This is a genomic window from Microbacterium sp. bgisy189, from assembly GCF_965345345.1.
Classification (GTDB): Bacteria; Actinomycetota; Actinomycetes; order Actinomycetales; family Microbacteriaceae; genus Microbacterium.
The window spans coordinates 57,672-114,820 of the sequence record NZ_CBDRMZ010000002.1; the positions used below are offsets into that span (position 1 = coordinate 57,672).

Sequence of the window (57,149 nt, forward strand, 5' to 3'; positions counted from 1 at the left end):
CGTGTACCGCGAACGCGCGTACCACTGCGCGGTGTCGCCGTCCATGTGCTGTTCGCCGGCCTCGATCCATCCGGTGATGCCCGACAGCGTGCCGTCTTCGTTCTCGTGGAGCGCACCGGTCGGAATGCGCTCGGACACCGTGATGTCGACACCGCCGAGGGCGTCGATGAGGGCGGCGAATCCGTCCATGTCGATGAAGACGAAGTACGGGATCTCGATGCCGAGCACGCCTTCGGCTGCATCGCGCGTCGCCTCGATGCCCGGCGAAGAGCCACGGGCCGCGGCATCCGGATACAGCGCTTCACCGTCACGGCACAGGCCGACCTCGGTGTTGAGCTGATTGATCTTGTTGTCCCACCCGCAGGCCGGGTCGGCGTGACCCTCGTGGCCGTTCGGGTAGAGCTCCTGCATGGGCCCTTCCGAGAAGGGCACGTCACGCATGTCGCGCGGGATGCCGAAGATCGACACGGCACCGGTGTCGGCGTTGACCGAGACGACCGAGATGCTGTCGAAGAGCATGTGGTCGCGGCCCTCGCCGCTGTCGGCACCGAGCAGGAGGAAGTTGTAGTAGCCATCGGAGGGCGGCACGGACGCACCCGATCCGAAGATCGCCAGTCCGTCGCGCGCGGGGGCGACCACCGACTGCGCCCCGTAGACCGCGATTCCGCTCGGCAGCGCCGTGAGGACGACCGCGAGGGCTGCGATGCCGATGCGGGCACGTGGCCCGGTGCGGACGAGCCGCACGAGCCGCAGCGTGTCGATCGCGAGCACGACCCACAGCGCCGCGTACGCGAGCAGCACGAGCTGCAACGCCAGGAGCACCCACCAGTTGGCGGCGAGTGTGATGAGCATGGGTCGCCACATGAGCGCGAGCAGCACGGCGAACAGGATCGCGATCCAGCCGGCGAGCGTCGCCACGACGCCGATGCGACCGAGCCGTCGGTTGCCGGCGAGCAGTTGGGCGGAGCCGGGCAGGAGGAAGCCGGCGACGACGAGCCACCAGCCGCGGCGGGTCATGACCGCCTTCGACGACGCATCGGGGTATCGCAACGGCTGGGTGCCGGCGATCGCGACGCCGCGCGAGTTCGACGACTGCGGGCGCGCTGGGCTCATCACGCTCATCGCGTGACCGCCGCAACGCTCACAGGGAGTCCTTCAGCCGGCGGTTCTTCTCCTCCACCTGCGCTTCGAGTTCACGTGCGTACGCCTCGACGCGGTCACCGATCGATTCGTCGGAGGCGCCGAGAATGCGGGTGGCGAGCAGGCCGGCGTTGCGGGCGCCGTTGATCGAAACCGTGGCGACCGGGATGCCGGCGGGCATCTGCACGATGCTCAGCAGCGAATCCATGCCGTCGAGCGTCGCGAGCTGCACCGGGACGCCGATGACGGGAAGCGCCGTCAGGGAGGCGAGCATGCCGGGAAGATGCGCGGCACCGCCGGCGCCGGCGATGATCGCGCGCAGCCCACGGGCCCGCGCTTCACGCCCGTAGCTGAGCAGCTTGTCGGGGGTGCGGTGCGCGGAGACGACCTCGACCTCGTGCGGAATACCGAAGTCGGTCAGGATCTGCGACGCGTCGCTCATCACCCGCCAGTCCGAGTCGGATCCCATGACGACGCCGACGAGCGGCGTCTCGGACGAGTGGAGGGGGCGGGTCACCCGACAAGGCTAGGGCGCTCGCCTGGAAACTCCCCGCAACGGCACGGCGCTTCGTGCCGCCGGGGGCGTGTCTCAGTCCTCGAAGAAGGCTGCTGCCGCTCGCGCCTCGTACACGACGCTATCGAGGTCCTCGCCCCACGCGTTGACATGACCGACCTTGCGCCCCGGTCGCGGCGCCTTGCCGTACGTGTGCACCTTGACGGACGGATGCTCGGCGAGCACCGCCGCGAATCTGCTCTGCAGCGAGTCCGTCGCGGGCCCACCGAGGATGTTGATCATCGTCGCCCACGCCGCACGCGGAGCCGTGTCGCCGAGCGGCAGATCGAGCACCGCGCGCACGTGCTGCTCGAACTGCCCGGTGACCGCGCCGTCCTGGCTCCAGTGCCCGCTGTTGTGCGGCCGCATCGCGAGCTCGTTGACGAGCAGGCGCTCGTCGGCGGTTTCGAAGAGTTCGACGGCGAGCATGCCGGTCACTCCCAGCCCCTCGGCGATCGTCGTGCCGATCCCCGCTGCGACGCGACCGAGGCGCGCGCCCGCGTGCGGCGCCGGCGCGATCACCTCTGCGCACACGCCGTCTCGCTGCACCGTCTCGACGACGGGGTAAACGGCGACCTCGCCCGAGGGGCGGCGCGCGACCTGCTGGGCGAGTTCGCGCGTGAAGTCGACGAGTTCTTCGACGAGCAGCTGCGCACCGTCGTCGAGGGCGCCGATCCAATCGGCGGCTTCGTCTGTGGTCGACACGACCCGCACGCCCTTGCCGTCGTAGCCGCCGCGAGGGGTTTTGACGACCGCGCGCCCGCCGTGGGCATCGAGGAAGGACTGCAGGCCGGCGGCATCCGAGATCGCGGCCCAGTCGGGCTGCGGCATGCCGAGCTCGGCCAGGCGCGCACGCATCTCGAGCTTGTCCTGCGCGAAGCGCAGCGCGTCGGGACCGGGATGGACGGCGATCCCGGCATCCACGAGGGCGCGCAGCACCTCCTGCGGCACGTGCTCGTGGTCGAAGGTGACGACGTCGACGTTCTTCGCGAACGCGAGCACGGTCGCGGCGTCACGGTAGTCGCCGACGGCGCTCGCGGCGAGTTCGGCGGCCATGCCGGGCTGTTCTGCCAGGACCGACACCTCGACGCCGAGTTCGACGGCGGGAGCGATCATCATGCGGGCCAGCTGGCCGCCACCGACGATTCCGACGCGCAGAGACATGGGGCACCCTTTCGTTGAACCCACCCATCCTCTCGCACCGACGCGGCGCGCGTGGACGATCAGTCTTCGTCGGGGACGACGGGGATGCCGTGCGAATCGCGATGCGCGAGGATCTGGCTGACCTCGACCTGATCCGCGAGGACTTCGTGCACGAGCCGGACACCGGGCACATCGACGAGGCGGAACGGCGCATCCACACCGCTGGAGAGGGTCAGCGTGCCCGCACCGACCATGCGTTGGACCGGACCGCGGCGCTCCGAGATGGTGTACCCGCGGGCATGTCCGATCTCGCGACGGTTGCGGCCGAACACGCCGGACTGCTCGATGACGCGTCTGGTCGTGATCGTGTACGTGTGGTTCAACCAGCGCAGCCACGGGACGATCACGAGTACCAGGACCAGGGCGGCACCGGCCGCCCACAGCATCCAGTCCTCGAACGGCTCGGGCAGATTGCCTGTGAAGAATCCGACGGTTCCGGCGACGGCGATGAGCACGAGCGCCGACCAGAACAGCCTCCGCGCGTGCGGTCGCAGGCGCGCCACCCGCAGCTCGGCCGTGGGCGCCCCGGGCGCCGGGGCGGCCGGGCGTCCCGAGAACGAGGTGGGCTGCGTCACAGCTCCATCATGGCGCGCGCCCCCGGTGCCGCCTCGGCGGCGCGCCCGACACGACGCCGACGCGGTCAGCGCACGTGCACGACGTCGCCCGCCGCGACGACAGCCTCGACGCCTTCGGCGACCACGACGAGTCTCCCGTCGTCGTCGATCCGCTCCGCCGTGCCCGCGAGCACCGACCCGTCGGGAAGACTCACCGTCACGACGCGACCGAGCGTCGTGCACGCCGCGCGCACGGCCTCTTTCACGGCGGGCGCGGTGAGCGTCGCGGCGAGCGCGGCGACACCGTCGCGCAGCCCTTCGAGGTAGTCGGCGACGAGGCGGTCCTCATCGACGACCCGCCCCAAGGCTTCGAACGAGGTCGCCGTCGGCACAGGAAGGTCGGCGCTCGTCATCGACGTGTTCACCCCTGCGCCGACGATCACGGCGAACGGGTCGGCCGGCAGCACCTCAGCCAGGATGCCGCTGATCTTGCGGCCTTCGACGAGCACGTCGTTGGGCCACTTCAGCCCCACCTCGATGTCCGGCGCCTGCGCCGCGACGGCGCGGCTCATCGCTTCGCCGGCCAGGAGCGGGATCCACCCTCGCTCGTGGGTCGGGACGTCCTCCACCCGAAGCAGCACCGAGATCGCCAGCGCGGTTCCCGGCGGCGCGGTCCAGGTGCGGTCCAGGCGGCCGCGGCCGGCGCGCTGGTCGCGCGTGAGCACGACCGACAGGTGCGGGTGGTCCTGCGGCGCGGCTGCGGCGTCGTGCAGCAGTTTCGCGTTGGTCGAGTCGACCGTCTCGATCAGATGCAGCCGCGGCGACACGGCGGCGGCGAGCGGGAATCCGGCTTCGGGGAGCGACATGCCGCCACCCTACGCGGGCCGCGCATCGGCGTTCTGGCCCGCCGACGGCTTCGCGGATTCGCACATCGGATGCGCCCGCGCGTTGTGCGCGTACTCCAACAGGATGCCGATCCTGCTCGCTAGGGTGGAACGCGTGACCGAGCAGCCTGACATGTCCACGACCGCCGGCAAGATCGCCGACCTCCGCGCCCGGTATCAGGAGGCGGTCGTCGATGCCGAGGCGGTGTCGGTGCAGAAGCAGCATGCGAAGGGCAAGCTCACCGCCCGCGAGCGCATCGAGTTGCTGGTCGACCCGGGCAGCTTCGTCGAACTCGACGAGTACGTGCGCCACCGCACCTCGGCGTTCGGCATGGATCGCTCCCGCCCCTACGGCGACTCGGTCGTCACCGGCATCGGCACCATCCACGGCCGCACCGTCGCCGTGTACGCCCAGGACTTCACGACCTTCGGCGGCTCCCTCGGCGAGGTCGCCGGCGACAAGATCATCAAGGTGATGGAGTTCGCCCTTCGCAGCGGCATCCCCATCATCGGCATGCTCGACTCGGGCGGCGCCCGCATCCAGGAGGGCGTGGTCGCCCTCGGCAAGTACGGCGAGATCTTCCGCCTGAACACCGCGGCATCCGGAGTCATCCCGCAGATCTCCATCATCATGGGGCCCGCCGCCGGCGGCGCGGTCTACTCCCCCGCGCTCACCGACTTCGTCGTGATGGTCGACAAGACCAGCCAGATGTTCGTGACCGGCCCCGACGTCATCAAGACGGTCACCGGCGAGGACGTCGGCATGGAAGAACTCGGCGGGGCGCACACGCACAACACCCGCTCGGGTGTCGCCCACTACCTCGCCGAGGACGAGGACGATGCGATCGACTACGTCCGCACGATGGTCGGCTACCTGCCCGACAACAACATGTCGGAGCTGCCCGGCTACGAGAACGAGTTCGAGTGGGAGACCACTGACAGCGACCGCGTGCTCAACACGATCATCCCCGACTCCCCCAACCAGCCCTACGACATCCACCAGGTCATCGGCCACATCGTCGACAGCGGCGATTTTCTCGAAGTGCAGCCGCTGTTCGCGCCGAACATCGTCATCGGCTTCGGGCGCATCGAAGGTCGCACGGTCGGCATCATCGCGAACCAGCCGTCGCAGATGGCGGGCACCCTCAACATCGAGGCCGGCGAGAAGGCGAGCCGGTTCGTGCGGTTCTGCGACGCGTTCTCGATCCCGATCGTGACCCTCGTCGACGTGCCCGGATACCTCCCTGGTACCGATCAGGAGTGGACCGGCGTCATCCGCCGCGGCGCGAAGCTGCTCTACGCGTACGCCGAGGCCACCGTGCCCCTGGTCACCGTCATCCTGCGCAAGGCGTACGGCGGCGCCTACATCGTGATGGGCTCGAAGCAGCTCGGCGCAGACGTCAACCTCGCGTGGCCGACCGCCGAGATCGCCGTCATGGGCGGGCAGGGCGCGGTCAACATCCTCTACCGCGGTGAGATCAAGAAGGCCGAGGAGGCCGGCGAAGATGTCGCGGCCGTGCGCACGCGCCTCGCGAACGAGTACACCTACAACGTCGCGTCGCCGTTCCTGGCGGCCGAACGCGGCGAACTCGACGGCATCATCGAGCCGGCGCAGACGCGCGTCGCGATCGCGAAGGCGCTGCGCGCGCTGCGCGGGAAGCGGGCGAGCCTGCCGGCGAAGAAGCACGGTAACATCCCGCTATGACCGACGCCGACGGACCGCTGCGCATCGATGTGCGGCGCGGAGAGCCGACCCCCGAGGAGCTCGCCGCGGTCATCGCCGTCGTCACCGAGGCGTACGAACGCGAGGCCGCGATGACGCTCGCCGACGACGCCACGCAGGTTCGCGCCTGGGACGTTTCGGCGCGGGCGTTGCGCGCCCCGCTGCGGCGCGACATCGGTTGGGGACGTTTCAGCGGCTGAGGGCCGGAATCCCGCCGCAGAATGTCCCCCAAAATACCTACAGACGGGGTTGTTGCACCTCGGCGAGAATGGTCTTGCTGGAACGCTTCTGCGTTCGGCCGGAAGTCTCCTTGAGAGCATCTTCTGGCCATGCGGGCAGGTTTTCGGGTAACCGCTCGCGTTGGTGAGGGGCGGGCGGCTTCGCCGCCCCTCACCTCCTCTTCTTCAGAAGGCCTTCGAAAGAAGGCCTTCTGTCATTTCGGGCGGTGGATCTCAGCCCACAGGTCGACGACCTCTTCGCCGTCGGGGTCGTCGACGGGTCGCGATCGCCCGACGACCGTCACCGCGATCTCGGGGTGGGGCGAGGTGCGGATGTAGAGGCGCTCCGAAGCGGCCTCTTCGAGCGCTTCGGCCAGGCGTGTGCGGATCTCATGCAGCGCGTCCTCGGGCATGCCGTCGAGGCCGCCCTCGTCGAGCATCGTCACGTTCGACCCGCGCAGTCGCGCCGCCTCGAGTTGGGTGCGCACGGCGTCGTCGAGCAGGCGCGGGCCGCGCAGCTCATCGCGCAGCCGCCCCTCCGCGAGCACGGCCCGGGTGCGGTCGGTGGCCTCGAGCATCCCACCGGATTCGATCGTACGGATGAGCACCGGGCCTGCCACTGCGAGGGCACGCTGCACCTGCACCCGGCGCTCGCGGCGCCGCCCGTCCTGCGTCGCGAGCCATTCGGATGCCGCGCGCTGCAGCCCCGTCAACTCGGCGGTGTCGCGTGCGGCGCGATCCATGAGCCATGTCAGCAGCTGCGCGACGCCGACCCACACGACGGCGCCGGTGGCGCCGAGGGCGAGGGCGCTCGGGACCCCGATCCACAGCGACGCCTCGATCGTGACGATGATGACGCCGCTCCACGCGACCCACGGTCGGCCGCGCACCATGACGATCGCCATCAGCGCGCTGATGCCGCCGAGACTCCAGGTCGCGTAGGACAGCAGCCGGACGTCCGGGCCCGCGGCGAACCACGTCGCGTTGGGCACGAGCACCGCGGTCACGAGCGCCAGGACGGCGGCCCACGCGGGCAGGACGGTGCGGCGTGCGCCTTCTGCGAGCGCCTCGGACGGGGTCGCGTTCCAGAAGACGCACAGCCACGTCACGACGAGGTACAGCGCGAGGGCCGCGACCATGATGAGCGGGTTGTCGACACCGTCGGTCCACAGCAATCCGCCGACCGCGAGATAGGCGGTGAAGGCGACGGCGAGCCCGGAGAGCACCGAGCGGACGGCGACGGTCACGACACACCCCGCCATCCGAGCGTCACCGTGGTGCCGCCCTCGCCGCTGGCGACCGCTGCCGAGCCGCCGACCGCTGCCATCCGCGCGACGATCGAGCCGCGGATGCCCAGCCGGTCCTCCGGCACCACATCGGGGTCGAACCCGGGACCGGTGTCGGCGACGCGGATCTCGACCGCCTCACCGTGCGCGCGGAAGGCGATGGCCAGCCCCGCACCGTCGGCGTGCTGTCGGGCGTTCGAGACGGCCTGCACGCTCGCCAGCACCAACGCACGGGCGACGCGACCCGGAACAGGGGGGGCATCGGACTCGATATCGGCGTCGACGGGGACGGCCGCTCCGACCTCACGGATCGCGCGTTCAAGCGCAGCGGCGAGCTGCACGGGAGCGACCGGCTCGTCGGAACCCTCCCCCGAGTCCTGGTCGGCGTTGGCGAGCCGCGTGAGCGCTTCGCGCGCCATCGACACGGCCAGGGTCCGTTCGCGCGGCGTGACGGCACGTTCGGCCGAGATGAGCGCGGCCAGCACGCTGTCGTGCATGAGGGCGGCGACGGCGATGCGCTCGCGCTCGGCGGCCTCCGCTGCGGCCGCCGCGGCGTACGAGCGCACCGCCTCGGCCCGGGTGCGGTCCATGTCGAGCGCGACGGTGCGCAGCATCCACCCGAGCGCGAGCACGACGCCGGCGAGGATGATCGCGAACACGACGTCGAGGATCACGAGAATGAGCCGGTCGCTGGGAAACCCCAGCTGCATCAGTCTGACGACGCCGTACATGACCGGCATGGCGGCGGCCCACACCATCTGCAGCGGCAATGCGAAGGCGAGCACGGACGCCGAGGTCGCGACGTTGATGAGGTACCAGACCCACGGTTCGCCCGCAGCCGTTTCGAACTGCCCGGCGGTCGCTGCCGGCCACAGCAGCAGGGCGAGCGGGTAGACGAGTGCGAAGATCCGTGTCGTGGTCTTGACCCATCGGCCCACGAAGCAGGCCAGCAGCATGATGCCGAGGGGCGCGAACACGCCGATGTTGAGCCAGGGCTGCCATCCCGGGGCTTCCTGCTCACTGGCGAGGGCGTTGAGAAAGGCCTGCGCCCCCAGGATCGTGCAGCCGAAGCCCACGACGAGACTCAGGATGCGCTCGATGCGCGCGCGTGTGAACGTCTCGGAGCCGACGTCCAGCGCGCTGGGCCGACCGTCGCTGTCGCGGTGACGTGCCTCAGCGCTCACCGGGTTCCTCGTCGACGAGCCCGTCCTCCATCGCGCGTCGCAGCAGATCGACCTTCGTCGGCGCGGGGCGCCCGACCTCGACGTACTTCACACGCACCCGCGTGATGTTCTCTTTCGCGGTGGAATAGGCGATGCCGAGGCGGTCGGCGACCATCTTCAGCGGCAGACCTGCTGCATACAGGCGCAGCACGTCTCGCTCACGCGCGGAGAGTTGGGCGTCGGCGAAGGCACGATCGCCCTCGACGGCACTGGCCCACTCGACGTTGTCGAGGTGGTCCCCGCGCGCCACGGTGCGCACCGCAGCGATGACCTCGTCGATGCGCGAGGACTTGCTGACGATGCCGGCTGCGCCCGCCGCGAGCGCCTCACGAACGGCCGCGGGACGGTCGGCGACACTGTGGATGATGACGGACGAACCGTCGCGCACGAGCCTGGTGACGTTCTCGGTGACGGTCGTACCGTCGCCGAGCGTGAGATCGAGCACGACGACGTCGGCCGGGAGCGCATTGGCGAACGTGCGCCAGTCGACATAGGCGGTGACGGAGCTTCCCGAGAACACCACCTGCTTGCCTGCGCGTTCGCACGCGGCCTCGAGGCCGAGCCGCACGGACTCGTGGTCGTCGATCAGCGCGACTCTCGTCATGGGCACAGCCTAGCGAGCACGCTCGCCGGACGACCCTCCCGTGTCGCGATCGAGCACCGCGACGGCCTCGACGTGGTGGGAGTGCGGGAACAGGTCGAACGCGCGAACGGCCGCGGCGCGATAGCCGTGACCGGCGAACGTCGCGAGGTCGCGCGCGAGCGCGACGGGGTCGCACGCGACGTACACGACACGCGCCGGGTCGAGCGCCGCGATGCCGTCGACGACCTCGCGTCCGGCCCCGGCCCGCGGCGGATCGAGGACGACGACACCGCGTGAGATGCGTTCGCGTTGCGCTGCACCGATCGCGTCGGGCGCAGCCGCGAGCCAGCGGTCGACGCGCGCGGTCTCGGCGCGCGCTCCCACCCAGTCGACGAGGTTCTCGCCGGCGTGCTCGGTGGCGCGGGGATCCGACTCGATGCTCGTGATGCGCACCCCAGGGCCCGCGACGCCCGCCACGGCCGCCGCGAGCAGCCCGACACCGCCGTAGAGGTCGAGGTGGTGGCCGTCGGGGTCGAGTGCGCCGGCGACGGCGTCGACGACCGCATCGGTGAGCGTCTGCGCGGCGAGTCGGTGCACCTGCCAGAACCCGCCGACGTCGACGGTGAAGTCCCGTCCGGCGACCGTCTCCACGACCACTTCAGGCGCTGCGGGTTCATCGACTCCGCGGCCGCCGCGACGCGGGCCGCGACCGGCGTCCGGCCGCACGAGCACCCGGACGCGCCCGTCGGCGGGCTGGACGAGATCGAGCCGCCCGGCCTGCGCCGAGCGGGGGCGCTGCGCCGCGTCTTCGATCGCAGACGTCGCCAGCGGCAGGTCGTCGACGGCGATGACGCGGTGGCTGCGCGCCGAGTACGGCCCGATCCGCCCGGCATCGTCCACGTGCAGGCTCACGCGCGTGCGCCAACCCGTGCCGTCTGCGGCTTCTTCCGCGGTGACCACACCATCGGCGCCGCGGGCCCCATGCGCGGCCTCGATGGTCACCGGCAGGTCGAGGCGACCGATCCGTGTGAGTGCGTCGACGACGACGCGCTGCTTCAGATCGCGCTGGTGCGCAAGGTCGATGTGACCGAAATCGGCGCCCCCGGCACGCTGGTCGGGCGCGCGCGAGATGTCGGCAGCGCCCCACACGTGGGCCCGCCGGTGCGGGGAGGCGTCGAGCACCTCGAGCACGTCCCCCCGCCAGAACGACGACTTGCGCGTGTCCGTCAGCCGTACCCGCACCCGTTCGCCGGGGACCGCGTCTGGGACGAAGACGACCCGTCCTTCGTGGCGCCCGACGAACACGCCGCCGTGGGCGACGTCGGTCACGTCGAGATCGATCAGGTCGCCGGAGGCCGCGGAACTCATCCTTCGAGGATCGCACGGGCAGGGCTCAGATCCGCACGGTCGCCGCGACACGGCTAGCGTGGGTGGATGCGTGTCTGTCTGGCATCCACCTCGCCCGCTCGACTCATGCTGCTGCGACAGGCGGGCATCGAACCGCTCACCCGCGCGCCGCAGGTCGACGAGGAAGCGGTGATCGCCGCCGTCGAGGAACAGGAATGGCGCGTCCTGCCGCCGGCGGAGCACGTGCTGCTGCTGGCCCGCCACAAGGCCGCCGACGTCGTCGCATCACTGCGCGCCGACGAGCCGGACTTCGACGGCATCGTCATCGGTGGCGACTCGATGTTCGCCTTCGGCGGCGAAGTGCTCGGCAAACCGTACGAACCCGAGATCGCCGCGGCCCGGTGGCGGGCAATGCGCGGGGGAACCGGAGTGCTGCACTCGGGGCACAGCGTCTTCCGCGTGCGCGCCGGGCACGAACCGGCGGAGGCCTTCGCCGTCGCCGAAGCGTCCGTCACGTTCGCCGCCGACATCACCGACGACGAGATCGCCGCCTATGTGGCCAGCGGTGAACCGCTGCACGTCGCCGGCGCGTTCACGGTCGACAGCCTCGGCGGTGCGTTCATCGAGCGGGTCGAAGGCGATCCGTCGACCGTCGTCGGCATGTCGCTGTCGACGTTGCGACGGATCACGGGCGAGCTCGGCGTCTCGTGGACCGACCTGTGGAACCGCGACGCCGGCTCGTAGACTCCCGCACACGTTTTCTGGGTGACTTTGTGCGAGTGATCCAAAGGAGGGGGTGCTGCGCTCGGTAGGCTGGCATCCATGCCTCACATCGCCAAGGTGCTCATCGCGAACCGCGGCGAGATCGCCGTCCGCATCATCCGCGCAGCGCGCGACTCCGGAAAGGCCTCCGTCGCCGTCTACGCGGACCAGGACCGGGATGCGCTGCACGCGCGACTCGCCGACGAGGCGTACGCGCTCGAGGGCGCCACCAGCGCCGAGACCTACCTGTCGATCGAGAAGATCCTGTCGGTCGCACGCCGCTCCGGTGCAGACGCGGTGCACCCCGGCTACGGCTTCCTGGCCGAGAACGCCGAATTCGCCCGTGCCGTGATCGGCGCAGGCCTCATCTGGATCGGCCCCTCCCCCGAGGCCATCGAAGCACTCGGCGACAAGGTGACCGCCCGTCACGTGGCCGAGAAGGTCGGCGCCCCGCTCGCTCCCGGCACCCCCGGCCCTGTCGAAGGTGCCGACGAGGTCGTCGCCTTCGCGCAGGAGTACGGCCTGCCCATCGCGATCAAAGCCGCGTACGGCGGCGGCGGTCGCGGCCTGAAGGTCGCGCGCGAGCTGTCTGAGGTCGAAGAGCTCTTCGAGTCGGCCACCCGTGAGGCGATCACCGCCTTCGGACGTGGCGAGTGCTTCGTCGAGAAGTACCTCGACAAGCCGCGTCACGTCGAGACGCAGTGTCTCGCGGATGCCGCCGGCAACGTCGTGGTCGTCTCGACCCGCGACTGCTCGCTGCAGCGCCGCCACCAGAAGCTCGTCGAAGAGGCCCCCGCACCGTTCCTCAGCGACGCGCAGAACGCGACCCTGTACGACGCGTCGAAGAAGATCCTCAAAGAGGTCGGCTACGTCGGCGCCGGCACGTGCGAGTTCCTCATCGGCGCGGACGGCACGATCTCGTTCCTCGAGGTGAACACGCGACTGCAGGTCGAGCACCCCGTCTCCGAAGAGGTCACCGGCATCGACCTGGTGCGCGAGCAGTTCCGGCTCGCTGAGGGCGGCACGCTCGACTACGACGACCCAGAGCCGGTCGGACACTCGATCGAGTTCCGCATCAACGGCGAGGACCCGGGACGGAACTTCCTGCCGCAGCCCGGCCGCATCCACGTGTTCAAGACCTTCGGCGGCCCCGGCATCCGTCTCGATTCCGGCGTCACCGCGGGAGACAGCGTCTCGGGCGCATTCGACTCGATGCTCGGCAAGATCATCGTCACCGGGCGCGACCGCGCCGAGGCCCTCGAGCGTTCGCGCCGCGCCCTCGACGAGTTCGAGGTCTCGGGCATGCCCACCGTGCTCCCGTTCCACCGCAAGGTCGTCCGCGACCCCGCCTTCACCGCCGACGACGGCACGTTCGGCGTGTACACCCGGTGGATCGAGACCGAGTTCGACAACGACATCGCCCCGTGGGACGGTGAGCTCGAGGCCCCCGATGCCGCCGAGCCGCGCCACACCGTCGTCGTCGAGGTGTCGGGCAAGCGCCTCGAAGTGAGCCTCCCCGACCGCATCGTGCACGCACCGACGAAGGTGGGGCGCCCCGCCGCCGTGCCGCCGTCACGCCGTTCGCACGCACCGTCCGCCGTCGGTGGAGCCAGCGGTGACGCCGTGAAGAGCCCGATGCAGGCCACGGTCGTCAAGATCGCCGTCGAAGACGGACAGCAGGTCGTCAAGGGCGACCTGGTCGTCGTGCTCGAGGCGATGAAGATGGAGCAGCCCATCCAGGCCCACAAGGACGGCGTGATCGGCGCGATCAACGCCGACCCCGGCACCACGGTCTCGGCCGGACACCAGTTGCTCACGATCTCCTGATTCCACGGCGGCAGCGCGGCGTCGCAGATTCGGAGAATGGCATCGGATTCGGACGTTTTCGCCGCCGGTCTCCGAATCTGTCGACATCATCCGAATCCGCGACACCCCTGCGCTAGCGTGAGCGCATGAGACGGAGGGGGTGCGTCGCCGTTGCGGCGGCGATGGGGATGCTGGTGCTTGGCGGGTGCGACGCGATCGCGCCGCCGACGCTGTCGCAGGAGCAGATCGCGGACGACCGGGCGTGGGCCGAGTCGGTGCTCGATGATGATGCGACGCTCGACGGCCTGCTCGGGATGGGATCGATCGGCTCCGACCGGAACGCGCCTGAGAGCGACGGGGACGGTGGCATCAGCTGGGACTTTCCACAGCTGACCGAGGTGACCGGCGCGACCGTCACCTGTTCGGGTGATTCCGGCCTCACGGTCGCGATCGAGCTGACCGGACGCACCACCGCGACGACGCACGCGGCCGACGTGCCGTGCGATCGCGGGGTCCACCGCATCCCCATCAGCCCCGCCGAGCCGGTGCTGCGGGTGACCGCCCGCGGCAGCGGGACCGGTACGACCAGCGGCGTCGTCGAGATCGAGGGGACGCCGCCGACCCACGACACCTGGATCGACGCGCTCGCGGTGCCGGAGGGGTCATACGCCTACCAGACCGTGGGCACGTTCGGCCCGACCGACCAGGTGAACCCCTTCGAGGAGACCGCACTCGACATTCCTGCCGGCGCGCACACAGTCGAGGTGGACTGCGACGGCCCGACGTTCCTCACCATCACTGCGAGCGTGACCGGTTCGCTGGACGATGCCGCCTCCGGGGAACCGGTCGAACTCACCTGCCCGGGCAGTACGACGATCGAGGTGACGACGACCGAACCGGGGCTCGTGTTCCGCGCCGACAGCGCCGACACCGCGGGTGCCGTGCGGTTCCGCGTCGACGAGGGCGTCACGTACCCCGCACCGTGACTGCGTCGCGGGTCAGGCCTGCTCGTCGCGCTGCACGATGTGCATCGCCCGGGCGGCGTCGGTGATGCTGCCCGTCAGCGACGGGAAGACCGCGAACACGCGCGAGACCTGGTCGACCGTGAGTCGGCGCTCGACCGCGATCGCGATCGGGTAGATGAGCTCGGAGGCACGCGGGGCGACGATGACGCCGCCGATGACGGTGCCCGACCCCTCGCGAGCGATGATCTTCACGAAGCCGTCCTTGACGCCCATCATCTTGGCGCGTGCGTTCGAGGCGAGTGGCAGCTTGTGCACGAACCCGTTGATCTCGCCCTCTTCGAGGTCCTGCTCCGACCAGCCGACCGTCGCGATCTCGGGAGCGGTGAAGATGTTCGCCGTGATGCGGCGTCGCTCGAGCGGGATGACCGTGTCACCGAGCGCGTGAAAGACGGCCGTCCGGCCCTGCATCGAGGCGACCGAGGCCAGCGGCACGAACGTCGTGCAGTCACCGGCGGCGTAGATGTTCGGCACCGACGTGCGGGCGACACGGTTCACCTGGATGTGCCCCGACTCGGTCAATTGGATGCCGGCCTCCTCGAGACCGATGGCCGCCGTGTTCGGGATCGAGCCGACCGCCATGAGGCAGTGGCTGCCCTCGACCGTCCGCCCGTCCGACAGGGTGGCGACGACGCCGTTCTCGGTGCGCTCCACCTTGTCGGCGCGGCACTTCGACATGACCTTCATGCCGCCACGCTTGAACACCTTCTCGAGCACGGCGGCGGCGTCGGTGTCTTCACCGGGGAGCACCTGCTCGCGGCTCGAGATGAGCGTCACCTTCGCACCGAGGTTCATGTACGCCGACGCGAACTCCGCACCCGTGACACCCGAACCGACGACGATCAGGTGCTCGGGGAGCGCCTTCATGTCGTACAGCTGCGTCCAGGTGAGGATGCGCTCGCCGTCGGGCTTGGCGCTGGGCAGTTCGCGCGGCGACGCGCCGACGGCGACGACGAGGGTGTCGGCCTCGACCCGGTCGAAGTCGGTGCCGCCGGGACCGGTCGAGACGACGACGGCGTGCTCGCCGTCGAGCCGCCCGTGGCCGGAGATGATGCGCACACCCGCGTCGACGAGTTGCGCGCGCATGTCGTCGGATTGCTGACGGGCCAGCGACAGCAACCGCTTGTTGACGGCGGCGAGGTTGATCGCGACCTGCGGCTTGAGCGGCTTGCCCTTCTCCCCCGTCGCGAACAGCTGCACGCCCAGATCGGATGCCTCCGAGATCGCGACGGCGGCGTCGGCGGTCGCGATGAGGCTCTTCGACGGCACGACGTCGGTGATGACGGCCGAGCCGCCGACGCCCGCCCGTTCGACGAGGGTCACCTCGGCACCGAGCTGAGCGGCGGCCAGCGCCGCCTCGTAGCCGCCGGGCCCGCCACCGAGGACGGCGACGGATTGGGTGCGCTCGAAGCTCAAGGACATGGCATCCATTCTTTCAGCACGTCGACACCCCCGCGCACCGCCTGTGGCACGCGGAGCCCTCGGGTTCGTACAGTGGGAGCATGTCCGTAACCCCGCACAACCCGCTCGACGATCCGACCGCAGACCCGTTCGAGATCGCCGCCCAGGCCGCAGCCGACATCGCCCGGCTCACCGGCGTCGAGCAGCACGACATCGCCCTCACCCTCGGCAGCGGATGGGGGAAGGCGGCAGAGCTCATCGGCGAGACGACCGCCACGATCCCCGCCACCGAGGTCACCGGCTTCAGCAAGCCCGCCCTCGCCGGCCACGTCGGATCGCTCCGCAGCATCGTCACGCCGAGGGGCAAGCGGGTGCTCGTCATCGGCGCACGCACCCACTACTACGAGGGGCACGGGCCGCGACGGGTCGTGCACAGCGTGCGCACGGCGGCCGCGACAGGCGCGAAGACGATGGTGCTCACCAACGGCGCCGGCGGCATCAAACCGACGTGGAAGCCCGGCCAGCCCGTCCTCATCAGCGACCACATCAACCTCACCGGCGACTCGCCACTCGAGGGTGCGACGTTCATCGATCTGACCGACCTGTACTCGACGCGGCTGCGCGACCTCGCCCACCGCGTCGACCCGTCGCTCGACGAGGGCGTCTACTGCCAGTTCCGCGGGCCGCAGTACGAGACCCCGGCGGAGGTGCGGATGGCGAAGACCATCGGCGGGCACATCGTGGGCATGTCGACGGCGCTCGAAGCGATCGCCGCGCGGCAGGCCGGCATGGAGATCCTGGGCTTCTCGCTCATCACGAACATGGCCGCCGGCATCCAGACCACGCCGCTCAGCCACCAGGAGGTCATCGACGCCGGTCGCGAGGCCGAGCCGGTGATCTCGGACCTGCTCGCCCGCGTGATCGGGCAGCTGTGAGCACCCTCGCGGCCGCCCGCGCCTGGTTGGCGCAGGACCCCGACCCCGTCACCCGCGACGAACTGTCGTCGCTGATCGAGGCGGCCGAGAACGGGGATCCCGCGGCATCCGCCGACCTCGACGACCGATTCGCGACCCGCCTCGCGTTCGGCACCGCCGGCCTGCGCGGCCGCCTCGGCGCCGGGTCGAACCGCATGAACCGGGTGCTCGTGTCGCAGGCGGCGGCCGGGTTCGCCGGCTACCTGGCCGAGCAGGCCGCATCGGGAGAGACCCCGACGGTCGTCATCGGCTACGACGGTCGGCGCAATTCCGACGTGTTCGCCCGCGACAGCGCGGAACTGTTCGCCGGTGCAGGCCTGCGCGCCGTGCTGCTCCCCCGCATGCTGCCGACCCCCGTGCTCGCCTTCGCGGTGCGGCACCTGGGTGCCGCCGCGGGCGTCATGGTGACCGCCTCGCACAACCCGCCCGACGACAACGGCTACAAGGTGTACCTCGGCGGCGCCGACGAGGGCGCGCAGATCGTCTCGCCCGCCGACGCCGAGATCGCCGCGCACATCCAGCGGGTCGCAGACGCCGGCGACATCGGCGTGCTGCCCCGTTCGGAGGCGTACGAGGTCGCCGACGAGTCGCTCATCGACGCGTACATCGCGGCGACTGCGACAGTGGCCCCCGCCCCCGCGGGCGCCGCAGGGATGCCGTGGGTCTACACCGCCATGCACGGCGTCGGCTACGAGACGCTCGCACGCATCCTCGAAGTCGCGGGCTACCCGCTGCCGACGGTCGTCGACGCGCAGATCGAACCGGACGGGCGGTTTCCGACCGTGGCGTTCCCCAACCCGGAAGAGCCCGGCGCGATGGACCTCGCGTACGAGGCCGCGCGTGCGTCGGGTGCAGAGTTCATCCTCGCGAACGACCCGGATGCCGATCGGCTCGCGGTCGCGATCCCCGACGCGTCGGCGGACGGCGGGTGGCGACGCCTCACCGGCAACGAGGTGGGTCTGCTGTTGGGGTGGCGTGCTGCGCGCACGGCCGCCGCGAAGCACCCCGGCGCGTCGTTGGCCTGCTCGTTGGTGTCATCGCCGGGACTGGCCGCCGTCGCCGAGGCGCACGGCCTCGACTTCCACGCGACCCTCACGGGCTTCAAGTGGATCTCGCGGGCACCCGGACTCGTCTTCGGGTTCGAGGAGGCCCTCGGGTACCTCGTCAATCCCGAGACCGTGCGCGACAAGGACGGCGTCTCTGCTGCCGTCGCGATGCTCGGCATGATCGCAGCGGCCCGCGAGGAGGGGCGCACCGTCGCCGACCTGCTGGCGCAGTTCCAGGACGAGTTCGGCTGTTTCGCGAGCGGTCAGGTCTCCATCCGCGTCGACGACGTGTCGATCATCGGCCGGATCATGGCGGCGCTGCGTGCGGCACCGCCCACGACATTCGGTGACGTCGCGGTCGACCGCATCGACGATCTGCTGACCGGCGTCGACGGGTTCCCCCCGGGCGACGTGCTGCGACTGTGGCTCGTCGACGGGTCACGCGTCATCGTCCGCCCGAGCGGCACCGAGCCCAAGCTCAAGGCGTATCTCGATGTGCGCGGCGACTCGGCATCCGACGCCGACGCCCGCCTTGCAGCGCTCGACGCGGCTACCCGCACCATCATCGACGCCGCCCGAGGCTGAACGATGGCCACGGCACCGATCGACTCCGACGCCCACCGGGCGCCGCGGGCCGTTCGGCTGCCGTCGACCGGTGCCCTCGCCGACCGGTTCGACCGGCCGCTGCGCGACCTGCGCATCTCGATCACCGACCGGTGCAACTTCCGGTGCGTGTACTGCATGCCCCGCGCGGTCTTCGGCCCCGACTACGCGTTCCTCGATCGCGAGCAGCTCCTCACCTTCGATGAGATCGAACGGATCGCGCGCATCGCGGTCGGCCACGGGGTGCGCAAACTGCGCCTCACCGGCGGCGAACCACTGCTGCGACGCGGCGTCGAGGACCTCGTCGCACGCCTCGCAGCCATCCGCACACCGGACGGCACCCGCCTCGAAATCGCCATGACCACGAACGGCTCGGCGCTGGCGGTCAAAGCGCAGGCATTGAAGGACGCCGGCCTCGACCGCCTGACCGTGTCGATCGACTCGCTCGACGACGAACTGTTCCAGCGGATGAACGACGTCCGATTCCCCGTCGCTCGGGTGCTCGACGGGATCGACGCGGCGCACGCGGCAGGCATCGGCCCGATCAAACTGAACATGGTCGTCAAGCGCGGCCTCAACGACGGCGAGATCGAACGCATGGCCGAGCGGTTCCGCGGCACGCCGTTCACGCTGCGCTTCATCGAGTACATGGATGTCGGCACCTCCAACGGGTGGGCACTCGACGACGTGGTGCCCGCCGCTGAGATCGTCGAACGCATCGGGGCGCGCTTCCCCCTCGACCCGATCCCCGCCGCGGTCCCCGGCGAGACCGCTCGCCGCTGGCGGTACCGCGACGGCGGCGGCCAGATCGGCGTGATCTCATCTGTCACTGACACCTTCTGCGGCACCTGCAACCGCGCGCGCATCTCGACGGAGGGAAAGCTCTTCACCTGCCTGTTCGCGACCGAGGGCCACGATCTGCGGGCGCTGCTGCGCGGCGGCGCGAGTGACCCCGAGCTGGCGGCGGCGATGGCATCCATCTGGGGTGCGCGCGACGACCGGTACTCGGAGGAGCGCGCAAGTCTCACACCCGAGCTGCGCGCGACCCGGCAGCGGATCGAAATGAGCTACATCGGCGGCTGAGCCCCGACCGTAGGCTGGCACCATGCTGCTGACCGACCCGATCGTGCTCGAGAACCCGCACGTGCGCCTCGAACCGCTGCGCACGGACCACGCAGCCGGGCTCCGTGCCGCGAGTGCCGATCTCGCCTACGCCTGGTACACGTCGGTTCCGGCAGACGTGGATGCCGAGATCGAACGGCGCCTCGGTGAGCATGCCGCGGGGCGCATGAACCCCTGGGCGGTGGTCGACCCGGCATCCGATCAGCCCGTCGGCATGACGACGTTCTGCGACATCGACCAGCCGAACCGCCACGTCGAGATCGGCTACACGTGGCTCGCCGCGAGCGTGCAGCGCACCGCGGTCAACACGGCCGCCAAACTACTGCTGCTGGGCCACGCGTTCGAGACCTGCGACGCGATCGCAGTGGAGTTTCGCACGCACTGGCACAACCGGCAGTCGCGCGCAGCGATCGAGCGACTCGGCGCGAAGCAGGACGGTGTACTGCGCAACCACCGGCTCGGCCCGGACGGGACCCTCCGCGACACCGTCGTGTACTCGATCCTCCCGCACGAGTGGCCCGCGGTCCGCCTGAATCTGCTGTCGCGGCTCGCCCGCTGACCGTGCCGAACTCCTGAGTTCTCAGTCGAACGCCCTCCGAACCGCCGCTCTGCGGCCGACGCCGTCGGATTCTCAGGAGTTGCGCACGGGGCGGGTTCCCCTCAGCCGTCGACCACCGCGACGAGCTCGTCGAGGAACGCGGCGAACGAGGTGCCGCGGCGCACGATCCGCTGCACGCTGTCGCGCTCACTGAACACCTCGACGAGCTGCTCGAACACCGTCTGGAACGCCGCACGGTCGGACTCTGAGAAGGCGACCATCGCGACGACGTGCACCCGGCCGTCGCCCCACGCGATCGTGGGGTCGGCGATGCCGACGGCGATCGCGGTGCGCGATGCCGTCATGCCGAGGGCGTGCGGGACGGCGAGTGCGTCGGTGAAGGCGGTGGACGAGAGCCGTTCGCGTTCGAGCGTGCGCTCGACGTAGCCGTCGTCGATGACGCCCTGGGCGACCAACAGTGCACCGAGTTCGCGGATGACGCCCTCCTCGCCTCCCGCGCCCGACAGCGGTGCGACGAACGCATCGGCGCTGAAGTACCGCTCGAGCTCGACCCGAAGCCGCGCCAGCCGGCGGGCACGCCGCACCCGGCCGGCCGCGGTCTGGATGCGTTCGATGTCGGGTTCGGTGAGGAACGGGGGGATGCGGACCACCCGGTCCCCCGAAATGGGGGCGTCGATCGTCGTGAGCACGAGGTCGGTGTCGATCGCGTTCCAGTCGGGATCGACCCGCGTCTCGACGCCGACGACGTCGACGGCCTGACCGAGCGAGCGGTCGATGCTCGTGCGCAGCAGCTCATGCAGCTCGTAGTAGCCGGGGCACACGATCGTCGCCGTGAGCCGACGAGCCCCCGCGCCGCTGCGCTCGAGCCGACCGCCGACGTGCATCGCGATGTACGCGATCTCGTCCTCCTCCATGCGCACCTCGTCCGCGCCCGCCTCGCTCCGAGGCGGAAAGCCCAGCAGTCCGCGCAGCCCGTCGGCGATGAACACCGCGACCTCGAAGATCATCGGGTACGTCGCCTTCAGCGATCGCGTCAGCGGGTTTCGCGACCACGCCTGCTCCCGCGCGCGCTGGCGCAGGTTCTGCACGTGGAGTGCGAGGCGCTCGATGAAGTCGTCGTGCTCGATGTCGACGAGGAACTCGGCCGCAGCCCGGTGGACGACGTCGCGGACGGCGGCCGCCACGTCGGGCTCGAGTCGCGACGCGATGGTGCCCGCGGCGCCGCCGGGGGCGATGACGCGACTGTGGACGAGGGTCGCGAGATGGCGAAGATCACCGGCACCGAGGCGCACGGCGAAATAGCGGTCGACGAGCGTGTCGAGCAGCTCGCCGATCCGCGCCAGCTCGGCAGGTTCGCCGGCACCCGGCACGTCGAGTGCGCGACCGTGCGCGACCCGGTCCACGGTGATCGCGATGTGCATCATGACATCGGCGATGCCGAACTCGTTCACGAAGTAGCCGAGGTCGGCCAGCCCGGCGACCAGCTCGGCCTTGAACGTCATGAGCGCGTCGGCACCCGTCGCGTCCTCGCCGAGCGAGCGACGCAGCGCCGCCAGGTCGAACCCGCCCGCTTCGGTCTCTTCGTGGGCGAGTCTGCTCAGCAGGCGCCGCTGGGCCATCTCGGTGCCGCGCAGCGTCGCCCGCGACCCCGACCGCTCCAGCGCCAGTTCGGTGCCACCGAGCAGGGCACGCACACGGCCGAGATCGGCTTCGAGCGTCGCCGTGCTGACGTGGAAGGCGTCTGCCGTCTCGTGCACGTCGACGCCGTCCGGGCTGCCGAGAATGGCACGGACGAGCCGGTGCAGGCGCTCACGTGGGGTCGCGGAATCGGGTTGCCGCAGCGCGGCCGATGCGCCACCGCCCGCGCGGTAGCCCTGCGGGCCCGACTCGACGACGACCCCGTCGGCGACGCGCGCATTGAGGGCCGTGACGTAGCTGCGGATGCTGCGCGGCGTCACGCCGATCGCGTCGGCGAGTTCGCTCGCCGTCATCCAGTCGCCGTCGCGCGTGAGCAGCCCGACCACACGATCTTGCCGGGCTCTGGTCACCGTCCAAGTCAATCATGCGTACGAGCGGACTTTCCGCCCCTGCGGAAACAGGAGTGGTTGTCGGTACTCAGCGAATTCACAACAATGGCGTCAGAGGAGGCGGATCGATGAGGATCCTCGTGATCTGCGGGGCGGGTGCGTCCAGCACGTTCGTCGCGCAGCGACTGCGCCGAGCGGCACAGTCGCGTGGCGAACAGGTGGATGCCGTCGCCGGCACCGAACACTCGCTGCACGCAGGACTCGATGGAGCCGACATCGTGATGGTCGGACCGCACCTGAACGCGTCGATGCCCGAAATCGACCGGCTGGCCGCCGAGCACGGTGCCCGAGCGGTTCTGCTGCCCGAGGACGTGTTCGGCGACCTCGACGGCAGCCGCACGCTCGCCCTCCTCGACAGAGCCCTCTCCCCCGGCGACCCCTCAACCCAAAGACCCCAAGACCTGAGCGCCGAAGGCGACGACGAAAGGAAGCCGACATGGCAGAAGTGACCCGCACGGTGCGCGTGGGCTCATCCCACGGACTGCACGCCCGCCCCGCGAAGCTGTTCGCACAGGCCGCGAAGGAGTCCGGCATCGCCGTGACCATCAGCAAGGGATCCGGCGCGCCGGTCAACGCCGCCAGCATCCTCGGGGTCATCGCACTCGGCATCGAGTACGGCGACTACGTCACGCTCGCCGCGGACGACGACCGCGCGAACGACGTGCTCGACGAGCTCACCGAGCTGCTCACGACCGACCACGACCAGTGACCGACGGAAGGACGAATGCGATGAGCACGATGCGCGGAGTGGGAATCGGCCTCGGGGTCGCCCAAGGACCGGTGGCACGCATGGCAGAGCCGCTGGCCGCGCCAGAGGATGCCGCGAGCACCCTCACGCCGGAGGAGGAGTCGGCGCGCGTGCGCGAGGCGGTCGCCGCCGTCGCACGCGAGTTGGAGGCGCGCGGAGAGCAAGCGGGCGGCGCGGCCCGCGACGTGCTCGAGGCGCAGGCGATGATGGCCGAGGACCCGACGCTCGACGACGAGATCAGCACCCGCGTACAGGCGGGGAAGACGGGTGAGTTCGCGGTGCACGACGCCTTTGCGAGCTTCCGCGACACGCTCGCGGCGATGGGCGGCTACCTCGGCGAGCGCGCTGCCGACCTCGACGACGTCGCCCAGCGCGTCATCGCACGCCTGCGGGGACTGCCCGCCCCGGGCGTTCCCGACCCCGGGCACCCGTTTGTGCTGGTCGCGAAGGACCTCGCCCCGGCAGACACCGCGCTGCTCGACCTCGACAAGGTGCTCGCGCTCATCACGAGCGACGGCGGTCCGACCTCGCACACCGCGATCCTGGCGCGCGAGAAGTCGATCGTCGCGATCGTGGGTGCCACCGACGCGGTGAACCTCACCGACGGCCAGACGGTGATTGTCGACGCCGCCCAAGGCATCGTCACGACCGATCCGTCCGCCGACGAGCTCGCGAAGGCGCAGGAGCGCGCCGAGGCACGGCGTGCCGCTGCCGACGCACCGATCACGCCCGGAGCACTGTCGGACGGCACCGCGATCCCACTGCTCGCGAATCTCGGCAAGCCGGGCGGCGCGCAGGAGGCGGTCGAGCTCGGTGCCGAAGGGGTGGGCCTGTTCCGCACCGAGTTCCTGTTCCTGTCGGCCAGCCACGCCCCCACCATCGAGGAGCAGCGCACGTCGTACACCGAACTGCTGCAGGCGTTCCCGGGCAAGAAGGTCGTCGTGCGCGCGCTGGATGCCGGTGCCGACAAGCCGCTCGCGTTCCTCAACGACGCCCACGAAGAGAACCCGGCCCTGGGGCTTCGAGGGCTGCGCGCCCTCCGCGCCAGCGAGGACATCCTGCGCGAACAGCTCACCGCCCTCGCCGAAGCGGATGCCGTCACCGACGCCGATCTCTGGGTCATGGCGCCCATGGTCTCGAACGTCGAAGAGACCGACTATTTCGTGTCGATGGCGCACGAGCACGGCATCAAGACCGCGGGGGTCATGGTCGAGGTGCCGTCTTCGGCGCTCATGGCCGACCGCATCCTGCAGACGGCCGACTTCGCGTCGATCGGCACGAACGACCTCACGCAGTACACGATGGCCGCAGACCGACTGCTCGGTTCGGTCGCATCATTCCAGGACCCCTGGCATCCGGCCGTCCTCAAGCTCGTCAAGGCGACCGCCGACGGTGGTGCGAAGAACGGCAAGCCGGTCGGCATCTGCGGCGAAGCCGCCGCCGACCCGCTGCTGGCCGTCGTGCTCGTCGGGCTCGGCGCGACGAGCCTGTCGATGGCGCCCACCGCGCTCGCCGACGTGCGCGCGACCCTGCTCACCCACTCGCTCGACGATGCCCGTCGCATCGCCGACGCCGCCCTCGCCGCCGATGATGCGGCAACCGCCCGAGCCGCAGCGCAGGCTGCGGCCGCACCGAAGGAGAACCAGCAATGACAACGGCGTCAACGACGAAGCCGGGCGGGGGTGCACGCGTCGCGGTCCAGCGATTCGGCACGTTCCTGTCCGGCATGATCATGCCCAACATCCCCGCGCTCGTCGCGTGGGGTCTGCTCACGGCCCTCTTCATCGAGGTGGGGTGGATTCCGGTCCCGGCACTCGCCACGATCGTCGGGCCGATGATCCACTACCTGCTGCCGATCCTCATCGCGTACACCGCCGGATACATGATCTACAAGATCCGCGGCGGCGTCATCGGCGCGATCGCGGTCATGGGTGCGATCGCCGGGTCCGACTTCCTCATCGCGGCCGTCAACGACGCCAGACTCGCCGAGCTCGGCGGCGTGTGGCCCTCCGACAGCGACCCGCAGGGCGAGGGCCCACTCGGCCAGATCCACATGTTCATCGGCGCGATGATCATGGGACCGCTCGCGGCGTACACGATGCGCTGGCTCGACAAGCTCTGGGAGGGCAAGGTCAAGGCCGGCTTCGAGATGCTCGTCAACATGTTCTCGGCGGGCATCTGGGGCCTCATCATGATGATCGTCGGCTTCTACCCGGTGGCCTGGCTGGTCAACGGCATCATGCGCGTGCTCGGCGGCGCGGTCGGCTGGCTCGTCGATACCGGGCTGCTGCCGCTGACGAGCATCATCATCGAGCCCGCGAAGGTCTTCTTCCTCAACAACGCCATCAACCACGGCGTGCTGACGCCGCTCGGCTTCCAGCAGGCGGGCGACTCGGGCAAGTCGATCCTGTTCCTGCTCGAGGCGAACCCCGGCCCGGGTGTCGGACTGCTCCTCGCGTTCGCGTTCTTCGGCATCGGCGCGGCCCGCGCATCGGCGCCGGGTGCCGCAATCATCCACTTCTTCGGCGGCATCCACGAGGTGTACTTCCCGTACGCGCTCATGAAGCCCATGCTGATCCTCGCGCTCATCGCGGGCGGCATGACCGGTGTCACCACGAACATGCTGTTCGGCGCGGGCCTTCGTGCACCCGCCGCCCCTGGCAGCATCATCGCGATCCTGCTGCAGACGGCGAACGACAGCTACGTCGGCGTCATTCTCTCGGTGATCCTCTCGGCGACCGTCACATTCCTGGTCGCGGCGGTGATTCTGCGGGCATCGCGCAAGCGCGACCTGGCCGCCGAGGCAGCCGGTGGCGACGCGTTCGGAGCGGCGATCTCGCAAACCGAAGCCAACAAGGGCAAGAAGTCCGAGGCGCTGTCGGGCCTCCGTGGCGACGCCGCAGCTGCACCGGCCGCTGCCGCCGCACCGGCCGCTGCCACCACCGACCAGCCGATCAAGAGCATCGTGTTCGCGTGCGACGCGGGTATGGGCTCCTCGGCGATGGGCGCCAGCGTGCTGCGCAACAAGATCAAGAAGGCGGGCGTCGAAGACGTCACGGTGACCAACAAAGCCATCGCGAACCTCGACGGCACCGAAGATCTGGTCATCACGCAGAACCAGCTCACCGACCGCGCGAAGGCGCAGCATCCCGGCGCCCTGCACGTCTCGGTGGACAACTTCATGAACTCGCCGCGCTACGACGAGGTCGTCCAGCGAGTCGTGGATCAGCACTCCGACGGCGCGTAGAGTCCGAAGACCGGTGGTGGGGTCGGGCCGGCCAGATGCCCCCGACCCCATCGCCCCTCTTCGAAAGCGCCCCAGACAGACCGGCAAGCACGAACAGAAAGGTGAAGACCAATGGCACGTGAGGTTCTCAACGTCGGGCAGGTTCGCATCCACGCAGGCTCGGTGAGCCGCGACGACGCGATGCGCGAGGCCGCCGACATCCTGCAGGCCGCCGGCGCGGTCACGTCGGCGTACTACGACGCGATGCAGCAGCGCGAGCAGACCGTCTCGACCTACATGGGCAACGAACTGGCGATTCCGCACGGCACGAACGAGACGAAAGAGGCGATCCTCGACTCGGCCCTGTCGTTCGTGCGCTACGACGGCGGCGTCGACTGGGACGGCGAGCAGGTCACCTTCGTCGTGGGCATCGCCGGCAAGGGTGACGAGCACCTCGAGATCCTGTCGCAGATCGCGCTGTTGTTCTCGGATGACGACGAGGTCGCCGCGCTCAAGGCGGCCGGCACGCCCGAAGAGCTGTTCGCACTCGTCGCGTCGGTGAACGAGGGATGAAAGCGGTCCACTTCGGCGCGGGCAACATCGGCCGCGGCTTCGTCGGGCTGCTGCTGCACGAGGGCGGCTACGAGCTGGTGTTCTCCGACGTCGCCGCTCCCCTCGTCGACGCCATCAACGACGCCTCGGAGTACACGGTGCACGAGGTCGGCGACGGCGGCACCGACAAGGTGGTCACCGGGTTCTCGGCCATCAACAGCGCCGACGACCCGCAGGCGGTGGCCGACGCCGTTGCGACCGCGAACGTCGTGACGACGGCGGTCGGCCCGACGATCCTGAAGTTCGTGGCGCCCCACATCCTCGCCGGGCTCGCCCTGCGCGACCCCGCCGCGCCACCGCTGCAGGTCATGGCGTGCGAAAACGCGATCGGTGCGACCGACCAGCTGCGCGAGCACATCGTCGCCCTCGCCGGCGACGGGTGGGATGCCGTGGCATCGCGTGCCGTGTTCGCCAATACCGCCGTCGACCGCATCGTGCCCGCCCAGCCCGCGGGGGCAGGGGTGGATGTCACGGTCGAACCGTTCTTCGAGTGGGCCATCGAGCGTCCCCCGTTCGGCGACGACCCGCCGAACATTCCCGGGGCGCACTTCGTCGACGACCTCGAACCGTACATCGAGCGCAAGCTCTTCACGGTGAACACCGGCCACGCCACCACCGCGTACTTCGGTGCGCAGGCCGGCATCGAGCAGGTCTCGGATGCACTGGCCGACCCGGCGATCGGCACGAAGGTCGCCTCCGCCCTCGAAGAGACCTCGGCGCTGCTCGAGGCCAAGCACGGGCTCGACGCCGCCGAACTCGCCGACTACCGCGCGACCATCCTGCGCCGGTTCGCGAACCCCGAACTGCCCGACACCGTCGGTCGGGTCGGCCGCCAACCGCTGCGCAAACTTTCACGCCACGAACGGTTCGTCGGGCCCGCCGCAGAAGCCGCCGAGCGCGGGCTCGGTGTCGACGCCCTGGTCGCCGCCATGGCCGCCGCGCTCGAGTTCGACGATCCCGCCGACGAGCAGTCGGTCGAGCTGCAGCGCCTGTTGCGGGAACAGGATGCGGTGACGTTCACCGCGGAGGTCACGGGCCTCGAGCCCTCGCATCCACTGCATCCACGCATCGTCGAGATCGTCGCCGCCCGCCAGGCGGCGCTCACCTGAGCACACCCCCTCGATAGCATTGCCTGAGCGGCCGCAGCCCGATGCGGCCGCTCAGTACGAGGGAATACACGCCATGGCAGCACGCCGCTACGCGGTGATCGGCGCAGGCCCGTCAGGGCTCGCCGCGGCCAGGGCGCTCACCAAGGCAGGACTCGACGTCACCGGGTTCGAAGCGTCGGACGGTGTCGGCGGCCTCTGGGACATCGACAATCCCCGCTCGACGATGTACGAGTCGGCGCACCTCATCTCGTCACGCACGACGACGCAGTTCGCCGAGTTCCCGATGCGGACGACCGTGGACTATCCCGATCACCGCGTGCTCAAGCAGTACTTCGAGGACTACGCCGACGCCTTCGCACTCACCGGGCTGTTCCGCTTCAACACGCGCGTCACGGCGCTCTCCCCCACTGAAGGCGGCTCCTGGGACGTGACCGCGACCTCGCCGGACGGCGAGCACACCGAGACCTTCGCCGGCGTCATCCTCGCCAACGGCACACTCGCCGAGCCCAGCATCCCCACCTTCCCCGGCGCGTTCACCGGGGAGCTGCTGCACACGTCGCAGTACAAGCGGGGCACGTCGCTGGCGGGACGACGTGTGCTCATCATCGGGGCGGGCAACTCCGGCTGCGACATCGCAGTGGATGCCGTGCATCACGCGGCATCCGTCGATATGAGCGTGCGCCGCGGCTACTATTTCGTGCCCCGCTACCTGTTCGGGCGCCCCTCCGACACCCTCAACCAGGGCCGGCCGCTGCCGGCGCGCATCAAGCAGTTCGTCGACACCAGGGTGCTGCGCGCGTTCACCGGCGACCCCACCCGATTCGGGTTTCCCAAGCCCGACTACCGCATCTACGAATCGCACCCGATCGTCAACACCCAGGTGCTCGGACACCTCGGGCAGGGCGACCTGCGCATCCGGCCCGACATCGCGCGCTTCGACGGCGAACGAGTGCACTTCCGCGACGGCACGAGCGGCGACTACGACACCGTGCTGCTCGCGACCGGCTACACCCTCGACTACCCCTTCGTCGATCGCGAGCACCTGAACTGGCGCGGCATGGCGCCGCACCTGTTCCTCAATGTCTTCCCGCCAGGGTTCAACGGCCTGTTCGTCATGGGCATGATCGAGGCTTCGGGCATCGGCTGGCAGGGCCGCTACGAGCAGGCGGAGCTCATCGCCGCGTACCTCTCCGCCGCCGAGGCGGATGCCGCAGCCTTCCGCGCCCGCGTCACCGACGAGCCGTGGCCCGACCTCACCGGCGGCTACCGCTACCTCGCACTGCAGCGCATGTCGTACTACGTCAACAAAGACGCCTACCGGCGCGCCGTACGCGACGCCACGGCATCCCTGCAGCCCGCGTCGCACCCCCGACACCCTCGACGAAGGGGCACCCGATGAACCCCGACGACGTCGTCTTGAACTTCACCCCCGCGACGCTGATGATCCTCAACGTCGTGCTCGGCCTGCTGATGCTCGGCATCGCGCTGGATGTTGCCCCCAGCGACTTCAAAGCGGTGCTGCGCAAGCCGAAGCCCATGATCATCGCGCTGATCGCGCAGCTGCTCGTGCTGCCCGCGGTGACCTTCGGCCTGACGTTCCTGCTGCCGGTGACGCCGTCGATGGCGCTCGGCATGATCCTCGTCGCCTGCTGCCCCGCCGGCAACATCTCGCAGGTGCTCACCCACCGAGCCGGCGGCAACGTGGCGCTGTCGGTGTCGATGACCGCCGTCGGCAACCTGCTCTACCTGTTCGCCATGCCGCTGTCGATCGCGTTCTGGGGGTCGCTGCGCGACGACACCCGTGTCCTGCTGCACGTCGTGGCCCTCAACCCCGCGCAGATGCTGCTGGAGATCGCCCTCATCATCGGGGTGCCGTTCGTCGTCGGGCTCACCGTGCGCGCCAAGCTGCCGACGCTCGCCGCCCGCGTACAGCCGTTCGTCCGCTGGATCTCGCTCGCCGCCCTGCTCGTGTTCATCGTCGCTGCCCTCGCCGGCAATTGGCAGATCTTCATCGCCTTCCTCGGTGTGATCGTCCTCGCCGTCGCCATCCACGACGCCGTCGCCTTCGCGATCGGCTACACCACCGCGGCCGTCGGCGGCATGGGCACCCGCGAGCGCAAGGCCATCACCTTCGAGGTCGGCGTGCGCAACGCGGGCCTCGGCCTCGGCATCGTGTTCTCGTTCTTCGGCGGCCTCGGCGGCATGGCGATCGTCGCCGGATGGTGGGGCATTTGGGACATCATCGCCGGGCTCGTCGTTGCGACCCTGTGGGCTCGCGGCACGAAGCGCCGCACCGGCTCGGTCTCGGGCGACGCGACCCGCCACGCCACGGCATCCGCACCCGACGCCGCGTCGAGCCCCGCGGAGCCCGCGACGTGACCCGCGTCCTGATCACCGGCGGCTGCGGGTTCCTCGGCACCCACGTCGCCCGCTCCCTCACAGCGCGCGACGACGTTGAACTCGTCGTGGCCGCCGACGTGCGAGATCCCGTCGAACCCGTCGACGGCGTCGTCTACGAACGCGGCGACGTCGTCGACCCCGGCGGCATCCCGCCGCTGCTCGACCGGCACCGCATCGACACCGTCGTACACCTCGCGGCGATCGTCAATCCGGGCCGCGACCACGAGACCGAATACCACGTCGACGTCGACGGGTCGCACAACGTGCTCGAGGCGTGCCTTGCAGCCGGGGTGCGGCGCATCGTCGTGTCGTCGTCCGGCGCCGCGTACGGCTATCACGCCGACAACCCGCCGTGGCTGCGCGAGTCCGATTCGCTGCGCGGCAACGACGCGTTTCCGTACGCGCGCCACAAGCGACTCGTCGAACAGCTGCTCGGCGCGTACCGGGCGGCGCACCCCGAACTCGAGCAGGTCGTCTTCCGCATCGGCACGATCCTCGGCCCGACCGTCCGCAACCAGATCACGAGGTTGTGGGACGGCCGCAGCATCCTGCGCGTCGCCGGCTCGGACGCACCGTTCGTGTTCGTCTGGGTCGACGATGTCGCCGCCGCGATGGCGCGCGCCGCGACCGACGGCCCGCCCGGCGTCTACAACGTCGCCGGCGACGGCAGCGTCACCGTGCCCGAGATCGCGCGCCGGCTCGGCAAACCGACGCTCGTGGTCCCGGCCAGCGTCCTCGCGGCCGCGCTGCGCGTCGCGAACGCGCTTCGGTTGACGGTGCACGGCCCCGAGCAGGTCGGATTCCTGCGGTACCGCCCGGTGCTGGCCAACGACGCCCTCAAGACAGAGTTCGGCTACACGCCCCGCCGCACGAGCCGCGAAGCCTTCGAGGCCTACCTCGCCGCCAACCCCGCCGTCACCCGCCGCTGACCCGCCCGGGCCGCACCGACGCGCAACTCAGGAGTTCTCACCGCCGTCGCGCGCGAGACACCGGTTGTTGACCCAGCGACGCCCAGATCTCAGGAGTTCGGCCGGATTCTCCCTCCGAGAACAGGCAACCGGGTCAGGTCGCCGATGGCGACCACGGCACGGCGCGGCGAGCCCCGAGCCGTGCCGAACTCCTGAGTTCTGGTCATCGACATGCCCGGGTGCTGCCGATTGGATGCCGCTGGCCACGAAACTCCGGAGTTCGACCCGCGATGTGTCGCATCGCTGTGCTGCGCGTCGCTTCCTCCACGACGCGGCGATCTACCGGGTCATCCACAATTTGATCGACGGGCGCGTCAGCGGCGACTCCAAGGTGGCAGTTTCGGCCTATGTTCGACTCCGCTCCGCCCCCGACCGTGCGTTCATTCAGCACAGCACAGCTGCGACACGACGGCATAGGTCGCCGAGCGATCGCTGACGCTGTCCACGAAGGAGCGCTCGTCCGTGTTCGCCGCGGCCGCTTCGTTGCACCCGACGTCCCAAGCCCGATCCTTGCCGCAGCACGACTCGGCGCGCGCTTGGATTGCATCTCTCGGCTGCGACGGCTCGGTGTATTCGTCCAGGATCACGCCCGGCTCCACGTGCAGGTCGCGCCGACTGCGAGCCGTCTCCCGGCCTGCCCCGACGATGCCACCCGCCACTGGCGCCCGAGCGATGCGGGCCGCGACGATCTGGAAGTACCGATCACTGAGGCGCTCGCGCAGGCCATCCGATGCCAATCACCTCGCGCCGCAATCGCGACGCTGGACAGCGCGTGGCACCGCGGTCTTGTCGATGAGGCTGATCTGGCGGAAGTGTTCGCGCTCGTCCCGCGGCGGCACCGCCGACTGCGGCCGCTGTTGGATCGCCGAGCCGAATCAGGCATTGAGACGCTGGTTCGACTCATGCTGCGTGCGCTCGGATATCGCGCGGAACTCCAGGTCCGCATCCGCGGTGTCGGGCGGGTGGACCTGCTCGTCGACGGCTGGCTGATCATCGAATGCGACAGTGAGGAGTTTCATGGCTCATGGGAAGACCATCGACGCGACAGACGCCGCGACGCCGCCGCCATCGCGCTCGGCTACACCCCGCTGCGCCTCCTCACTGAAGACGTGCTGTACCACCCCGATCTCATCATCGGCTGGCTACGCGCAGCGCTTGCCCAAGGACCCCGGGCTGACTCCAGGTCGTCCACTCGACGCCCGCGCCCGTGCATTGGGCGCAACTCCTGAGGAATCGCGCCGCGGAACCGTATGGGGGTGGTTCGAGCCCGCCGTCGCCGGATTCTCAGGAGTTCGGCGCCGGGGGAACGCTTCTTCATGGCGCACGACACGCGGCAACACCGGCTGCGGCTCGGCGTCAGTCGGCGGCGAGGAGGCGCTCGTGCTCGGCGACGAGGTCGGCGTCGCGGGCGCGGGCGGCGATCAGGCGGGCGGTGAGGTCGGTGTGGATGCCGGCGATTCCGGCGCGCAGCTGCTGCACGCGCTGTGCGGCGGCCACGACGCGGTCGCGGACCGCCCAGTCGGTGAAGATGTTGTCGAACCAGATGTCGAGTGCGCGCGAGAAGTCGTCGATGCCGAGGTCGCCTGCCGCCGCCATCCCGACGTCGGCGAGCTCGGCGCCCAGTTCGGCGAGGGCACGGTCGGCACGGCGGATGAGATCGGCGGCCTTGTTCATGCGGTCGTGCTTGACGAGGTCGGCGATCATCCCGCCGCCGAAGAACGTGTCGTAGGTCGCCCACCCCGAGGCGCTGTCGAGACACTCTTCGGCTGCGGCGAGGGCCGCGTCGGCGTGCACGCTCGCCTCGATCGCCTGCTGCAGCTCGACGACCTCGGCGTGGAGTGCACCGCGCCGCTCGGCGACCTGGTCGAGCGCCTCGGCCGCACCGTCACCCGCGCGCATCTCATGTTCCCGTGCGGCCAGTGCCCGGCTGTGACGCGCGTCGAGGTCGCCGAACGCTGCGAGTCGGCCTTCGAGGTCGGCGACGCTCGCGTCGTGATCGGCAAGCATTTGCCGCGCCTCGGCGAGCGCGTACTGCGCGGCCTGCACTTCGGCGCGCTCACGCTGCAAGTCGTCGAGGTCGGTGCCGCGCAGGCTCGCCCAGACCTTGGTCAGCGAGAACGACTCCAGCTTGGCAACGTCGCGTGCCTCAGCAGCCAGCGCGGCTTCTGCGCCAGACACCCGCTGCCGGGTCTCGCCCCGTCTCGCCAGCATCGCCTGGAGCTGCCGTTCGAGGCCTGATCGTGCGGTGCGTGCGGCCGCGACCTCGCGCAGCTCATCCCGTGCGTTCCCCATGCTTCGACCCTATCCACCGGGCAGCTCGCTCCCGGCAGGAAGGTCAGGCGCGGAAGCCGTCGGCGATGATCTCGATGAGCTCTTCGCGCTCCTCGACCGAGAGGAATGCTGCGGCGGCGGCGTTGAGCTGGAACGACTCGAGGTCTTCCAGCGTGTATTCGAACGTGTCGACCAGCAGCGACAGCTCGCGCGTGAGCGACGTGCGGCTCATCGTGCGGTTGTCGACGTTGACCGTGACGGCGAAGCCGAGCTGGTACAGCAGGTCGAAGGGGTGGTCGGCGAGCTCTTCGCCCCATGCCGCGATCGCGCCCGTCTGCAGGTTGGACGAGGGTGACAGCTCGAGCGGAATCTCGCGGTCGCGCACCCAGCGGGCCAGGTCGCCGAAGGTGACGCGCACTTCTTCGCCCGAGCGGCCGACGACGTCGAGGTCTTCGGCGATGCGCACGCCGTGGCCCAGGCGCAGCGCGCGACCGTCGATGAGGGCGGAGCGGATTGAGTCGAGCCCCGCGGCCTCGCCGGCATGCACCGTGACGGGGAAGAATTCGGATGCCAGGTAGTCGAACGCCTCGCGGTGGTTCGACGGCGGGAACCCGTCTTCGGGGCCGGCGATGTCGAATCCGACGGCGCCGCGACCACGGAAGTCGACGGCGAGCTTCGCGATCTCGAGCGACCGGTCGGTGTGGCGCATCGCGGTGATGAGCTGGCCGACGCGGATGTCGCCGCCGTTCGCATCGACGGCATCCTCGCCTTCTTCGATGCCCTCTTGCACGGCCTCGACGGCGGCTTCGAGCGACAGCCCCCGCGAGAGGTGCTGTTCGGGCGCCCACCGCACTTCGCCGTACACGACGCCGTCGGCGGCGAGGTCTTCGACGAACTCCTTGGCGACGCGGCGCAGCCCGTCGGCGGTCTGCATGACGGCGGTGGTCAGGTCGAATGTCTTCAAATATTCGACGAGCGACCCGGAGTCGCTCTTTTCCTCGAACCAGTCGGCGAGGTCGTCGGCGTCGGTCTCGGGGATGTCGAGATCGATGTCCTCTGCGAGCTCGATGATGGTCGCGGGCCGCACGGCGCCGTCGAGGTGGTCGTGCAGCGACACCTTCGGCAGCGAGCGGATCGAGACGCCCTGCAGCTTGCGGTCGCCGTGCTGGTCGATGGCCATGTCAGTCCTCTGGGGTGGTGGGAGGGCGGGAGAAGATCAGGCGGTGATGCGCTCGAGCACGAGCGGGGTGGATGCCGGGGCTTCCGCCCCGATCTCCCACGCGCCCTCGAGGGCGTCCATCGCGCGCCCGAAGCGGGTGTCGTCGTCGGCGGACAGCGTGAAGATGGGCTGGCCTGCGGTGACGGTGTCACCGGGCTTGACGAGCAGGTCGATGCCGGCGGCGTGCAGCACCGGATCCTGCGCGCGGGCGCGGCCGGCGCCGAGGCGCCAGGCGGCCACCCCGAACGGCAGGGCGGCCATGCTCGTGATCACGCCGTCGCGATCTGCGGTAACGGTGTGCGTCTCGTTTGCGGTCGGTAGGGGCGCGTCGGGGTCGCCGTCCTGCGCGCGGATCATCTCGCGCCACGTGTCCATCGCACGGCCGTCGCGCAGGGCAGCCTCGACGTCCGCGTCGGGCTGACCGGCGAGGGTGAGCATCTCACGCGCGAGGGCGACGGTGAGTTCGACGATGTCGGCGGGGCCACCGCCGGCGAGCACCTCGACCGATTCGCGCACTTCGTTCGCGTTGCCGATCGCGAGCCCCAGGGGAGTGTTCATGTCGGTCAGCAGCGCCGTCGTGGCCACGCCGGAGTCGGTGCCGAGGGCGACCATCGTGCGAGCCAACTCGCGGGCCTTGTCGACGTCTTTCATGAACGCGCCCGAGCCGAACTTCACGTCCAGCACGAGGGCGTCGGTGCCTTCGGCGATCTTCTTCGACATGATGCTCGAGGCGATCAGCGGGATCGCTTCGACGGTTCCGGTGACGTCGCGAAGGGCATACAGGCGCTTGTCGGCGGGCGCGAGGCCCGAGCCTGCGGCGCAGATGACGGCGCCCACGGTGCGCATCTGCTCGAACATCTCGTCGTTGCTGAGTGCGGCGCGCCAGCCGGGGATCGCCTCGAGCTTGTCGAGGGTGCCACCGGTGTGGCCGAGCCCGCGACCCGACAGCTGCGGCACGGCGACGCCGAACGAGCCGACCAGCGGTGCCAGCGGCAACGTGATCTTGTCTCCCACGCCGCCCGTGGAGTGCTTGTCGACGGTGGGCTTGACGAGGCCGTCGAAGCGCATGCGCTCCCCCGACGCGATCATCGCGTCGGTCATGACGCGGATCTCGTCGCGGGTCATGCCGTTGAGCAGCACCGCCATCGCGAACGCCGCCATCTGCGAATCGGCCACGTACTCGCGCGTGTAGGCGTCGATCATCCAGCGCAGCGCGTCCTCGGGGACGGCGCCGCCATCGCGCTTGGTGCGGATGACGTCGACGGCGTCGAACGGCTCGACGGCGTTCATCGGGCGCCCTCTTCCAGGTCGCGCGGACCGAACGCGTCGGGCAGCACCTCATCGATCGTGCGGATGCCCGACACGGTCTCGAGCAGCATCCCGGGCAGCGCGAATTCGTACAGCAGCTGGCGGCATCGCCCGCACGGCATGATCGTCTCGCCGTCGTTGTTGACGCACACGAACGCGACCAGCTGCCCGCCGCCTGACATGTGCAGGTCGCCGACGAGTGCGCACTCGGCGCACAGGCCGACGCCGTACGAGGCGTTCTCGACGTTGCAGCCGGACACGATGCGTCCGTCGCTCACGAGTGCGGCAGCGCCCACGCGGTAGCGCGAGTAGGGCGCGTAGGCCCGCTGCATGGCGTCGGTGGCGACGTGGCGCAGTTCGTCCCAGTCGATGTCGGTCACGGAATCGATCACCCCTTGATGTACGGCACGCCGTCGGCGGCGGGTGCGCGGGATTTTCCGACGACACCGGCCACCACGAAGATCGTGACGAGATACGGAAGCATGAGCATGAATTCGCTCGGCACCGGCGAGCCGATGATGCTGAGCGTGTTCTGCAGGTTGGATGCGAAGCCGAACAGCAGCGCCGCGAGGGTCGCCTTGATCGGATGCCACTGGCCGAAGATGACCGCCGCGAGGGCGATGAAGCCGGCACCGTTGGTCATCTCCTTGCCGAAGGCGATGCCGCCGCCGACGGTGAACAGTGCGCCGCCGAGGCCTGCGATCGCGCCGGCGAGCAGCACGTTCCAGAACCGGGTGGCGTTGACGTTGATGCCGACCGTGTCTGCTGCCTGCGGGTGCTCGCCCACCGCGCGCAGACGCAGGCCCCAGCGCGTGTAGAACATCGCGACGAACACCGCGGCGACGATGAAGTAGGCGAGGTAGACGATGACGGTCTGGCGGAAGAACACCGGCCCGATCACCGGAATCTCGCTCAGGAACGGGATCGCGATGCGCGGCAGGCGCGTCGGGTTGTTCAGCGTCTGGGCGTTGGGCTGCAGCACCTGCGTGAACAGGAAGCTCGTGAGTCCCGCGACGAGCACGTTCAGCACGACACCGACGATGACCTGCTCGACGAGGTACTTGATGGCGAACACGGCCAGCACGACCGCGACCAGCACACCGGCGAACGCCGCACCGACCAGGCCCAACAGCGGCTGCTTGGTGATGCTCGCGATGACGCCGGCGGTGAACGCTCCTGCGAGCAGCTGGCTTTCGATCGCGATGTTGACGACACCGGCTCGCTCACCGATGACACCGCCGAGGGCCCCGAAGATGAGCGGCATCGCGCCCAGCAGCGCGCCGGCGAGCAGGTTCGCGACCGGCACGGTGCCACCGGAGGCCGCCCACGTGAGGAAGCCGACGACGCCGACGATGATGAACACGCTCACGACCCACAGGGGTGACCTGCCGACCGAGCGGACGAGCCAGGCCGAGCCCGCCGCGAGCAGTGCCATGAGCACGACGCACGCCCAACCGGTGAATCCGACCGGTGCGACGACGTCGGGCAGGAGGATGGCGTCGGCCGCGGTCGAGACGCGGAACGTCGTCTCACCGCCGCGCGGGGCGGCGATCAGCAACAGGGCGAACAGCGCCGTGAAGACGGCGAGCGCGATGGGTGTCTTCCAACTGCGCACGATGGTCGTCTTGGGCAGCGCATCGGTGGTCGAGACGGTGGCGTGGCTCACTTCGACACCTCCTCGGTCGCGGCGTCGACGTGGTCGGCGGCTGCCTCCTCGCTTGCGGCGGCGTCTTCGGCGATCTTCGCCTTGAGTTCCTTCTTGCGCGCCTTCTCACGGCGACGGCGGTCGCGCTCGTCGGAAGGCAGGAAGAAGATGGTGCGCACGAGCGGCGGCGCCGCGATGAACAGCACGATGAGCGCCTGCACGACGGTGACGATCTCGATCGGCACCTGCTCGGCAGCCTGCATGCTGTAGCCGCCGGCCTTGAAGGCGCCGAACAGGATGCCGGCGGCGAAGGTGCCCCACGGAGTCGACCGGCCCAGCAGCGCGACGGTGATCGCGTCGAACCCGATGCCGGCATCGACACCCGAGGTGAAGCCGGTGGTCGTGGTGCCGAGCACCTGCACGACACCGGCGAGGCCGACGAGGCCACCGGCGATGAGCATGCCGTAGATGTACATGCGCGGCACGCTGATACCCGCCACGCGCGCGGCGTTGGGGTTCTCACCCACGGCGCGGAACTGGAAGCCGAGGCTTGACCGGCGCAGGATCCACCACACGAGCACGGTCGCGAGGATCACGAGGATGAAGCCGAAGTGCAGGTTGTAGCCGGGGCCCAGCAGATCCGGGAGGACGGCGGTGTCCTTCATCGGCGGCGTCTTCGGGTTGCTCGAGCCGGGGGCCTGCAGGAGCCCGGGGGTGCGCAGCATCCACGATACGAAGTAGTACGCGATGTAGTTGAGCATGATCGTCACGATCACCTCGTGGGCGCCGGTGCGGGCCTTGAGGAACCCGGCGATGCCGCCCCACAGCGCGCCGGCGGCGACACCGACGACGAGGGCGACGATCATGTGGAGGCCCCAGGGGAGGTCGAGCGCGAACGCGACCCAGCCGGCGCCCGCTGCCGCCAGCAGCATCTGGCCGCGGCCACCGATGTTGAACATGCCGACGCGGAACGCGAGCGCGACGCCGAGACCTGCGGCGATCAGCGGCGTCGCGAACGTCAGGGTCTCGGTGAACGGTCGGATGCCGCGGAGGAAGTCGGGGGCGCCGAAGTTGTAGATCGACCCCTGGAAGAGCGCAGCGTACGCACCGCCCACGGCATCCAGCACGGCGACGATCGTGTCGAGCGGTCGCGCGAAGAAATAGCCCGAGGCCGCCTGCACGCCTTTGTCGGTGAAGGCGATCATGACGCCGCCGACGAGCAGGGCGAGGATGATCGCGAGTACCGAGATCAGCGCATTGCCCTGGGTGATCTGGCGCAGAGTGGTGTGCCATGTCGACGGCGGCGGAACCTCTGCCGGCGTCTGCGTGGTCATGGCGCTCATGCCGCCGCTCCTTCTCCTGCGGGAGCTTCGCCCGCCATCATGAGGCCCAGCACGTCACGGGGCGTGTCGCCCGGGACGATGCCGACGATGCGGCCGCGGTACATGACCATGATGCGGTCCGCGAGGGCCGCGACCTCATCGAGTTCGGTCGAGATCACGATGACCGGCACGCCCTCGTCGCGTGTCGCGACGATGCGCTTGTGGATGAACTCGATCGATCCGACGTCGACGCCGCGGGTGGGCTGCGCGGCGACGAACAGCGACAGGTCGCGGCTGAGCTCACGGGCCAGCACGACCTTCTGCTGGTTGCCGCCCGAGAGCGTGCCGACAGGGGTGTCGATGCCCTGCGCGCGCACGTCGAACTCAGCGAACTTCTCTTCGGCGAACGCCTCCAGCGCGCCGCGCTGGATCGTGCCGGCGCGCACGAACGGGGCGCCGTCGGCGCGGTCGAGCATCAGGTTCTCGGCGATCGTGAACGTACCGACCAGCCCGTCGACCTTGCGGTCCTCGGGCACGAATCCGACGCCCTCGTCGAGGATGCCGCGCACCGAACGACCGGTGAGCTCGGTGCCGTTGAGGGTGATCGACCCCCGCACCAGCGGCTGCAGGCCGAGGATCGCCTCGGTGAGCTCGGTCTGGCCGTTGCCCTGCACACCGGCGATCGCGAGGATCTCACCGCCGCGCACTTCGAACGACACGTCGTCGACGACGTTGGTGCCGACGGCGTCGCGTACCGTGAGCCCCTCGACGACGAGCGCCTTCTCGCCGAGCTTGGGCGCATCCTTGTGCACCGTGAGCTCGACGGCGCGGCCGACCATGAGCGAGGCGAGTTCGGCGTTGGAGGCGGTCGGCGAGGCTTCGCCGACGACCTTGCCGAGACGGATGACGGTGATACGGTCGGCGACCTCGCGCACCTCACGCAGCTTGTGCGTGATGAACACGATCGAGGTGCCGGCGGCCTTCAGCTCGCGCATGATGCCCATGAGCTCGTCGGTCTCTTGCGGCGTGAGCACCGCGGTCGGCTCGTCGAAGACGATGACCTGCGCGTCGCGCGAGAGCGCCTTGATGATCTCGACGCGCTGCTGCACGCCCACGGGAAGGTCTTCGACGATGGCGTCGGGGTCGACGTCGAACCCGAAGCGTGCCGAGATGTCGCGGACGCGCTGACGTGCCGTTGCGAGGTCGAGGAAGCCGCCGCCCTTGGTGGCCTCGTGCCCGAGCATGACGTTCTCGGCGACGGTGAAGACGGAGACCAGCATGAAGTGCTGGTGCACCATGCCGATGCCGGCGCGCATCGCGTCACCGGGTCCTTGGAAGTTCTGGGGGTGGTCGTCGAGCAGGATCTCGCCGTCGTCGGCGCGATACAGGCCGTAGAGCACGTTCATCAGGGTCGACTTGCCGGCGCCGTTCTCACCGAGCAGGCAGTGGATCTCGCCGGGTTCGACCACCAGATCGATGTGCTCGTTCGCGACGAGACTGCCGAACCGCTTGGTGATGCCGCGAAGTTCGAGCTTCATGATCTCGATCCTAGGGAAGGGGTGCGCCGCGCGCACCGGTGGAAACGTGACGTGGGGAGGTCGGCGTACCGACCTCCCCACGTCAGGAGTGGATTACTGCGCGAGGTACGAGGTGACCTCGATCGAGCCGTCGATGATGCCGGCCTTGATCGTGTCGAGCTCGCCCTGCAGGTCGCCCGAGACGAGGTCCGCGAAGTCGTGGAAGTCGGCGATGCCGACGCCCCCGTTCTCGAGCGTGCCGACGTACGCCGTCGCGTCGAACTCGTCCTGGCCCGCCGCGAGAACGGCTTCTTCGACACCGAGATCCATGAACTTGCGGATCGAGGTGAGCAGCAGGTCGGCGACCGTCGGGTCGGTCTCATAGACGTCGGCGTCGACACCGATGAGCGCGATGTCGCGGCCCGAGTCACGGATGACGGAGGCGGCGCTCTGGTAGATCGGTCCACCGACCGGCAGCAGCACGTCGACGCCCTGGCCGACGATGCCGTCAGCCGCGTTGATGGCGTCGTTGTTGGCCGCGAAGCCACCGGTGAAGACACCGTCGGTGCCGTCCCAGCCGATCACCTCGACGCTCTCGCCCTTCTGCTCGTTCCAGTAGTCGACGCCCTGCTTGAAGCCGTCCATGAAGATCGTGACGGTCGGGTAGGGCGCACCACCGAAGGTACCGACCTTGTCGGCCTCGGAGTACGACGCGGCGGCGTAGCCGGCCAGGAAGGCGGCCTGCGCGGTGTCGTAGACGAGCGGCTTGATGTTCGGCGAGTCCGTCGTACCGTCGAAGTCGTTGTCGACCATGTCGTCGATCGAGACGAAGCTGATGTCCGGGTTGGCGGCAGCGGCCTCGCCGGCAGCGGCGGCGAGCGCGAAGCCGACGGTGACGATGAGCGTGCAGTTCTGGTCGACCAGGCTCTGCAGGTTCGGCGCGTAGTCCTCTTCTGCGTCGGAGGTGACCGTGACCGGCTCGACTCCGAACTGCTCGGAGGCGCGGACCAGGCCCTCGTAGCCGAGCTGGTTGAACGACTTGTCGTCGAAGCCGCCTTCGTCGGAGACCATGCAGGGCTTGAAGCCCTCGACGGCCTCGAGCGTCTCTGCGGGTGCCTCACCCGTCGGGTCGGCTTCGGGAGCGGCGCCGCAGCCGGCGAGCGCGATGATGAGCCCGGCAGCGGCGGTGACGCCGGCGAGCTTCTTGGTGGTCGAGATGGTCAAGACAGCCTCCACGTGGCAGGTCCCGCGGACTTCGCGGGGATCACGCAAAAGTTACCCACTGTGACGGCCAAGTTGCACCCTGCGTGGGCCGCGGGACGGGAAAGGTTACAAAGACGCAATCAATCCGTCATGCACACGGCATCCTGCACCCGGTCTCACGATCGGTGAGTCCGGGTTCCGCCCTCAAAGCACGTCACCGCGACCGGTCAGCTTGAGCGCGTCGACGACGCCCTTCACCCGCTGTGCGTGCTCACTCGTGGTCACCAGCAGCGCGTCGTCGGTGTCGACGACGACGATGTCCTTGACCCCGATCAGGCTGATGACCCGCTTCGTGTGACTGACCACGATGCCGCTCGCCGCATCGGAGAGGATGCGGGCGTTCTCGCCCAGGATCGCGAGGTCGTTCTTGCGACCGCCGGAGTTGAGCTTGGCGAGGCTCGCGAAGTCCCCCACGTCGTCCCAGTCGAAGTGGCCCGGCACGACCGCCAGCTTGCCCTTGTCCGCCGCAGGCTCGGCGACGACGTAGTCGATCGCGATCTTCGGCAGCTTGGGCCACACGCGATCGACGACGGGGCCGCGACGGTCACGGTCATCCCACGCCTCGGCCAGTTCGAGGAGCCCCGCATGCAATGCCGGGTTGTTCGCCTCGATCTCCGCCAAGAGCACGTCGGCGCGAGAAATGAACATCCCCGCGTTCCACAGGTACGACCGATCTGCCACGTAGGCCTTGGCGGTCTCGAGGTCGGGCTTCTCGACGAACCGCTCGACGAGCGAGGCATCGCGCGCGCCGTCGACGATGAGTTCGCCGCCGCGTTTGATGTAGCCGAACCCCACGGCGGGCTCCGACGGCGAGATGCCGATGGTGCAGATGTAGCCCTCGCGTGCGACTTCGACGGCGTCGCGCACCGCGAATTCGAACACGCGGGAGCCACGGATCACGTGGTCTGCGGCGAACGATCCGATGATGACATCGGGTTCGCGACGGTGCAGGATCGCAGCAGCGAGGCCGATCGCGGCGGCGGAGTCGCGCGGTTCGGACTCGAGGAAGACGTTGAGGTCGGCGATGCCGGGCAACTGCTCCTCCACGGCGGCGCGGTGCGCGCGCCCCGTGACGACCGCGATCCGATCGGGACCGGAGAGCGGCTCGAGGCGGTCCCACGTGTCGCGCAGCAGCGAGTGGCCCGACCCGGTGAGGTCGTGCAAGAACTTCGGCGCATCGGCGCGAGACAGCGGCCACAGTCTGCTGCCGACACCGCCTGCGGGAATCACGGCGTAGAAGTCGTCGATGGGAGCTGCCATGCTCCGAGGCTACCGGTGATCGAAAGAACCTCAGTTCCTCTCTCTTCTCTCGATATCGAGAGAACTTAGGGTGCCCTTCGTCGACCGTTCGAACAGACGGGAATAGGATGAAACGGCATCCACGCGCGGCGCAGGGGGCGGATTCCCCGGGACGCAGCGTCGCCCCGATCGTGCGCGAGGTGTCCGTTCATACCAAGGGAGGACGACCGTGTCTGCACCAGCACGCGTCACGCCGTCGGTAGCTCAGACCACGTCCCCGACGCCTCGCGGAACGCTCTATCGCGGCCGCGAAGGCATGTGGTCTTGGGTGCTGCACCGCATCACCGGCATCGCCATCTTCTTCTTCCTGCTCGTGCACGTGCTCGACACTGCGCTGATCCGCGTCGCGCCCGAGGCCTACGACGCCGTCATGAGCACCTATAAGAACCCGATCATGGGTCTCGGCGAGACCGTCCTGGTCGCCGCGATCGTCTACCACGCCTTCAACGGCCTGCGCATCATCGCGGTCGACATCTGGCCGTGGGCGACACGCCACCAGCGTCAACTGTGGTGGACAGTCCTGGTCGTGTGGGTGATCACCGTCGCCGGCTTCGCCGCACGTCACCTGCCCATCGTTTTCGCCGAATTCGCAGGAGGGGGTCACTGATGTCCGCCGACACGCTCGCCGCACCCCGCACCCCCGCCGTCCGCAAGAAGGGCGCCAACCTCGAGAAGTGGGGCTGGATCTACATGCGCGTCTCCGGCGTGCTGCTGGTCGTGCTGATCTTCGGTCACCTCTTCGTCAACCTCATGCTCGGCGAAGGCATCCGCGGCATCGACTTCGCCTTCGTCGCCGGCAAGTTCGCGACGCCCTTCTGGCAGTGGTGGGACGTGCTCATGCTGTGGCTCGCGCTCATCCACGGCGCCAACGGCATGCGCACGATCGTCAACGACTACGTGACCAACGAGAAGGCACGCACCGTGCTCGTGTGGGCGCTGTGGGTCGCCGCCGGCTTCCTCATCCTCCTCGGCACCCTCGTCGTCTTCACCTTCGACCCGTGCATCCCCAACCTCAGCGACGGCAGCGTGCTGGCCGAGGTGTGCGCAGCCTGATCGGCGCGCGGAAAGAAAGCAGCTTGTGAGCACTGACACCGCAGACTCCGTCGTCAAGGACGGCGTGCACTACCACCAGTTCGACATCGTCATCGTGGGCGCCGGCGGGGCCGGCATGCGCGCGGCGATCGAGGCCGGCCCCGGCGCGAAGACCGCCGTCATCACGAAGCTCTACCCGACCCGCTCCCACACCGGTGCGGCGCAGGGCGGCATGGCGGCGGCGCTCGCCAACGTCGAAGAGGACTCGTGGGAGTGGCACACCTTCGACACCGTCAAGGGCGGCGACTATCTCGTCGACCAGGATGCCGCCGAGATCCTCGCGAAAGAGGCGATCGACGCCGTCATCGACCTCGAGAACATGGGTCTGCCGTTCAACCGCACGCCCGAGGGCAAGATCGACCAGCGCCGCTTCGGCGGGCACACGGCAGACCACGGCAAGACCCCCGTCCGACGCGCCTGCTACGCGGCCGACCGCACCGGCCACATGATCCTGCAGACGCTGTTCCAGAACTGCGTCAAGCTCGGCATCAACTTCTTCAACGAGTTCTACGTCCTCGACCTCGTGACCGTGAAGGATGCCGACGGCAACACGCAGGTGGCAGGGGTCGTGGCCTACGACCTCGCGACCGGTGAGCTGCACGTCTTCCAGTCCAAGGCGGTCGTGTTCGCGACGGGCGGCTTCGGCAAGATCTTCAAGACCACCTCGAACGCGCACACCCTCACCGGTGACGGCGTCGGCGTCATCTGGCGCAAGGGCCTCCCCCTGGAGGACATGGAGTTCTTCCAGTTCCACCCGACCGGGCTCGCGGGCCTCGGCATCCTGCTGACCGAGGGCGCCCGCGGTGAGGGCGCGATCCTGCGCAACGCGTCAGGTGAGCGCTTCATGGAGCGCTACGCGCCCACCATCAAGGACCTCGCACCCCGCGACATCGTCAGCCGCTGCATGGTGCAGGAGGTCGCGGAGGGCCGCGGCGCAGGTCCGCACCGCGACTACGTGCTGCTGGACTGCACGCACCTGGGCGCCGAGGTGCTCGAGACCAAGCTCCCCGACATCACCGAGTTCGCCCGCACCTACCTGGGCGTCGATCCGGTCGTCGAGCCGGTGCCGGTCATGCCGACCGCGCACTACGCGATGGGCGGCATCCCCACCAACACCAACGCCGAGGTGCTCGCCGACAACACCACCGTCGTGCCCGGCCTGTACGCCGCAGGCGAATGCGCGTGCGTGTCGGTACACGGCTCGAACCGCCTCGGCACCAACTCGCTGCTCGACATCAACGTCTTCGGCAAGCGCGCCGGCCGCAACGCGGTCGAGTACGTGCAGACCGCCGAGTTCGTCGAACTGCCCGAAGATCCCGCGAAGGACGTTCGCGAGATGCTCGAAGGGCTGCGCAACAACCCCGGCACCGAGCGCATCGCGGTGCTTCGCAAGACGCTGCAGGACGAAATGGACCGCAAGGCCCAGGTCTTCCGAACCGACGAGTCACTCACCGACGTGCTCGGCACGATCGAAGAGCTGCGCGAGCGCTACAAGAACGTGCACGTCGACGACAAGGGCAAGCGGTTCAACACCGACCTGCTCGAGGCCGTCGAGCTGGGCTTCCTGCTCGACATCGCCGAGGTCGTCGTCGTCGCCGCGAAGAATCGCAAGGAATCCCGCGGCGGGCACATGCGCGACGACTTCCCGAACCGCGACGACGAGAACTACATGCAGCACACGATGTCGTACCTCTCGGGCGACGCCGGGTCGTCGAACGCCGAAGACCACATCCGCCTGGGGTGGAAGCCCGTCGTCTTCACGAAGAACGAGAAGGGCGAGTTGAACTACCCGCCGATGGAGAGGAAGTACTGATGACCCTCGTCGCCGACGACGCCACGGCAGAGGCGCAGAACGACACCGGCATCCAGTCGTTCCTCGTCACCTTCATCATCCGCCGCTTCGACCCCGAGGTCGACAGCGAGCCGCGCTGGGTCGACTACGACGTCGAGCTGTACTCGACCGACCGTGTGCTCGACGCGCTGCACAAGATCAAATGGGAGGTCGACGGCTCGCTGACCTTCCGCCGCTCGTGCGCCCACGGCATCTGCGGGTCCGACGCGATGCGCATCAACGGCCGCAACCGCCTGGCCTGCAAGACGCTCATCAAAGACCTCGACATCTCGCAGCCGATCTACGTCGAGGCGATCAAGGGCCTGCCGCTGGAGAAGGACCTCGTCGTCGACATGGAGCCGTTCTTCGCGTCGTACCGCGAGGTGCAGCCGTTCCTCATCGCGAACTCGAAGCCCGAAGCCGGCAAGGAGCGGATCCAGTCGATCGTCGACCGCGAGGTCTTCGACGACACCACCAAGTGCATCCTGTGCGCCGCGTGCACCTCGTCGTGCCCCGTGTTCTGGACCGACGGCCAGTACTTCGGTCCCGCTGCGATCGTCAACGCGCACCGGTTCATCTTCGACTCGCGCGACGACGCCGGCGACGTGCGCCTGAGCATCCTCAACGACAAAGAGGGCGTGTGGCGCTGCCGCACGACCTTCAACTGCACCGAGGCATGCCCCCGCGGCATCGAGGTCACGAAGGCCATCGCCGAAGTCAAGCAGGCCGTCCTGCGCGGCTGAACCGCAACGCTTCACGAGGGGGGCTCCGCCGATGTGGCGGGGCCCCTCGCTAGTGTGGAGCCGTGGCCGACCGTCCTGCTCCCCCGCACCGCGCGGCCGCCGAGGCGCGAGCCGAAGAGGAGGGGCTGCGCCGCCGATGGGAGGCGACCCAGGCATCCCTCCGCGAACGGTTCGACGCGCCGATCGAGCGGGCGACGGCCATCACGCGACGCACGATGGGCATGTTCCCGGTGCGCGTGTGGCGCCATTTCCTGCAGCACAACGGCTTTCTGATCGCCGCGGGCGTCAGCTACCAGGCCCTCTTCTCGTTCTTCGCCGGCATCTACGTCGCCTTCGCCGGCGTCGGCCTGTGGCTGGGCGGCAGCCGCGAGGCCATCGAGCGGATGATCGCCATCATCAACACCTACGTGCCGGGGCTCATCACCGACGATACGGATGCCGGACTCCTCACCACCGAGCAGGTCGTCGAGATCGCCCGGGGCACGGCGAGCGTGCTGGCCGTGACCGGCGCGATCGCGCTCGTGACCGCCGGGTGGACGGCCATCGGGTTCGTCACCTACACGCGCCGTGCCGTGCGCGACATCTTCGGGCTGCCGTTCGACGACCGGTCGTACGTGCTGCTGAAGGCTCGCGACCTGGTGGCGGCCGCCGCGTTCGGCGCGGCGCTGATCGTCGGCTTCGTGCTGACGACGGTGGGCACGTGGTCGCTGCGGGCCGTGTTCGGGCTGCTGGGATGGGGCACCGACTCGATCCTGTTCAACGGCGGCATCCAGGCGGTTTCGGTCGCCGTCTCGCTCGGCCTGAACACGGCCGCGCTCGCGTCACTGTTCTGGTTCCTCACCGGCACGACCCGCCGCTGGCGCACGATCTGGCCGGGTTCGCTGGCCGGCGGCATCGGGCTGACGGTGCTGCAGTTGGCCGCGGGGCTCCTGCTCAGCTACACGCCGAGCAATCCGCTGCTGGCGACCTTCGCGATCTTCGTCGGACTACTGCTGTGGTACCGGGCGCTGGGCATGGTCGTGCTGATCGCCGCCGCGTGGATCGCGGTGACCGCCGCCGACGAGAACGTGCCGCTGCTGCAGCGCAGCGAGGCGCAACGGCTGTGGGACGAGCACCAGGCGCTGCTCGTCGCGGCGCAGGTGCGGCTGCGCACGGCGCAGGATGCTCGCTCGCAGGCGCCGTGGTACCGGCGACTCCCCGCCGATCGTGCGGTGCGGCAGGCGCACGAAGAGCTCGTCGAGGTCGAGGCATCCGCTCCCCCGCGGCCCGGTCGGCGCGGGGCGTCGCTGCTCGACTGACCCCGCCCGGCGGTGTCGGAGGCGCTGGGTAGTGTGTTCTGGTGCCCCGGAACCTTCGCATCGCCTCTGTCAACGTCAACGGCATCCGTGCCGCCGCCCGCAAGGGGATGACGCCGTGGCTGGAGGCGTCGGGTGTCGACGTGCTGACGCTGCAGGAGGTGCGTGCCGAGGCATCCGACCTCGCCGCCGCTTTGCCCGGGTGGCACATCGTCAACGACGAGGCGCTCGCGAAGGGCCGCGCCGGTGTCGCGATCGCCACCCGCGAGCCGTTCGACGTGTGGCGTGTCGAGCTCGGTGACGAGACCCTCGATTCGAAAGGCCGCTGGGTCGAGGCCGAGATCGACGTCGACGGCGAGCTGGTGACGGTCGTCAGCGCCTACGTGTTCACCGGCGAAGACGGCACCGAGAAGCAGGTCGCCAAGTACGCGTTCCTCGATGCGATGGAGGCGCGGATGCCGCAGCTCGGCGAGCTGGCGCTCATCACCGGCGACCTCAACGTCGGGCACCGCGAGCTCGACATCCGCAATTGGAAGGGCAACGTCAAGAAGGCGGGCTTCCTGCCGCGCGAACGTGCATACTTCGATCGGTTCACCGGGGTGGAGGGTGCCGAGGTCGCGACCGTCGACGGCGGGCGTGGCACCGGACTCGGCTGGGTCGACGTCGGCCGACTCTGGGCCGGCGAGGTCGACGGTCCGTACACGTGGTGGTCGAACCGCGGCAAGGCGTTCGACAACGACACGGGGTGGCGGATCGACTACCACCTGGCATCCCCCGCACTGGCCGCACGGGTCGCCGACTACCGCGTGCATCGCGCGTCGGCGTGGGATACCCGCTGGAGCGACCATGCCCCCGTCGTCGCCGACTACGCCTTCGGCTGAGCGCGGTCGTTGAGCGAGCGCAGCGAGACGAAACGCCCACTCCACCCGCCCGGCATAGAATCGATCGGGTGAGCAAACCCCGCCTGTACTCCGGAATGCAGCCCTCCGCCGACTCCCTCCAGATCGGCAACTACATCGGGGCGCTCATGCAGTGGCGGGACCTGCAGGAGGCTTACGAGGCGTTCTTCTCCGTCGTCGACCTGCACGCGCTCACGCAGCCGAACGACCCGGCCGAGCTCCGCGCGAAGACTCGGCGCACCGCGGCGCAGTACATCGCCGCCGGCATCGAGCCGTCGAAGTCGACCCTGTATGTGCAGTCGCACGTGCGCGCGCACACCGAACTGGCGTGGGTGCTGTCGACGATCACCGGTTTCGGTGAGGCCGGTCGGATGACGCAGTTCAAGGACAAGTCGGCCCGATACGGCAGCGACGCGACGAACGTCGGCCTGTTCACCTACCCGGTGCTCATGGCCGCCGACATCCTGCTGTACCAGACCGACATCGTGCCGGTCGGCGACGACCAGAAGCAGCACGTCGAGCTGACGCGTGACCTGGCCGAGCGCTTCAACGCACGCCATGGCAAGACATTCCAGGTGCCGATGCCCGTGATCCAGCAGGACACCGCCCGCATCTACGACCTGCAGAACCCGACCGCGAAGATGTCGAAGTCGGCCGAATCGGACGCCGGTGTGCTGTGGCTGCTCGACGACCCGAAGGTCTCTGCGAAGAAGATCATGCGGGCCGTGACTGACTCCGACGGCACCGTGCGCTACGACCGCGAGACCAAGCCCGGCGTCTCGAACCTCCTGGTGATCTACGCGGCCCTCACCGGCCGCCAGATCGAATCGATCGAGGACGAGTACGCCGGTCGCGGCTACGGCGACTTCAAGAAGGGGCTCGCCGAGGTCGTCGTGAACGAGTTCGGCCCGGTGCGCGAGCGCGCCCTTGAACTGCTCGACGACCCCGCCGAACTCGACCGCGTGCTCGCCGCCAACGCCGCCCGCGCCGACGAGGTCGCCGACGCCACCCTCGCCGCCGTGTACGACAAGGTCGGCCTCCTCCGCCGCGTCTGACCCCGGCATCCGGGCGGTCGTTCGGCGCGGTGGTCCGTTCGGTATTCAGGTTTCCCGAGCGGGCCCTTCGCCCGCCGCCTCGGATTCTCGGGCAAGCGCCTTCTCCGTCGCCAGGCAAGCCTGAATCTTGCACCAAGATCTCGACCGCGCTCGATGCGTCATGACGTGCGACGGCTCTCGAGAAGTCCCTTCAGCGCAGCGAGCACGCTCGCGGGCCGGTAGAGGATGTCTTCGGCGGTAAGTCGGAGCACGCAAAATCCGAGCTCGGCCAAACGTCGATCACGGCGGTAGTCCTTGCGTTGCTGCTCCCAACTCGAGTGGAACTCTTTACTGTCACACTCGACGACAAGCCATTCGTCCACGACGAGGTCGACCCAGCCGACGCCGCTGAAGGCCACTTGCAGATCGACGTGACATCCGAGGCGCATGAGCATCAGCCGCACGAGCGTCTCCGTGCCGGCCTGCGCCGCACCATCGATCCACCTCTTGAGCGCACCGTATCGAGCCGGGAGGGCCGCAAACACTTCGGCGATGTCATCGAGGTCGGCCCATCCTCTGTTGAGCGCACTGTCAAGGGTGGCAATCGCGTACCGCGGCTCCTGGCATCGGACCGCATCGATCAGCGCGTCGATGATGCTGACGCATCCGGCCGTCGGTGGCCGTTCCGGCGCACGCCAGTGGAGGCGAACGGCCCGCTGTGTACGCGGCAGCAGCGACGTGCACCCCGCAGGGGCGCGCATGCGACTCGCGTTCGGCTCCATGTGGACGTGAAGCGGGGTCGCGTCGAAGACGAAGACCCCGAGCTCGGCGAGGAGCGATACACACGCGAGCCGGCCGCCGACACGGACTGCCTGTACGAACAGCTCCGGTGCGTCGCGGGCGACGTAACAGCCTTGCCTCGGACGCAAGATGTCGCCGCGACGTACGGCTGTGGTGATCTCGCGGCCGGAAAGGCCCATTTCGCGGAGTTCCGCCCTCGTCCACACCTCGAACATCCCCCGACACTCGCAAGCCGCGGACACTTCGATTGAACGACGACGCTCGTGCGGGCACAATTGCCCAAGATCGCGAGTTGTGGAGGAGGCGACGATCCGTTCAACATTCAGGCTCACTGGATGCCGGCGCGAGGTGACCGCGCAGTTTTCCGCAGGCCACGGACCGCCGCGGTGCTCCAAGCCTGAATCCTGAACGGGCCCGGCGCGGATATGGTGGCCGGATGGAACCGGTGATGTTGCGGACGGCGCGGCTCGAACTCTCGATCCCGACGGGGACGGATGTCGAGGCGATCACCGCCGCCGCGCAGGATCCCGAGGTGCCCCGGTGGACGACACTGCCGTCGCCCTACAAGCGCACCGACGCGGAGGACTTCGTGCGGTTGTCGCGCTCCTGGTGGGACGAGAACTCCGAGTACACGTGGGCCGTGCGCGCCGGCGGCCAGTGGATCGGGATGCTCGGGCTGCACACCCACAAGTCGCGCCCGTCGCATCGTGACCACGCCGGCGGGGCGGCCGAGATCGGGTACTGGATGGCCTTGCAGGCCCGCGGACGCGGGTATCTGACCGAGGCTGCGCATGCCGTCGTCGCGTGGGGCTTCTCCGCGGAAGGCCTGGGCCTGGCGCGCATCGAGTGGCGGGCCATCGCCGGCAACATCCCCTCGGCCCGCGCTGCCCGGGCGCTCGGCTTCCGCTACGAGGGGCTGCTGCGGCAGGGACTGTCCGATCCGCGCGGCCGTCACGACGGCTGGATCACGGGAGTGCTCGCGACGGACGACCGCACGCGGCAGCCGTGGAGCGTGCTCGAGGACTGAGACGGCGCCGGCGGCGCGTGGCAGGATGAGGTCATGCCCGAGATGCCCGAGGTGCAGGGGCTCGTCGACTTCCTCGACGGGCGGCTGCGAGGCGTGGCGTTCGGCAGGCCGACGGTCGCGAACATCGCGGCGCTGAAGACGTACGACCCGCAGATCGAGACCCTCGCCGGGGCGACGGTGACGGGTGTCTCACGGCACGGCAAGTTCGTCGACATCACGACGGATGCCGGCGTCCACCTCGTGTTCCACCTCGCGAAGGCGGGGTGGCTGCGCTGGTACGACCAGATCCCGGGCACCGTCATCCGGCCGGGGAAGACGCCGATCGCGCTGCGGGTGCGCCTCGCGGACGGCGCCGGCTTCGACCTGACCGAGGCGGGCACGAAGAAGTCGCTCGCCGTCTACGCGGTACGCGACCCGCAGGACGTTCCCGGCATCGCGCGGCTGGGTCCTGATCCGCTGGATGCCGGCTTCACGCGCGACACGCTCGCCGAGATGCTGCAGGGGCGACGCACGCAGATCAAGGGTGTGCTGCGCGACCAGTCGATCATCGCCGGCATCGGCAACGCCTACTCGGACGAGATCCTGCACGCCGCGCGGATGTCGCCGTACGCATTGGCGGCGAGCCTCGCCGACACCGAGGTCGACACCCTGTTCACCGCCGTCACGACCACGCTCGACGAGGCCGTGCGTGCGGCGTCGGGCAAGCCGCCGGCAGATCTGAAGGACGCGAAGCGGCGAGGCATGGCTGTGCACGGCCGCCGCGGTCAGCCGTGCCCGGTCTGCGGTGACGAGGTGCGCAGCGTGTTCTTCGCCGACAACTCGCTCGAGTACTGCGCGACCTGCCAGACCGGCGGTAAGATCCTCGCCGACCGGCGCCTGTCGCGGTTGCTGAAGTAGCCCGGAGCGACGACGAGGCCCCGCCGCGGATTGCGGCGGGGCCCCGTTCAGGCGCTGCTCAGCGCACGTCGTCGTCGACCCAGTCGAAGGACTTCGTGACGGCCTTCTTCCACAGCCGCAGCTGACGGTCCCGCTCCTCGGCGTCGTCAGTGGGCTCCCAGCGGGCATCCTCCTGCCAGTTGGCGCGGAGTTCATCGAGGCCGGACCAGAATCCGACCGCGAGGCCGGCAGCGTACGCGGCGCCGAGCGCGGTGGTCTCGGCGACGACGGGGCGCACGACCGGGACACCGAGCATGTCTGCCTGGAACTGCATCAGCGTCGAGTTCGCGGTCATGCCGCCGTCGACCTTCAGCTCGGTCAGGTCGACGCCGGAATCTGCGTTCACCGCGTCGAGCACCTCGCGCGTCTGGAAGGCGGTCGCCTCGAGTGCGGCGCGGGCGATGTGACCGCGGTTCGCGAAGCGGGTCAGACCGACGATCGCACCACGCGCATCAGGACGCCAGTACGGCGCGAACAAGCCCGAGAAGGCGGGGACGACATACACGCCCCCGTTGTCTTCGACCGAGGCCGCGAGGGTCTCGACCTCGGGTGCCGAGTCGATCAGCCCCACCTGGTCGCGCAGCCATTGGATGAGCGATCCGGTCACGGCGATCGATCCCTCGAGCGCGTACCTGGCCGGCTGGTCACCGAGCTTGTACCCGACGGTGGTCAGCAGGCCGTTGCGCGAGTGGACGATCTCCTCACCGGTCTGGAAGATCAGGAAGTTGCCGGTACCGTACGTGTTCTTGCTCTCGCCACTGTCGAACGCCGCCTGCCCGAACGTCGCTGCCTGCTGGTCACCCAGGATGCCGGCGACCGGCGTCTCGCGAAGCAGGGACGAGTCCTCGGCGTGACCGTAGACCTCGGAGGACGAGCGGATCTCGGGCATCATCGACAGCGGTACGCCGAAGTCGTCGAGGATGTCCTCGCGCCACTGCAGCGTCTCCAGATCCATGAACATCGTGCGCGACGCGTTGGTGACGTCGGTAGCGTGCACGCCGCCGTCCGGGCCGCCGGTGAGGTTCCAAAGCACCCACGTGTCGGTTGTGCCGAACAGCAGGTCGCCCGCCTCGGCGCGCTCGCGCGCACCGTCGACGTTCTCGAGGATCCACGCGATCTTGGTGCCCGAGAAGTAGGTCGCGAGGGGCAGACCGACGATGCCCTTGTAGCGTTCGGTGCCGAGCCCTTCGGTTGCGAGTCGGTCGACGATTGCCTGGGTGCGGGTGTCCTGCCACACGATGGCGTTGTAGACCGGCTCACCGGTGTGCTTGTCCCAGACCACCGCGGTCTCGCGCTGGTTGGTGATGCCGATCGCAGCGATGTCGTGGCGCGTCAGGTCGGCCTTGGCGAGCGCGACGCCGATCACCTCCTGCACGTTGTGCCAGATCTCGGTCGGGTCGTGCTCGACCCAGCCGGCGCGCGGCAGGATCTGCTCGTGTTCCTTCTGCCCGGTCGCGATGATCGACCCGCCGTGGTCGAAGATGATCGCGCGGCTCGATGTGGTGCCTTGATCGATGGCGATGATGTAGTCAGCCATTGGACTTCCTTGTCTGTTCGTGTGATGGATGGTAGCGGAGTCGGCTCAGACGAGTGCCAGGAGCGCAGGCGACGCGAGGGCGGCGAGACCGCCGCCGATCAACGGTCCGACGACGGGGACCCACGAGTAGGCCCAGTCACTCGAGCCCTTGCCCTTGATGGGCAGGAGTGCGTGCGCGATGCGCGGACCGAGGTCACGTGCCGGGTTGATGGCGTATCCGGTCGGACCACCCAGGGAGGCGCCGATGCCGACCACGAGAAGCGCGACCGGCAGCGCCGTGAGGGGGCCGAGGCCTCCGGGTGTGCCGATCTCGATGTCGCCGTAGTCAGCGAACGCGAAGATGACGAACACCAGGACGAAGGTGCCGAAGATCTCGGTGACGAGATTCCAGCCGTAGGAACGGATCGCCGGCCCGGTCGAGAACACGCCGAGCTTGGCTGCGGGGTCTGCTTCGGCATCGAAGTGCTGCTTGTACGCGAGCCAGCAGCCGATCGCACCGAGGAAGGCCCCGGTCAGTTGGCCTGCGACCGCCACGAAGAACAGCCCGACCTCGAGCTTGCCGGCCAGCAGCAGCCCGAACGAGACCGCGGGGTTCAGCTGCGCGCCGGAGTAGGCCGACGTGAGCACACCGGCGAAGACCGCAAGCCCCCAGCCCCAGTTGATCATGAGGGTGCCGCCGCCGAAGCCCTTGGTCTTGGCGAGGATCACGTTGGCCACCACGCCGCAGCCGAGCAGGATGAGCATGCCCGTCCCGACGACTTCGGAGAGGAAGTACAGCCCCATGTTGATGTCATTCATATGTCGTCATCGACCTTTCATTGCACGCCGAACGTCGACCATCGTCGCTCGGTGGTAGGTGGCGCCTGGGATTGTTCGTGTGCGCGTCGACGCCAGGCGTCGCCGACGCGCGCCGTCAGCCGAGCGCGACCAGACTGTCGTGATCCGCGTCGAGGGCGGTGCGGTGGTGGGCACGCAGCACGCGGGTCGCCTCATCGACCTCCGCGGCCTGCGTCTCGGTATCCCAGCCCAACGATGACGCGGCGGCTGCGGCGATCTGGCGAAGTCCGGCGGTTGTCATGCCACCGACGAAGGCGATCGACGTGCGGCGCAAGATGACGTCGGTCAGCGTCACGACGTCCTCGGTCGCGGACAGGTACGCGATCTCTTCAGCGAAGTAGCCGGGGACCGCGCTCAGCTCGGCTGCGCCGGGCGTGACGGCGTCGAGCACGTCGGCGGCGCGGGTTCCGTATCGTTCCAGCATCTGCTCGGCCAGCGCCGCGCTGTGCTCGCCCCGATGGGCGGCGATCCACTTCGCGCGCGTCCGAGGGGTACGCGGGTAGTCGACGCCGCCGCCGATCGAGAGGTCGGCTGTCGATGCGACGCGCTCTCGACCGAGGATCTTCAGCGCGTCCGTCGCGACATGCTCGGCGAGCGCTCGGAAGGTCGTCCACTTGCCACCGACGAGGCTGAGGGTGGTGACGCCGCCGAGCTGTCCGCGCTCGATCCGGTAGTCGCGCGAGACGAAGCCGGGTGCCATGTCATCGTGCCGCGGAAGCGGCCGGATGCCGGAGAACGTGTAGCGGATCTGGGAGCGCTCGACCGTCACGTCGGGGAAGACGTGCCCGATCAGATCGAAGAAGTAGTCGATCTCGTCGTCGGTGCACACCGACTGCTCCCGCGGGTCGGCGTCGATGTCGGTTGTTCCGACCATCACGCGCCCCTTCAGGGGATAGATGAGCACGATCCGGCCGTCGGAGTGCTCGAAGAAGATCTCGTTGCCGCCGGTGGCCGCGAGGAGTTCGTCGTTCTCGAGCACGATGTGCGACCCCTTGGTCCCACCCATGAAGGTCGTCGGTCGCCCGAGAGCCGCGTTCGTCAGGTCCGTCCACGGTCCGCTCGTGTTCACAATGACACGTGCGTTGAACGTGAAGGTCTCGCCGGTGCGTTCGTCGCGCAGCACGACGCCGTCACCGTCGGCGTCGACGGCCGAGACGTAGTTCGCGGCGCGCGCGGCGCCACGTCCTGCCATGATTCCGTCGTGCAGCACGTCCAGCGCGAGGCGTTCGGGGTCGTGCATCGAGGCATCGAAGTAGGTGGCCGTGTACGCCACGCCCTTGTTCATCCGCGGGAAGGCGCGCAATGAACGCTTCTTTCCACGGAAGACGTGGCGGGGAACGGAGCCTCCGTCGCGGGAGAAGGTGTCGTAGATCATGAGGCCGACCTTGATCAGCAGCGCGCCGCGCTCATTCGGCTTGCCGGTGCCGTGGGTGAACAGCAGTCGGAACGGCGCCGTCAGAATCCCGGAGAAGGTCTTGAAGATCGGGATCGTTGTCTCGAGGGGCTTCACGTAGTGCGGTGCGGTGCGCAGCAGCCGGTTGCGTTCGGTGACCGCTTCCTGCACGAGACGGAATTCGCCGTTCTCGAGATAGCGGACACCGCCGTGGACCATGTGGCTCGATGCCGAAGAGGCGCCGGAGACGAAGTCGCCGCGCTCGACGAGCGCGACGTCGATCCCCTGGAGCGCGAGATCCCTGAAAGTCGCGATGCCGTTGATACCGCCACCGATCACGAGCACATCTGCGTGCGGGTTCGATCGCAGCGCGCCGACCTGGGGACGCTCTGCGTCCTGTCGCTTGGTCACCATCGTCGAGGTCCTTCCTTGGAACGTCTGACCAACATCGCGCGGGAACGCACGAATGAGCAAGCTGGTTGCACATATGTGCAGGATTGGTCGAGAATCGACCCGGATCATGCGTCGCACACGCCGATCCCACCACATCGACATGAACGGATGCGTACGGTGGACAAGACGACCGAGGCCCTTCGAGCAGCACAGCTCTACTACATCCAAGGCACCGGCATGGCGGAGATCGCCGCCGAGATGCGGATCTCGCGATCCTCGGTCTCGCGACTGCTCGCGTTCGCCCGTTCGAGCGGACTCGTCGAGATCA

Annotated in this window: 53 protein-coding genes (2 of these 53 cut by a window edge); 29 read left to right on the plus strand and 24 right to left on the minus strand. The window is 69.2% G+C overall.

Annotation, left to right across the window (positions count from 1 at the left end; genetic code table 11):
* From ACSF8R_RS03320 to ACSF8R_RS03340, 5 genes are all read right to left on the minus strand, one after another.
* Positions 1–1,017: the 5' portion of an LCP family protein gene (locus tag ACSF8R_RS03320; protein ID WP_434810438.1), read on the minus strand. Its footprint begins 312 nt before the window's first position; 1,017 of the gene's 1,329 nt are visible here — the first part of the coding sequence; it begins with the start codon at positions 1,015–1,017; the stop codon falls past the left edge of the window.
* 124 nt (positions 1,018–1,141) lie between these two features.
* The gene (gene purE / locus ACSF8R_RS03325) at positions 1,142–1,609 is read right to left on the minus strand and encodes a 5-(carboxyamino)imidazole ribonucleotide mutase (protein ID WP_434810808.1); all 468 of its coding nucleotides are present in this window, start codon (positions 1,607–1,609) and stop codon (positions 1,142–1,144) included.
* A gap of 120 nt (positions 1,610–1,729) precedes the next feature.
* A complete protein-coding gene (locus tag ACSF8R_RS03330) occupies positions 1,730–2,857 on the minus strand; it encodes a 5-(carboxyamino)imidazole ribonucleotide synthase (RefSeq protein ID WP_434810439.1) in 1,128 nt (375 codons plus the stop codon).
* Positions 2,858–2,916: 59 nt separating this feature from the next.
* Positions 2,917–3,471, minus strand: a complete 555-nt coding sequence (locus ACSF8R_RS03335; protein ID WP_434810440.1) for a PH domain-containing protein — start codon at positions 3,469–3,471, stop codon at positions 2,917–2,919.
* Positions 3,472–3,536: 65 nt separating this feature from the next.
* Positions 3,537–4,316 (minus strand): biotin--[acetyl-CoA-carboxylase] ligase, encoded by a 780-nt coding sequence (locus ACSF8R_RS03340; protein WP_434810441.1) that lies wholly within the window; start codon positions 4,314–4,316, stop codon positions 3,537–3,539.
* A gap of 103 nt (positions 4,317–4,419) precedes the next feature.
* On the opposite strand from ACSF8R_RS03340, the gene ACSF8R_RS03345 reads away from it, so the two are divergent.
* Both ACSF8R_RS03345 and ACSF8R_RS03350 read left to right on the plus strand, forming a co-directional pair.
* Complete coding sequence (locus tag ACSF8R_RS03345) at positions 4,420–6,039, plus strand: acyl-CoA carboxylase subunit beta (RefSeq protein WP_434810809.1); 1,620 nt, start codon at positions 4,420–4,422, stop codon at positions 6,037–6,039.
* Positions 6,036–6,257: an acyl-CoA carboxylase subunit epsilon gene (locus ACSF8R_RS03350; RefSeq protein ID WP_434810442.1), complete on the plus strand. Its 222-nt coding sequence runs from the start codon at positions 6,036–6,038 to the stop codon at positions 6,255–6,257. The genes ACSF8R_RS03345 and ACSF8R_RS03350 overlap by 4 nt, the downstream gene beginning before the upstream one ends.
* A 233-nt stretch (positions 6,258–6,490) precedes the next feature.
* On the opposite strand, the gene ACSF8R_RS03355 is transcribed toward ACSF8R_RS03350, so the two are convergent.
* The 4 genes from ACSF8R_RS03355 to ACSF8R_RS03370 are packed head-to-tail and all read right to left on the minus strand — an operon-like array spanning position 6,491 to position 10,735.
* Positions 6,491–7,522 carry a hypothetical protein gene (locus tag ACSF8R_RS03355; protein WP_434810443.1) on the minus strand — a complete coding sequence of 344 codons (1,032 nt, stop codon included), beginning with the start codon at positions 7,520–7,522 and terminating at the stop codon, positions 6,491–6,493.
* Positions 7,519–8,745, minus strand: coding sequence for a sensor histidine kinase (locus tag ACSF8R_RS03360; protein WP_434810444.1), 1,227 nt, complete (start codon positions 8,743–8,745; stop codon positions 7,519–7,521). Before ACSF8R_RS03360 ends, ACSF8R_RS03355 begins: the two co-directional genes overlap by 4 nt.
* Entirely contained in the window at positions 8,735–9,388 is a 654-nt protein-coding gene (locus ACSF8R_RS03365) for a response regulator transcription factor (protein ID WP_434810445.1), read from the minus strand. Before ACSF8R_RS03365 ends, ACSF8R_RS03360 begins: the two co-directional genes overlap by 11 nt.
* Before the next feature lie 9 nt (positions 9,389–9,397).
* Positions 9,398–10,735 (minus strand): class I SAM-dependent RNA methyltransferase, encoded by a 1,338-nt coding sequence (locus ACSF8R_RS03370; protein ID WP_434810446.1) that lies wholly within the window; start codon positions 10,733–10,735, stop codon positions 9,398–9,400.
* A gap of 66 nt (positions 10,736–10,801) precedes the next feature.
* Here ACSF8R_RS03370 and ACSF8R_RS03375 point away from each other — a divergent pair, with 66 nt between their 5' ends.
* From ACSF8R_RS03375 to ACSF8R_RS03385, 3 genes are all read left to right on the plus strand, one after another.
* Complete coding sequence (locus ACSF8R_RS03375) at positions 10,802–11,458, plus strand: Maf family protein (RefSeq protein ID WP_434810447.1); 657 nt, start codon at positions 10,802–10,804, stop codon at positions 11,456–11,458.
* A 78-nt stretch (positions 11,459–11,536) separates the two neighbouring features.
* Entirely contained in the window at positions 11,537–13,303 is a 1,767-nt protein-coding gene (locus ACSF8R_RS03380) for an acetyl/propionyl/methylcrotonyl-CoA carboxylase subunit alpha (RefSeq protein WP_434810448.1), read from the plus strand.
* A 125-nt stretch (positions 13,304–13,428) separates the two neighbouring features.
* A complete protein-coding gene (locus ACSF8R_RS03385; RefSeq protein WP_434810449.1) occupies positions 13,429–14,268 on the plus strand; it encodes a hypothetical protein in 840 nt (279 codons plus the stop codon).
* 12 nt (positions 14,269–14,280) lie between these two features.
* Here the strand turns inward: ACSF8R_RS03385 and ACSF8R_RS03390 are convergent, their stop codons facing one another.
* The gene (locus ACSF8R_RS03390; protein WP_434810450.1) at positions 14,281–15,726 is read right to left on the minus strand and encodes an NAD(P)H-quinone dehydrogenase; all 1,446 of its coding nucleotides are present in this window, start codon (positions 15,724–15,726) and stop codon (positions 14,281–14,283) included.
* 80 nt (positions 15,727–15,806) lie between these two features.
* Between ACSF8R_RS03390 and ACSF8R_RS03395 the strand changes: the two genes are divergently transcribed.
* The 4 genes from ACSF8R_RS03395 to ACSF8R_RS03410 are packed head-to-tail and all read left to right on the plus strand — an operon-like array spanning position 15,807 to position 20,009.
* Positions 15,807–16,640, plus strand: a complete 834-nt coding sequence (locus tag ACSF8R_RS03395; RefSeq protein WP_434810451.1) for a purine-nucleoside phosphorylase — start codon at positions 15,807–15,809, stop codon at positions 16,638–16,640.
* Positions 16,637–18,310 (plus strand): phospho-sugar mutase, encoded by a 1,674-nt coding sequence (locus ACSF8R_RS03400; protein WP_434810452.1) that lies wholly within the window; start codon positions 16,637–16,639, stop codon positions 18,308–18,310. Before ACSF8R_RS03395 ends, ACSF8R_RS03400 begins: the two co-directional genes overlap by 4 nt.
* Before the next feature lie 3 nt (positions 18,311–18,313).
* On the plus strand, positions 18,314–19,411 hold the full coding sequence (moaA, locus tag ACSF8R_RS03405) for a GTP 3',8-cyclase MoaA (RefSeq protein WP_434810453.1): 1,098 nt from the start codon (positions 18,314–18,316) through the stop codon (positions 19,409–19,411).
* A 22-nt stretch (positions 19,412–19,433) separates the two neighbouring features.
* Positions 19,434–20,009: a GNAT family N-acetyltransferase gene (locus ACSF8R_RS03410; RefSeq protein ID WP_434810454.1), complete on the plus strand. Its 576-nt coding sequence runs from the start codon at positions 19,434–19,436 to the stop codon at positions 20,007–20,009.
* A gap of 101 nt (positions 20,010–20,110) precedes the next feature.
* Here the strand turns inward: ACSF8R_RS03410 and ACSF8R_RS03415 are convergent, their stop codons facing one another.
* On the minus strand, positions 20,111–22,057 hold the full coding sequence (locus ACSF8R_RS03415; protein WP_434810455.1) for a BglG family transcription antiterminator: 1,947 nt from the start codon (positions 22,055–22,057) through the stop codon (positions 20,111–20,113).
* Between the two features lie 107 nt (positions 22,058–22,164).
* Between ACSF8R_RS03415 and ACSF8R_RS03420 the strand changes: the two genes are divergently transcribed.
* The 10 genes from ACSF8R_RS03420 (at position 22,165) to ACSF8R_RS03465 (ending at position 32,388) form a co-directional block, all read left to right on the plus strand.
* Positions 22,165–22,545 (plus strand): PTS sugar transporter subunit IIB, encoded by a 381-nt coding sequence (locus ACSF8R_RS03420; protein ID WP_434810456.1) that lies wholly within the window; start codon positions 22,165–22,167, stop codon positions 22,543–22,545.
* A complete protein-coding gene (locus ACSF8R_RS03425) occupies positions 22,533–22,805 on the plus strand; it encodes an HPr family phosphocarrier protein (RefSeq protein WP_434810457.1) in 273 nt (90 codons plus the stop codon). Before ACSF8R_RS03420 ends, ACSF8R_RS03425 begins: the two co-directional genes overlap by 13 nt.
* A gap of 20 nt (positions 22,806–22,825) precedes the next feature.
* Positions 22,826–24,496: a phosphoenolpyruvate--protein phosphotransferase gene (gene ptsP, locus ACSF8R_RS03430; RefSeq protein ID WP_434810458.1), complete on the plus strand. Its 1,671-nt coding sequence runs from the start codon at positions 22,826–22,828 to the stop codon at positions 24,494–24,496.
* Entirely contained in the window at positions 24,493–26,091 is a 1,599-nt protein-coding gene (locus ACSF8R_RS03435) for a PTS mannitol transporter subunit IICB (RefSeq protein WP_434810460.1), read from the plus strand. The genes ptsP and ACSF8R_RS03435 overlap by 4 nt, the downstream gene beginning before the upstream one ends.
* Positions 26,092–26,202: 111 nt before the next feature.
* Positions 26,203–26,643: a PTS sugar transporter subunit IIA gene (locus ACSF8R_RS03440; protein ID WP_434810461.1), complete on the plus strand. Its 441-nt coding sequence runs from the start codon at positions 26,203–26,205 to the stop codon at positions 26,641–26,643.
* Positions 26,640–27,791 carry a mannitol-1-phosphate 5-dehydrogenase gene (locus ACSF8R_RS03445; protein ID WP_434810462.1) on the plus strand — a complete coding sequence of 384 codons (1,152 nt, stop codon included), beginning with the start codon at positions 26,640–26,642 and terminating at the stop codon, positions 27,789–27,791. The genes ACSF8R_RS03440 and ACSF8R_RS03445 overlap by 4 nt, the downstream gene beginning before the upstream one ends.
* Before the next feature lie 73 nt (positions 27,792–27,864).
* Positions 27,865–29,190 (plus strand): flavin-containing monooxygenase, encoded by a 1,326-nt coding sequence (locus ACSF8R_RS03450; protein ID WP_434810463.1) that lies wholly within the window; start codon positions 27,865–27,867, stop codon positions 29,188–29,190.
* A complete protein-coding gene (locus tag ACSF8R_RS03455) occupies positions 29,187–30,170 on the plus strand; it encodes a bile acid:sodium symporter family protein (protein WP_434810464.1) in 984 nt (327 codons plus the stop codon). The genes ACSF8R_RS03450 and ACSF8R_RS03455 overlap by 4 nt, the downstream gene beginning before the upstream one ends.
* Positions 30,167–31,120, plus strand: coding sequence for an SDR family oxidoreductase (locus ACSF8R_RS03460; RefSeq protein WP_434810465.1), 954 nt, complete (start codon positions 30,167–30,169; stop codon positions 31,118–31,120). Before ACSF8R_RS03455 ends, ACSF8R_RS03460 begins: the two co-directional genes overlap by 4 nt.
* A 386-nt stretch (positions 31,121–31,506) precedes the next feature.
* Positions 31,507–32,388 (plus strand): hypothetical protein, encoded by an 882-nt coding sequence (locus ACSF8R_RS03465; protein ID WP_434810466.1) that lies wholly within the window; start codon positions 31,507–31,509, stop codon positions 32,386–32,388.
* Between the two features lie 127 nt (positions 32,389–32,515).
* Here ACSF8R_RS03465 and ACSF8R_RS03470 read toward each other — a convergent pair whose 3' ends face one another.
* From ACSF8R_RS03470 to ACSF8R_RS03510, 9 genes are all read right to left on the minus strand, one after another.
* The gene (locus tag ACSF8R_RS03470) at positions 32,516–33,451 is read right to left on the minus strand and encodes a hypothetical protein (protein WP_434810467.1); all 936 of its coding nucleotides are present in this window, start codon (positions 33,449–33,451) and stop codon (positions 32,516–32,518) included.
* A 43-nt stretch (positions 33,452–33,494) separates the two neighbouring features.
* The gene (locus tag ACSF8R_RS03475) at positions 33,495–34,610 is read right to left on the minus strand and encodes an adenosine deaminase (protein WP_434810468.1); all 1,116 of its coding nucleotides are present in this window, start codon (positions 34,608–34,610) and stop codon (positions 33,495–33,497) included.
* A 36-nt stretch (positions 34,611–34,646) separates the two neighbouring features.
* The gene (locus ACSF8R_RS03480; RefSeq protein WP_434810469.1) at positions 34,647–35,939 is read right to left on the minus strand and encodes a thymidine phosphorylase; all 1,293 of its coding nucleotides are present in this window, start codon (positions 35,937–35,939) and stop codon (positions 34,647–34,649) included.
* On the minus strand, positions 35,936–36,337 hold the full coding sequence (locus ACSF8R_RS03485; protein ID WP_434810470.1) for a cytidine deaminase: 402 nt from the start codon (positions 36,335–36,337) through the stop codon (positions 35,936–35,938). The genes ACSF8R_RS03480 and ACSF8R_RS03485 overlap by 4 nt, the downstream gene beginning before the upstream one ends.
* Positions 36,338–36,345: 8 nt before the next feature.
* Entirely contained in the window at positions 36,346–37,623 is a 1,278-nt protein-coding gene (locus ACSF8R_RS03490) for an ABC transporter permease (protein WP_434810472.1), read from the minus strand.
* The gene (locus ACSF8R_RS03495) at positions 37,620–38,936 is read right to left on the minus strand and encodes an ABC transporter permease (RefSeq protein WP_434810810.1); all 1,317 of its coding nucleotides are present in this window, start codon (positions 38,934–38,936) and stop codon (positions 37,620–37,622) included. Before ACSF8R_RS03495 ends, ACSF8R_RS03490 begins: the two co-directional genes overlap by 4 nt.
* Before the next feature lie 5 nt (positions 38,937–38,941).
* On the minus strand, positions 38,942–40,462 hold the full coding sequence (locus ACSF8R_RS03500; protein WP_434810473.1) for an ABC transporter ATP-binding protein: 1,521 nt from the start codon (positions 40,460–40,462) through the stop codon (positions 38,942–38,944).
* A 93-nt stretch (positions 40,463–40,555) separates the two neighbouring features.
* A complete protein-coding gene (locus tag ACSF8R_RS03505) occupies positions 40,556–41,665 on the minus strand; it encodes a BMP family lipoprotein (RefSeq protein ID WP_434810474.1) in 1,110 nt (369 codons plus the stop codon).
* A gap of 183 nt (positions 41,666–41,848) precedes the next feature.
* Positions 41,849–42,964: a mannose-1-phosphate guanylyltransferase gene (locus tag ACSF8R_RS03510; protein ID WP_434810475.1), complete on the minus strand. Its 1,116-nt coding sequence runs from the start codon at positions 42,962–42,964 to the stop codon at positions 41,849–41,851.
* 208 nt (positions 42,965–43,172) lie between these two features.
* On the opposite strand from ACSF8R_RS03510, the gene sdhC reads away from it, so the two are divergent.
* The 7 genes from sdhC (at position 43,173) to trpS (ending at position 49,918) form a co-directional block, all read left to right on the plus strand.
* Entirely contained in the window at positions 43,173–43,610 is a 438-nt protein-coding gene (sdhC, locus tag ACSF8R_RS03515; RefSeq protein ID WP_434810476.1) for a succinate dehydrogenase, cytochrome b556 subunit, read from the plus strand.
* Positions 43,610–44,056 (plus strand): succinate dehydrogenase hydrophobic membrane anchor subunit, encoded by a 447-nt coding sequence (locus tag ACSF8R_RS03520; RefSeq protein WP_434810477.1) that lies wholly within the window; start codon positions 43,610–43,612, stop codon positions 44,054–44,056. The genes sdhC and ACSF8R_RS03520 overlap by 1 nt, the downstream gene beginning before the upstream one ends.
* A gap of 25 nt (positions 44,057–44,081) precedes the next feature.
* Positions 44,082–45,908, plus strand: a complete 1,827-nt coding sequence (sdhA, locus tag ACSF8R_RS03525; RefSeq protein WP_434810478.1) for a succinate dehydrogenase flavoprotein subunit — start codon at positions 44,082–44,084, stop codon at positions 45,906–45,908.
* On the plus strand, positions 45,908–46,669 hold the full coding sequence (locus ACSF8R_RS03530; RefSeq protein WP_434810479.1) for a succinate dehydrogenase iron-sulfur subunit: 762 nt from the start codon (positions 45,908–45,910) through the stop codon (positions 46,667–46,669). Before sdhA ends, ACSF8R_RS03530 begins: the two co-directional genes overlap by 1 nt.
* A 62-nt stretch (positions 46,670–46,731) precedes the next feature.
* Positions 46,732–47,967 (plus strand): YihY/virulence factor BrkB family protein, encoded by a 1,236-nt coding sequence (locus tag ACSF8R_RS03535; protein ID WP_434810480.1) that lies wholly within the window; start codon positions 46,732–46,734, stop codon positions 47,965–47,967.
* Positions 47,968–48,008: 41 nt separating this feature from the next.
* Positions 48,009–48,845 carry an exodeoxyribonuclease III gene (locus tag ACSF8R_RS03540; protein ID WP_434810481.1) on the plus strand — a complete coding sequence of 279 codons (837 nt, stop codon included), beginning with the start codon at positions 48,009–48,011 and terminating at the stop codon, positions 48,843–48,845.
* Positions 48,846–48,913: 68 nt separating this feature from the next.
* Positions 48,914–49,918: a tryptophan--tRNA ligase gene (trpS, locus tag ACSF8R_RS03545; protein WP_434810482.1), complete on the plus strand. Its 1,005-nt coding sequence runs from the start codon at positions 48,914–48,916 to the stop codon at positions 49,916–49,918.
* Positions 49,919–50,076: 158 nt separating this feature from the next.
* On the opposite strand, the gene ACSF8R_RS03550 is transcribed toward trpS, so the two are convergent.
* Positions 50,077–50,913, minus strand: a complete 837-nt coding sequence (locus ACSF8R_RS03550; protein WP_434810483.1) for a DUF559 domain-containing protein — start codon at positions 50,911–50,913, stop codon at positions 50,077–50,079.
* A 221-nt stretch (positions 50,914–51,134) separates the two neighbouring features.
* Between ACSF8R_RS03550 and ACSF8R_RS03555 the strand changes: the two genes are divergently transcribed.
* Positions 51,135–51,725 carry a GNAT family N-acetyltransferase gene (locus ACSF8R_RS03555; RefSeq protein WP_434810484.1) on the plus strand — a complete coding sequence of 197 codons (591 nt, stop codon included), beginning with the start codon at positions 51,135–51,137 and terminating at the stop codon, positions 51,723–51,725.
* 33 nt (positions 51,726–51,758) lie between these two features.
* The gene (locus tag ACSF8R_RS03560; protein ID WP_434810485.1) at positions 51,759–52,622 is read left to right on the plus strand and encodes an Fpg/Nei family DNA glycosylase; all 864 of its coding nucleotides are present in this window, start codon (positions 51,759–51,761) and stop codon (positions 52,620–52,622) included.
* A gap of 58 nt (positions 52,623–52,680) precedes the next feature.
* Here ACSF8R_RS03560 and glpK read toward each other — a convergent pair whose 3' ends face one another.
* From glpK to ACSF8R_RS03575, 3 genes are all read right to left on the minus strand, one after another.
* A complete protein-coding gene (glpK, locus tag ACSF8R_RS03565) occupies positions 52,681–54,198 on the minus strand; it encodes a glycerol kinase GlpK (protein ID WP_434810486.1) in 1,518 nt (505 codons plus the stop codon).
* 45 nt (positions 54,199–54,243) lie between these two features.
* On the minus strand, positions 54,244–54,996 hold the full coding sequence (locus ACSF8R_RS03570; RefSeq protein WP_434810488.1) for an MIP/aquaporin family protein: 753 nt from the start codon (positions 54,994–54,996) through the stop codon (positions 54,244–54,246).
* Positions 54,997–55,111: 115 nt separating this feature from the next.
* The gene (locus ACSF8R_RS03575) at positions 55,112–56,842 is read right to left on the minus strand and encodes an FAD-dependent oxidoreductase (protein WP_434810489.1); all 1,731 of its coding nucleotides are present in this window, start codon (positions 56,840–56,842) and stop codon (positions 55,112–55,114) included.
* A gap of 147 nt (positions 56,843–56,989) precedes the next feature.
* Here ACSF8R_RS03575 and ACSF8R_RS03580 point away from each other — a divergent pair, with 147 nt between their 5' ends.
* Positions 56,990–57,149, plus strand: the start of a protein-coding gene (locus tag ACSF8R_RS03580; RefSeq protein WP_434810490.1) for a sugar-binding transcriptional regulator. It continues 791 nt past the right edge of the window; 160 of the gene's 951 nt are visible here — the first part of the coding sequence; it begins with the start codon at positions 56,990–56,992; its stop codon lies off the right edge, out of view.

Excerpts from the sequence above, each read along its gene's own strand:
- purE (WP_434810808.1), bottom strand. The coding sequence starts at position 1,609 with ATGGGATCCGACTCGGACTGGCGGGTGATGAGCGACGCGTCGCAGATC.
- ACSF8R_RS03330 (WP_434810439.1), bottom strand. The coding sequence starts at position 2,857 with ATGTCTCTGCGCGTCGGAATCGTCGGTGGCGGCCAGCTGGCCCGCATG.
- ACSF8R_RS03340 (WP_434810441.1), bottom strand. The coding sequence starts at position 4,316 with ATGTCGCTCCCCGAAGCCGGATTCCCGCTCGCCGCCGCCGTGTCGCCG.
- ACSF8R_RS03345 (WP_434810809.1), top strand. The coding sequence starts at position 4,420 with ATGCCGATCCTGCTCGCTAGGGTGGAACGCGTGACCGAGCAGCCTGAC.
- ACSF8R_RS03350 (WP_434810442.1), top strand. The coding sequence starts at position 6,036 with ATGACCGACGCCGACGGACCGCTGCGCATCGATGTGCGGCGCGGAGAG.
- ACSF8R_RS03365 (WP_434810445.1), bottom strand. The coding sequence starts at position 9,388 with ATGACGAGAGTCGCGCTGATCGACGACCACGAGTCCGTGCGGCTCGGC.
- ACSF8R_RS03370 (WP_434810446.1), bottom strand. The coding sequence starts at position 10,735 with ATGAGTTCCGCGGCCTCCGGCGACCTGATCGATCTCGACGTGACCGAC.
- ACSF8R_RS03375 (WP_434810447.1), top strand. The coding sequence starts at position 10,802 with ATGCGTGTCTGTCTGGCATCCACCTCGCCCGCTCGACTCATGCTGCTG.
- ACSF8R_RS03380 (WP_434810448.1), top strand. The coding sequence starts at position 11,537 with ATGCCTCACATCGCCAAGGTGCTCATCGCGAACCGCGGCGAGATCGCC.
- ACSF8R_RS03385 (WP_434810449.1), top strand. The coding sequence starts at position 13,429 with ATGAGACGGAGGGGGTGCGTCGCCGTTGCGGCGGCGATGGGGATGCTG.
- ACSF8R_RS03390 (WP_434810450.1), bottom strand. The coding sequence starts at position 15,726 with ATGTCCTTGAGCTTCGAGCGCACCCAATCCGTCGCCGTCCTCGGTGGC.
- ACSF8R_RS03395 (WP_434810451.1), top strand. The coding sequence starts at position 15,807 with ATGTCCGTAACCCCGCACAACCCGCTCGACGATCCGACCGCAGACCCG.
- moaA (WP_434810453.1), top strand. The coding sequence starts at position 18,314 with ATGGCCACGGCACCGATCGACTCCGACGCCCACCGGGCGCCGCGGGCC.
- ACSF8R_RS03410 (WP_434810454.1), top strand. The coding sequence starts at position 19,434 with ATGCTGCTGACCGACCCGATCGTGCTCGAGAACCCGCACGTGCGCCTC.
- ACSF8R_RS03420 (WP_434810456.1), top strand. The coding sequence starts at position 22,165 with ATGAGGATCCTCGTGATCTGCGGGGCGGGTGCGTCCAGCACGTTCGTC.
- ACSF8R_RS03425 (WP_434810457.1), top strand. The coding sequence starts at position 22,533 with ATGGCAGAAGTGACCCGCACGGTGCGCGTGGGCTCATCCCACGGACTG.
- ptsP (WP_434810458.1), top strand. The coding sequence starts at position 22,826 with ATGAGCACGATGCGCGGAGTGGGAATCGGCCTCGGGGTCGCCCAAGGA.
- ACSF8R_RS03435 (WP_434810460.1), top strand. The coding sequence starts at position 24,493 with ATGACAACGGCGTCAACGACGAAGCCGGGCGGGGGTGCACGCGTCGCG.
- ACSF8R_RS03440 (WP_434810461.1), top strand. The coding sequence starts at position 26,203 with ATGGCACGTGAGGTTCTCAACGTCGGGCAGGTTCGCATCCACGCAGGC.
- ACSF8R_RS03445 (WP_434810462.1), top strand. The coding sequence starts at position 26,640 with ATGAAAGCGGTCCACTTCGGCGCGGGCAACATCGGCCGCGGCTTCGTC.
- ACSF8R_RS03450 (WP_434810463.1), top strand. The coding sequence starts at position 27,865 with ATGGCAGCACGCCGCTACGCGGTGATCGGCGCAGGCCCGTCAGGGCTC.
- ACSF8R_RS03455 (WP_434810464.1), top strand. The coding sequence starts at position 29,187 with ATGAACCCCGACGACGTCGTCTTGAACTTCACCCCCGCGACGCTGATG.
- ACSF8R_RS03465 (WP_434810466.1), top strand. The coding sequence starts at position 31,507 with ATGTTCGACTCCGCTCCGCCCCCGACCGTGCGTTCATTCAGCACAGCA.
- ACSF8R_RS03470 (WP_434810467.1), bottom strand. The coding sequence starts at position 33,451 with ATGGGGAACGCACGGGATGAGCTGCGCGAGGTCGCGGCCGCACGCACC.
- ACSF8R_RS03475 (WP_434810468.1), bottom strand. The coding sequence starts at position 34,610 with ATGGCCATCGACCAGCACGGCGACCGCAAGCTGCAGGGCGTCTCGATC.
- ACSF8R_RS03480 (WP_434810469.1), bottom strand. The coding sequence starts at position 35,939 with ATGAACGCCGTCGAGCCGTTCGACGCCGTCGACGTCATCCGCACCAAG.
- ACSF8R_RS03495 (WP_434810810.1), bottom strand. The coding sequence starts at position 38,936 with ATGACCACGCAGACGCCGGCAGAGGTTCCGCCGCCGTCGACATGGCAC.
- ACSF8R_RS03500 (WP_434810473.1), bottom strand. The coding sequence starts at position 40,462 with ATGAAGCTCGAACTTCGCGGCATCACCAAGCGGTTCGGCAGTCTCGTC.
- ACSF8R_RS03510 (WP_434810475.1), bottom strand. The coding sequence starts at position 42,964 with ATGGCAGCTCCCATCGACGACTTCTACGCCGTGATTCCCGCAGGCGGT.
- ACSF8R_RS03520 (WP_434810477.1), top strand. The coding sequence starts at position 43,610 with ATGTCCGCCGACACGCTCGCCGCACCCCGCACCCCCGCCGTCCGCAAG.
- ACSF8R_RS03530 (WP_434810479.1), top strand. The coding sequence starts at position 45,908 with ATGACCCTCGTCGCCGACGACGCCACGGCAGAGGCGCAGAACGACACC.
- ACSF8R_RS03550 (WP_434810483.1), bottom strand. The coding sequence starts at position 50,913 with ATGTTCGAGGTGTGGACGAGGGCGGAACTCCGCGAAATGGGCCTTTCC.
- ACSF8R_RS03555 (WP_434810484.1), top strand. The coding sequence starts at position 51,135 with ATGGAACCGGTGATGTTGCGGACGGCGCGGCTCGAACTCTCGATCCCG.
- ACSF8R_RS03560 (WP_434810485.1), top strand. The coding sequence starts at position 51,759 with ATGCCCGAGATGCCCGAGGTGCAGGGGCTCGTCGACTTCCTCGACGGG.
- glpK (WP_434810486.1), bottom strand. The coding sequence starts at position 54,198 with ATGGCTGACTACATCATCGCCATCGATCAAGGCACCACATCGAGCCGC.
- ACSF8R_RS03570 (WP_434810488.1), bottom strand. The coding sequence starts at position 54,996 with ATGAATGACATCAACATGGGGCTGTACTTCCTCTCCGAAGTCGTCGGG.
- ACSF8R_RS03575 (WP_434810489.1), bottom strand. The coding sequence starts at position 56,842 with ATGGTGACCAAGCGACAGGACGCAGAGCGTCCCCAGGTCGGCGCGCTG.